A 57,499-nucleotide genomic window follows, 5' to 3' on the forward strand; every position below is an offset into this window, starting at 1 on the left:
GGAGTTTTCCGTTTCGACTGCGCCGGAAGTGGGGCGAATTATAGACCTCTGGAATTCGCCGTCAACCCCCAATTTCAACTTTATTCAGATTTCAGCGTAATACGTGCAAAAGCCTTCTTGCCGGCCTGGCAAACGTGAGTCGCGCCCAGTGCATATATAAAGGAGCGATCAACCACCTCACCATCGACACGCACGCCGCCAGCCGCCAACAGATCTCGCGCCGCCGCTGAGTTCTTCACCAAGCCAGCCTTATTAAGGACAGCAGCGATCGGCATATCCTCAACCGAAGACAGTTCGATCTCAGGCAAGTCATCTGGAAGCTCGCCATCCTTCATGCGGTTGCCGGCGCCTCGGTGAGCATTCGCCGCAGCTTCTTCACCATGGAAGCGCGCAACGATCTCTTCAGCCAGCTTGATTTTGATGTCGCGTGGATTCGCTCCAGCTTCGACGTCAGCCCGGAAGGCGTTGATCTCATCCATCGAGCGAAAGCTGAGCAACTCGAAGTAACGCCACATCAGCGCATCCGGGATGGAAACCAGCTTGCTGTACATAACGCCTGGTGCTTCCTGAATACCGACATAGTTGCCCAGCGACTTGGACATCTTCTTCACGCCATCCAGACCTTCCAGCAATGGCATGGTCAGAATGCACTGTGCCTCCTGCCCATACCCACGCTGCAACTCACGCCCCATCAGCAAATTGAATTTCTGATCGGTACCGCCCAGCTCGACATCGGCGCGCAGCGCGACCGAGTCATAACCCTGAACCAGCGGATAGAGGAACTCGTGAATAGCGATCGGCTGGTTGGTGGTATAGCGCTTGTCGAAGTCATCGCGCTCGAGCATGCGAGCAACGGTGTATTGCGAAGTCAGGCGAATGAAATCCGCCGGCCCCATCTTGTCCATCCAGGTGGAGTTGAAGGCAACTTCGGTTTTCGCCGGATCAAGGATTTTGAAAACCTGAGTCTTGTAGGTCTCGGCATTTTCCAGAACCTGCTCACGCGTCAGTGGCGGACGCGTGGCGCTCTTGCCACTCGGATCACCGATCATCCCGGTGAAGTCACCTATAAGGAAGATCACCTGGTGCCCCAGTTCCTGAAACTGACGCAGCTTATTAATAAGCACGGTATGCCCAAGATGCAGATCCGGAGCGGTAGGGTCGAAACCAGCCTTGATACGCAGCGGTTGGCCGCGCTTGAGCTTCTCGACCAGCTCGGACTCGACCAATAGTTCTTCCGCACCACGTTTAATCAGCGCTAGCTGCTCTTCAACCGACTTCATAACAGACCCGCAAGGCTCAGATTCAAAGGGAACCAACCATACAAGAACGCGCACCAATTACAAGTTTTGCCCGGCGCACGGACACCAATCCACAGACCCGAGGTCTGTAGACTTGCTTCAGCGATGATTTGGTTATATTTTATACAGTTATTTCATCTTCATCATGTCATTCATCTTTTCCAATTCATCTATTTCAAAGTCAAAAATTACCTATGACCACAGAACCGTCTAAAGCGCCCCCGCTTTACCCGAAGACCCACCTGCTCGCCGCAAGTGGAATCGCCGCCCTTCTCAGCCTGGCGCTGCTGGTATTTCCCTCCAGCGATGTTGAAGCCAAAAAGACGACTCTGAGTCTTGAACTGGAAAGTCCTGCGGAACAACTGACACAAGATCAAGACGCTGCTGATGCGGCTCAAGCCACAAACGAGCCCGCAGCTTCGCCGTTCGCACAAATCGAAAACAGCGACGGAAACACCGCACAAACCGCTGAAACCGCGCCAACACCTGTGGCGCCTGCTGAGAAACCAAAAGAGCCTGGGCACCGCGAGGTCGTGGTTTCCAAAGGCGATACGCTGTCTACCCTGTTTGAAAAAGTCGGCCTACCGGCAGCCTCCGTGCACGAAATACTGGCTAGCGACAAGCAAGCCAAGCAGTTCAGCCAACTCAAGCGCGGTCAGAAACTCGAATTCGAACTCAGCCCGGAAGGCCAGTTGACCAGCCTGCACAGCAAAGTCAGCGACGTTGAAACCATTACTTTGACCAAGAACGATAAGGGCTATTCGTTCAACCGAGTGACTGCCAAGCCAACCGTTCGCACTGCCTACGTCCACGGTGTCATCAACAGCTCACTGTCGCAGTCCGCAGCCCGCGCCGGCCTTTCTCACAGCATGACCATGGATATGGCCAGCGTCTTTGGCTACGACATCGACTTCGCGCAGGACATTCGTCAAGGCGACGAATTCGATGTGATCTACGAGCAGAAAGTCATCAACGGTAAGGCGGTCGGCACCGGCCCGATCCTGTCGGCGCGTTTCACCAACCGCGGGAAGACTTACACCGCTGTTCGCTACACCAACAAACAAGGCAACAGCAGCTATTACACTGCCGATGGCAACAGCATGCGCAAGGCCTTCATCCGTACGCCGGTTGACTTCGCCCGCATCAGCTCGAAGTTCTCCATGGGCCGTAAGCACCCTATCCTCAACAAGATCCGCGCGCACAAAGGTGTCGACTATGCAGCGCCGCGAGGCACGCCGATCAAGGCTGCCGGTGACGGCAAAGTGTTGCTGGCCGGTCGTCGTGGTGGTTACGGCAACACCGTGATCATTCAGCACGGCAACACTTACCGTACGCTCTATGGCCATATGCAGGGCTTTGCCAAAGGCGTGAAAACCGGTGGCAGCGTCAAGCAAGGTCAAGTCATTGGCTACATCGGTACAACTGGCCTTTCCACCGGCCCGCATTTGCACTATGAGTTCCAGGTCAACGGCGTTCACGTCGATCCGCTGGGCCAGAAGCTGCCGATGGCCGATCCGATCGCCAAGTCCGAACGCGCGCGCTTCCTCGCGCAGAGCCAGCCGTTGATGGCGCGCATGGATCAAGAGAAGGCTACCATGCTGGCTTCGAGCAAGCGCTAAGCCATGGCCCTGTATATCGGTGTGATGTCCGGAACCAGTCTCGACGGGCTGGACATCGCCCTGATCGAGCAGACCTCGGCGATCAAACTGATCGCCACCCACTACCTGCCAATGCCTGACTCCCTGCGCGCCGAGCTGCTTGGCTTGTGCGCCAGCGGCCCCGACGAGATCGTCCGTTCGGCGATTGCCCAGCAACACTGGGTCGAACTTGCTGCGTCAGGCATCCACGCCCTCCTCGCGCAACAACAGCTTGAGCCCGAAGCCATCCGCGCCATCGGCAGCCACGGTCAGACCATTCGCCATGAGCCGGCGCGCGGGTTTACCGTGCAGATCGGTAATCCAGCCCTGCTGACTGAGTTGACCGGTATTACCGTCGTCAGCGATTTCCGCAGTCGCGATGTCGCAGCGGGTGGCCAAGGTGCGCCTCTGGTGCCAGCCTTTCACGAAGCGTTGTTTGAAGAGCGTACTGGTAACCAGGCAGTCTTGAATGTCGGCGGATTCAGCAATCTCAGCCTGATTGAGCCGAACAAACCTGTAGCCGGTTTCGACTGCGGACCGGGGAATGTTCTGATGGACGCCTGGATTCACCGGCAACGGGGCGAGAACTATGACCGGGACGGCAAATGGGCTGCGATCGGCAAGGTTGAACCAGCCCTGCTCACGGCACTGCTCAGCGACCCGTTCTTCGTCACCAAAGGCCCGAAGAGTACCGGCCGGGAAGTCTTCAATCTGCCATGGCTGGAACAGCATCTTTCGAACCTGCCAACCTTCGCAGCCGAAGACGTTCAGGCCACGCTGCTCGAACTGACGGCGCTGACCATCGTCGAGTCGCTACAAAGCGCTCAATCGGACACTCAGGAATTGCTGGTTTGTGGCGGCGGCGCGCACAACGCGACGCTGATGAGACGTCTGGCGGATCTGCTGCCAAATACCCAAGTCGCCAGCACCGCAACTCACGGCGTTGACCCTGACTGGGTAGAAGCCATGGCCTTCGCCTGGCTGGCTCATTGCTGCCTCGAAGGCATCGCCGCCAATCGGCCAAGCGTCACCGGCGCTCGCGGGCTGCGCGTACTCGGCGCCATCTACCCGGCATAAACTTCAGATACAAAAACGCCGCAGAACCGAAAGGCTCTGCGGCGTTTTGTTGTGTGCGCTGAAGCGCGATCAGATCGAGAACGACGAACCACAACCACAAGTCGTTGTGGCATTCGGGTTCTTGATCACGAAGCGCGAACCTTCCAGACCTTCCTGATAATCCACCTCGGCACCGGCCAAGTACTGGAAGCTCATCGGATCGACCACCAGGCTCACGCCTTCGCGCTCGACGATGGTGTCGTCATCGGCCACGTCCTCATCGAAGGTGAAACCGTATTGAAACCCTGAACAACCGCCGCCCGTAACAAATACGCGCAGCTTCAAGCGATCATTCCCCTCTTCATCGACCAGGCTCTTCACCTTGTGCGCAGCACCTTGAGTGAATTGCAAAGCCGTGGGGGTGAAGGATTCGACGCTCATGCTGACTATCTCCCGGCGTTACGCCGCCATAATGCGTGATGACGCGCATTATCCGCTTGTCCTAGAAAATTGGTCAACTATTAGAGGAGCAGCGGCAAGCTTCAAGCGGTGAGCTTCAAGCCTGCCTCTGATCTCTTGTAGCTTGTGGCTTGAAGCTCGTAGCTGCTTTTAAGGCAGCATGCCGGCGTGTGACAGGCCGAAGCGCTCGTCCAGTCCGAACAGAATGTTCATGTTCTGCACCGCCTGGCCCGAGGCGCCCTTGACCAGATTGTCGATCACCGAGAGCACGACCACCAGATCGCCATCCTGTGGACGATGCACGGCGATGCGGCAGACGTTGGCGCCACGCACGCTACGGGTTTCCGGGTGGCTGCCGGCTGGCATGACATCGACGAAGGGTTCGTTGGCATAGCGCTTTTCGAACAGTGCCTGCAGATCAACCGAGCGATCCGCTACTGTCGCGTAGAGCGTGGAGTGAATACCGCGAATCATCGGCGTCAGGTGCGGGACGAAGGTCAGGCCGACGTCCTTGCCCGCCGCGCGACGCAGGCCCTGGCGAATTTCCGGCAGATGACGATGACCTTTTACCGCATAGGCCTTCATGCTTTCCGACGTCTCGGAGTACAAAGAACCTACAGCGGCACCACGCCCGGCACCACTGACACCAGATTTGCAGTCGGCGATCAAACGCGATGCGTCGGCCAGACCTGCTTCCAGCAATGGCAGGAAACCCAATTGCGTTGCGGTCGGATAGCAACCCGGCACCGCGATCAGGCGCGCTTTCTTGATCTGCTCGCGATTGACTTCCGGCAGACCATAGACCGCTTCGTCCAGCAATTGCGGTGCGCCGTGTGGCTGGCCGTACCACTTGGCCCATTCATCAGCATCTTGCAGACGGAAGTCGGCGGACAGGTCGATGACCTTGGTGCCCGCCGCCAGCAGCTCGCCTGCCAAGGCGTGAGCCACACCGTGTGGCGTGGCGAAGAAAACCACGTCGCAGGCGCCAAGGGTTATCACGTCCGGCACGCTGAACGCCAGCCCGTCATAGTGACCGCGCAGGTTCGGGTACATGTCAGCCACGGCCAGACCGGCCTCGGATCGGGAAGTGATGACGACCACTTCTGCCTGCGGATGCTGTGCCAACAGACGCAGCAGTTCGACACCGGTGTAACCCGTGCCGCCGACGATACCGACCTTGACCATAAACCTGCCCTCAACGAACCCACTGGAAAGCCGTCGATAATAGGGGCCGCGCGCGCCTGCGACAACCGCCAAGGTGACGCGCGGACGCTCAAGCCTCTACTATCTGGCTACCGTGAATGAGGGAATAACCAAAAATGCTCTATCTATGGCTCAAAGCGTTTCACATTGTCAGCGTCGTCTGCTGGTTTGCCGGGCTGTTCTACTTGCCGCGCCTGTTCGTTTACCACGCGCAAAGCACCGACACGATCAGCCAGGAACGCTTCAGCGTCATGGAGCGCAAGCTGTATCGCGGCATCATGGGCCCGGCGATGATCGCCACGCTGATCTTCGGTGGCTGGCTGATCTACCTCAACCCGAGCCTTTTCAGCCAGGGCGGCTGGATTCACGCAAAACTGACTCTGGTCGTTCTGCTGATCGGTTACCACCATATGTGCGGCGCGCAGGTAAAACGCTTCGCCCGTGGCGAAAACACCCGCAGCCATGTCTTTTATCGCTGGTTCAATGAAGTGCCGGTTCTGATATTGCTGGCTATCGTAATTCTGGTCGTGGTCAAGCCGTTCTAACTTCAACCAATACAGATCCTCGGGGTGTTCTCAATGTCGCTGCCCGCTCTGCTCGAACAACGTCTGCGTCTGCCCGTAGTAGCAGCGCCGATGTTCCTGATCTCCAATCCGGAACTGGTGCTCGCCTGCTGCCGCAACGGCGTGGTCGGCAGCTTTCCGGCGCTGAACCAACGCGAAAGCAGTGGGTTCAAGGCCTGGCTGGAACAGATCGAAGCGGGCCTGGCGACGCTGGATAATCCGGCCCCTTATGCGGTGAACCTGATTGTTCACCACAGCAACCCGCGTCTGCAGGCGGATCTGGACATTTGCGTCGAGCACAAGGTGCCGATCGTTATCACCAGCCTCGGCGCGGTGAAGGAACTGGTCGACGCGGTGCACAGCTACGGCGGTCTGGTGTTTCACGACGTGACCACGCGGCGCCATGCCGAGAAAGCCGCTGAAGCCGGTGTCGACGGGCTGATTGCCGTCGCGGCCGGCGCCGGCGGGCATGCCGGCACCTGGAGTCCGTTTGCGCTGATTGCCGAGATCCGTGAGTTTTTCGACAAGACGCTGTTGCTTGCAGGATGTTTGAACCACGGCCATGAGATTCTCGCCGCGCAGCTGCTCGGCGCGGATTTGGCCTACTTCGGTACGCGATTTATCGGCACCACCGAAAGTCACGCGCCTGACGCTTATAAAGAAATGCTGCTGACAGCCAAGGCTGCCGACATCATTCATACTCCAGCGGTGTCGGGAGTGCCGGCCAGTTTCATGCGCCAGAGCCTGGAGGCGGCCGGTTTCGACATGGCGGCCCTGCAAGGCAAGGGCGAGGTCAATTTCGGCGACAAGCTCAAGCCGATCAACGATGAAGCCAAAGCCTGGAAGACCGTGTGGTCGGCGGGTCAGGGTGTTGGCCAGATTGGTGATCTGCCAAGCGTGGATCAGTTGATCGCGCGGCTCGACGCTGAATATCGTCAAGCCCAAACGCGCGCTGCACAGCTGCCACAACGCTGGCCGCGCTGAAAAACATATCTGGCCAGTCCTGATCAGACTGGCTGCCCAATGAATCGCGACAAGGATGCCTCGGCCATGAGCGACACCCGTTACAAGATCGTCTTCGACGGCGCGCTGCAGCCCGGCGTCGACCTCACCACCGCCAAACTGAATCTGGCGGATCTGTTCAAAAGCGATGTGGCCGCCATCGAGCGCCTGTTCAATGGCCGCACCGTCGCTCTCAAACGTGAGTTGTCTCACAGCGATGCGCAGACGTATCTGCAGGCGTTGAACAAAACCGGGATCGATGCGCGGATCGAAGCGGAAACCGCCATCGAGCTGAATCTCGCGGACGTCCACGATAACCCTGCAGCGGTGGTGGAACCGGACTCGCCTTACGCCCCACCGCGCGCCAATGTCGGTGAAGCTCTGCCGCCATTCGCCACGCTCAAGCCATTGAGCGTCGAAGGCCGGATCGGTCGCCTGCGTTTTCTGGCCTGGACCATGGTCTTGAGCCTGGTGACCCTGCCCATCGTCGGCGTGTTTGCTTTGATTGCGTTGGGCCTGGTCAGCGGCGACTCGACTACCGGGCTGATCCTCGGCGGCATTCTGGCGGTCTTCCTGTTCATTGGCTTCATGATCGTCAGCATTCTGTTCAGCGTTCAGCGCCTGCACGATATCGGCTGGTCGGGCTGGCTGTGGTTGTTGAATCTGGTGCCGTTCGTGGGCAGTTTTTTCCCGCTGGTAATGATGGTCGTACCCGGCAATGCCGGCGCCAACCGCTATGGCCCGCCGCCGCCACCGAACAGCACGGCGGTCAAAGTGCTGTGCTCGTTGTGGATCGTATTCTTCGCACTGATTTTTGCCGGCGGCCTGCTTGGCGGCTTCTCGGCTGTGCAGGAAGAATATGAAAGCAGTCTGGAGAGCAGCTATGACAGCGGCGCGGTGACCACCGACGAAGTTGAAGTTGTCGAGCCGCCAGCGATTTCCGCCGACGAGGCAGCCGAACCGGCGCAGGCCCCTGTAGACTCTGCGCAAGAATGAACAGCGCTCCCTGCCGCGACAACTGCGTCGCCGGCGCGGAGCTGTTGCGATGGAGAAATGCATGACCCGTTACGCTCTGATCACCGGTGCTTCCAGCGGCATCGGCCTGGCCATGGCCGAAGCACTGGCCCGGCGCGGCCGCAGCCTGATTCTGGTGGCACGACAGCGTGATCAGCTGGAAAGTATCGCCATCGAGCTGACCCAGCGTTTCGATGTCGAAGTATTGTTTCGTGCCTGCGATCTCGGCGAACCGTTGCGCCTGTCGGGCTTTTTGCTGGAGCTGGAAGAAGGCGACCGGCAAATCGATCTGCTGGTAAATTGCGCAGGCATCGGCACCTGCGGGCCATTCCTGGCGCAAGACTGGATGACCGAGCAGGACCTCATCGAGGTCAATATCCTCGCCCTCACCCGCCTCTGCCATGCGGTGGGTAACAGCATGGCGCTGCTGGGTGGCGGGCAGATCCTCAATGTCGCGTCGGTGGCTGCGTACAGCCCCGGCCCATGGATGAGCACCTACTACGCCAGCAAAGCCTATGTGCTGCATTTTTCCGAAGCCCTGCGCGTGGAGCTCAAACAAAGCGGCGTGAAAGTCTCCGTGCTTTGCCCCGGCCCGACGCGCACACCGTTCTTCCGAACCGCACAGATGAGTAGCGAAAAGATCGAAAGCAGCCACTCGCTGATGAGTCCGGAAGAAGTGGCACTGCATGCCGTACGCGCACTGGATAAAAACCGCGCCATCATTATTCCGGGACGGCGCAACCGCTGGCTGGCGTTCCTGCCGCGACTGGGTTCGCGCTGGCTTAACCGGACGATTGTCGGCATGGTCAATAAAGCTTACTGCCCCCGCTAGGAACACGACTTCGAAGCGGTACACTCGATTCAGCCCAACTCAACGGAGAAACAGCAGTGGATACTCTGTTCACCAAAATCATCAACCGGGAAATCCCGGCGAAGATCATTTACGAGGACGACCAGGTTCTGGCCTTCCATGACATCGCCCCACAAGCTCCGGTGCACTTTCTGGTAATCCCGAAAAAACCGGTGCGCACGCTCAACGACCTGACCGAAGACGACAAGGCGCTGGCCGGGCACATCCTGTTCACCGCGCAGCGTCTGGCACTGGAACTGGGTTGCGAAGAAGGCTTCCGCGTGGTGATGAACTGCAATGAACTTGGCGGGCAGACTGTCTATCACATCCATATGCACGTGCTGGGGCAGCGCCAGATGAACTGGCCGCCGGGCTGATGGGCGACAACCGACTGTGGGAGCGAGCCTGCTCGCGAAGGCGCCGATACATCCAACACTTCAGTAGCCGATAATCCGCTTTCGCGAGCAGGCTCGCTCCCACAAAAAAGCCTGACCGCCCAGCAAGTGACCCAGCGCAAACCCTCGACGGCCGATTCGGTTAAACTGGCCGCCGAGATTCTTCCCGGAGGTCAGCATGACTACCCAACGTCACTACTCGCCCATAGACCGTCTGCTACTGCAAGCCGATGCCGCGATGCGCACCCTGTTGCCCTTCAGTGGCCAGCCGTACCGCCCGTCGCCAGCGATTCTGCAGCCGGATACGCAGATGAGCGATGAAGACACCCGCCACGTCGCCGGTTTGATGCGCATCAACCATACCGGCGAAGTCTGTGCCCAGGCGCTGTATCAGGGGCAGGCGCTGACCGCCAAGTTGCCGCAGGTACGCGCAGCCATGGAGCACGCGGCTGAAGAAGAGATCGATCATCTGGTCTGGTGTGAGCAGCGCATCCATCAGCTGGGTAGCCACACCAGCGTGCTGAATCCACTGTTTTACGGCATGTCGTTCGGTATCGGCGCGGTCGCCGGGCTGATCAGCGACAAGGTCAGCCTTGGTTTCGTAGCGGCAACCGAGCATCAGGTCTGCAAGCACTTGAACGAACATCTGCAGCAATTGCCGGCCGAGGACGAGAAGTCCCGGGCGATTCTCGAACAGATGCGCATCGATGAAGAACACCATGCGGAAAGTGCGTTGGATGCGGGCGGATTTCGTTTTCCGGCGCCAGTGAAGTTCGGCATGAGTTTTTTGGCGAAGGTTATGACCAAGAGTACTTATCGGATCTGAGATCTGTGTCGGTGCTGATGACCTCTTCGCGAGCAGGCTCGCTCCCACAGAGGTTTTGTGTGAGGTATGAAAAAGGCGACCAGGAGGTCGCCTTTTTTGTTTCCGGGAATCTTAGGTCGGCATGTTGCGCGCGTAGAAGATTTCCAGCATTTCGTGTTTCACACGGTCGGTCACCTGGGCACGTTGCTCGGGCGAGAGGTTGCTGGTGGCGTCGCCGAACAGGTAGTTATCCAGTTCGAAGTTCTTCAGCAGCATTTTGGTGTGGAACAGGTTTTCCTGGTACACGTTCACGTCGGTCATCTGGTACGCGTCGCGGGTGTCTTCGGAGAGGTAGTTCTGGATCGAGTTGATCTCGTGGTCGATGAAGTGTTTGTTGCCTTCAACGTCACGGGTGAAGCCGCGCACACGGTAATCCACGGTCACGATGTCCGAATCGAACTGGTGAATGAGGAAGTTGAGCGCTTTGAGCGGTGAAATGACACCACAGGTCGACACGTCGATATCCACACGGAAGGTCGCAATACCATCGTCCGGATGGATTTCCGGATAGGTGTGCACCGTGATGTGGCTCTTGTCGAGGTGGGCCAGAATAATTTCGGGCAAAGGGCCCGGCGATTCTTCGATCTGGCTGTCAGTCGGGGTTACCGGCTCTTCCGAAATCAGAATCGTGACGCTGGCGCCCTGGGGTTCATAGTCCTGACTGGCGATGTTCAGGATGTTGGCACCAATGATCTCGACAACTTCTGTGAGAATCTGCGTCAGGCGTTTCGCGTTGTACTCTTGATTGATGTACTCGACGTAAGCCTGCTGGTCTTGCGGGGTTTCCGCGTAGCAGATGTCATAGATGTTGAAGCTCAAGGTCTTTGTCAGGTTATTGAACCCGTGGAGCTTGAGTTTGCTTTTCACCGTTAAAAACTCTCTATGTATGCGGCGCGGCCGCGTGATCAAGCATGCCCGTCAAGTGCGAACAACGCACCTGCGTAGGACGGTTAACACCTCTTCGCGATGGCGATTTTGGTTATCTGTTCAGGCGGATGACCCGTCGGCTGACCGATCACTGCCCTGAAAAAAGTGGCGCATTATGCAGACGTCAGCGGGGGATCGCCAGAGTCTGCACTGCTTTTATGATAGTTGAATGTCGGTTCAGCCGAGTTCAACGATTTCATAATCGTGGGTGATTGCCACGCCAGCCGCGCCGAGCATGATCGACGCCGAGCAATATTTCTCGGCCGACAGTTCGATGGCGCGCTTGACCTGAGCTTCTTTCAAGCCCCGGCCCTTGACCACGAAGTGCATGTGGATCTTGGTAAACACCTTCGGATCTTCAGTCGCACGCTCGGCGTCGAGGAAGGCTTCACAGCTTTCAACGGCCTGACGCGACTTCTTCAGGATGCTGACCACATCGAAATTGCTGCAGCCGCCGACACCCAGCAAGAGCATTTCCATCGGGCGAACCCCGAGGTTACGGCCACCGGCGTCCGGCGGGCCGTCCATCACCACGACATGACCGCTGCCGGATTCGCCGAGGAACATGGCTTCGCCAGCCCATTGGATGCGTGCCTTCATCGCCCAGACTCCACTGTAAAAAAAGGGTCGCCAGCTTAGCACAGCGCTTTGTCCCGACAGGACCGACGTCCTAGGACGGATGCTTTCTGGCTGTAGGTAATTTCTCGAATTTACGACGAAGTGTCTGGTAAGCTGGCGCCAATTCGCTGGCGCCAATTCGTCAGCTCTGTAGCGACCGCCTTCAGCGCCTCATAACAACTCAAACATCACCGTGCAGTCTTTTCGGGATACAACCATGGTTGCTATTACCCCCACACCCAAAATCAAGAACATCGATAAGCTGTTGATGCATTGCCAGCGCCGGCGTCATGCGGCCAAAAGCAACATCATCTGCGCCGGTGATCGCTCGGACACGCTGTACTTCATCATCAAGGGTTCGGTCACCATCCTCATCGAAGATGACGATGGCCGCGAGATGATCATCGCCTACCTCAACGCCGGGGACTTCTTCGGCGAATTGGGTCTGTTCGAGCAGGCAGGTCAGGAGCAGGAACGCAGCGCCTGGGTGCGGGCCAAGGTCGAATGCGAAACCGCGGAAATCAGTTACGCCAAGTTCCGCGAGTTATCGCAGCAGGATCCAGACATTCTTTACGCCCTCAGCGGACAAATCGCACAACGCCTGCGCAACACCACGCGCAAAGTCGGCGACCTGGCGTTTTTCGACGTCACCGGCCGCGTCGCCCGCTGCCTGCTGGAGCTGTGCAAACAGCCGGACGCCATGACCCATCCGGACGGCATGCAGATCAAAGTCACCCGTCAGGAAATCGGTCGGATTGTCGGTTGTTCACGGGAGATGGTCGGCCGCGTGCTCAAGGATCTGGAAGAACGCAATCTGGTCGACGTGAAGGGCAAAACCATGGTGGTCTTCGGTACGCGCTAAGCCCGTACATCAGGCGCTGTAGATCTGCGCCAGCATCAAACGAAACAATTCATCGAGACGCGCCAGCGCCTGTGGTGCGTTGAATTTCTCATGCAGGGCGATGTGGCTTTGCGCCCTCACCCGCTGCTCCAGGCCGCAGGTTTCATTGAAGCGGTTGACCGCGGCGACCATCGCTTCACGCTCGTCATCCATCAGCATTGCACCGTGCACCAGCCCCACCGGACGCTGGCCGCCCTGGCTCTGGCGCCAGCGCTGGGCGGTGCCGACCATTTTGCGACCGTCGAGATTGACGTTGAAACGTCCATCACAGAATGCGCCGTCGATTTCCCCGACCGACGAGGTGCCACCCAATTCATCCAGCAACTGGCAGATCGGATCGCACAGGCGGCGATAGCCGGTTTCGATGCGGTTCAGATCGCCTTCGCTGCGAGGCGGGGCATACACCAAGGCAATGTTGATGGTCGCAGCGGATTGCGGGACGGGCTCACCGCCCGTTTCACGCAACAGCACCGGCCAGCCAGCGGCAGCGGAGACTTCGCAGGCATGGTCGAATTGCGGGAGACGGTTGAGGCGGCGCGGCATGACCAGCGCGCGGTCGGTGGGCTGCCAGAACAGCAGGCCGAATTCGGCGTCGCCAGCGCAGACCGAGGCCAGCAAGTCCTGTTCGGCTTGCAGGCCGGATTCGATGGTCAGGGGGGTTGGCAGCGACATGACAGGCTCCGGCAACATGGAAATCTTTAGCGGTTTCGATGGCCCCTTCGCGAGCAGGCTCGCTCCCACAGGGGGAAATGCATTCCAAATGTGGGAGCGAGCCTGCTCGCGAATGAGGTCGACTCGGTCAGTCGAGGGTCGAACCACTGATCGGCACACCACGCTCCGGGAAAAACAGGCGCTGCAATTCAATCCCCGGATTTTCCGCGCGCATGAACGCTTCGCCGACCAGGAACGAATACACGTCGCTGATTTCCATCAGTTCGACGTCGGCACGATTGAGAATGCCGCTCTCGGTGATCACCAGGCGATCGCGCGGGATACGCGGCAACAGGTCGAGAGTAGTTTCCAGGCTGACATCAAAGGTGTGCAGGTTGCGGTTGTTGACCCCGACCAGCGGCGTGTCGAGGGTTTTCAACGCGCGCTCCAGTTCGTCACCGTCGTGCACTTCCACCAGGACGTCGAGACCGACGCCTTTGGCCACGGCGGCCAGCTCGGCCATTTTCACGTCGTCCAGTGCGGAGACGATGAGCAGCACGCAATCGGCGCCCAGCGCGCGGGCTTCAACGATCTGGTACGGATCGATCATGAAATCCTTGCGGATCACCGGCAGCTTGCAGGCGGCGCGCGCCTGTTGCAGGTAGGCATCGGCGCCCTGGAAGTAATCGATGTCGGTCAGCACCGACAGACAGGTCGCCCCGCCCTTTTCGTAGCTCTTGGCGATGTCTGCCGGGACGAAGTCTTCGCGGATCACGCCTTTGCTTGGCGAAGCCTTCTTGATTTCGGCAATCACCGCCGGTTGTTTCTTCTTCGCTTGCGCCAGCAACGCCTGGGCAAAACCACGGGGTGCATCGGCCGCCTTGGCCAGACTTTCCAGCTCGCTCAGGCTGACCCGAGCGCTGCGCTCGGCGACTTCCTCAACCTTGCGCGCCAGAATGTTTTCCAGAACCGTCGGTACACTCATCCTTCATTCTCCACTTTGAATACCGCGGTAAAGGCACCCAGCTCCTCGAGCTTTTCCCGAGCGAGGCCGGTGTGCAGCGCGTCGTGCGCCAGCTCCACACCTTGTTTCAGACTGCTTGCCAGGTCGGCGGCGTACAGCGCCGCACCGGCATTGAGCACAATCATCTCGGCAGCTTTCTGGCCGTTTTCGGTTTTGCGTTTACCGAGAGCGTCACGGATCAGCGCCAGCGATGCTTCCGGGCCTTCGACGGACAGGCCGTGCAGGCTCTGACTCTTCATGCCGAGGTCTTCCGGTTCGACCCAATACTCAGTGATTTCGTTGTTCTTCAGCTCGGCAACAAAGGTCGGCGCGGCGAGGCTGAATTCGTCCAGGCCGTCCTTCGAGTGCACGACCAGCACGTGTTTGCTGCCCAGTCGCTGCAAGACTTCGGCCAATGGCCGGCACAGCGTCTGGGTGAACACGCCGACGACCTGATGTTTCACACCGGCCGGATTCGTAAGCGGGCCGAGCATGTTGAACAGCGTGCGCAGGCCGAGTTCGCGGCGCGGGCCGGCGGCGTACTTCATCGCTTTGTGGTGGGTCTGGGCGAACATGAAACCGATGCCGACGTTGTCGATGCAACGCGCGACCTGTACCGGCGTCAGGTTCAGATAAATGCCGGCAGCTTCCAGCAGATCGGCACTGCCGCTCTTGCCGGACACCGCGCGGTTGCCGTGCTTGGCCACGGTGCAACCGGCGGCTGCGACAACAAAGGAAGACGCGGTCGATACGTTGAAGATGTTCGCACCGTCACCGCCGGTGCCTACCACATCGACGACGCCGTCGAGGGTTTTCAGCTCGACCTGATCGGCCAACTCACGCATCACCGACACCGCGCCGACGATTTCGTCGATGCTCTCGCTCTTCATGCGCATGGCCATCATGAACGCGCCGATCTGCGCTTCGGTGCACTGGCCGGTCATGATCTCGCGCATCACATCGCGCATTTCATCGGTGCTGAGGTCGAGGTGTTCGACGATACGGCTGAGGGCTGTCTTGATATTCATGGGAAGTCCTTAGCGCGTGCCGCCGGTTTGTTTGAGGAAATTGGCAAACAGTTCATGACCCTGCTCGGTGAGGATCGACTCGGGGTGGAACTGTACGCCCTCGATGTTCAGGGTCTTGTGACGCAGGCCCATGATCTCGTCGACCGAACCGTCATCGTGCTGGGTCCATGCGGTCAGCTCGAGGCAATCGGGCAGGCTGTCATGCTTGACGATCAGCGAGTGATAGCGGGTAACAGTGAGCGGATGATTGAGGCCGGCGAACACGCCCTTGTCCTCGTGGAATACCGGGCTAGTCTTACCGTGCATGACCTGGCGGGCACGGACCACATCACCGCCGAAGGCCTGGCCGATGGACTGGTGGCCGAGGCAGACGCCGAGGATCGGCAGTTTGCCGGCGAAGTGCTTGATCGCATCAATGGAAACGCCCGCCTCGGTGGGCGTGCACGGCCCGGGGGAAACCACGATGCGCTCGGGATTCAGCGCTTCGATTTCGGCGATGGTCAGTTCGTCGTTGCGCACCACTTTGACCTCGGCACCCAGCTCGCCGAGGTATTGCACAACGTTGTAGGTAAAGGAGTCGTAGTTGTCGATCATCAGCAACATGGCGTTTCGAACCTCTTGAATTCTGACTTGATGACAGCCTTCAGATGACTTGCCCGCAGGGCGCTGTGCGATGTCGGACGCGCACAGGGCGCCAGCACAGCGGCATTTCAAACAGACAAGGAAGGCAAAGCGATACAGATCCGGCGGAGCCGGCAGAGAAGATTCAGGCGCGCCAACGCCAGCGGGCGTGTGCCTTGATGACTTGATCCAGGAGTTTGCTGGTGATCAACACGGGGAAGGTCTCGTTCATACGTTCCGGCACAGTAACTTAGCTGGGCGGAGCGTGCAATATGGCGGGGCCTGCGGGTTATAAAACGGCAGAGGGATTCGCGACCGATGGCAAAATGCCGAACGTTTTTGGTACTGTCGTTTCGTTCACCTACAACAATAAATAAACGGACTTGCTCATGATCAGACAGACGTTGTTTGTACCGCTGGCCAGCTGCTTGCTCGCACTCGCTTGCGCCCAGGCCAATGCAGCGCCCAATCCTTATTCGAGTTTCATCGTCTTCGGTGACAGCCTCAACGATGCCGGTACCTTCGCCGACACGGGCGGCCCGGCGGGCTCCACCGAGCGTTACACCAACCGTACCGGGCCGGTGTATCAGGATGGCAGCGGCGAAGTTTTTTCATTGAATTCCACCCAGTTGCTTGGCGGCCGCCTGGGCTTTTCGCCCGACCAGACAGCCTCTTCCAGCTCCGCGGTGCGCGCGGAAAACGGCCAGCCTGACGGCAACAACTGGGCGGTCGGTGGTTATCGCACCGACCAGATTCTCGACTCGATCACCACCCAATCGGCCACCGGCGAACGCACCCGCGCCGGATACCTGCCGTCGAACGGCTTCCGCGCCGACCCGAATGCGCTGTATTACATTTCCGGTGGCGGCAACGACTTCCTCCAGGGCCGCATTCTCAGCCTGCCCCAGGCCAACGCCGCAGCCGATCGACTGGCCGACAGCGTGCAGACCCTGCAGACCGCTGGCGCCAAATACGTGATGGTCTGGCTGCTGCCCGACGTGGGCCTGACCCCGGCCCTCAATGGCACGCCGCTGCAAGCGTTCAGCAGCACCCTTGCCAACCAGTTCAACAGTCAGTTGGTGACGCGCCTGCAAGGCATCAACGCCGAAGTGATTCCTTTGAACATTCCGGTGCTGCTCTCGGAAGTCTTCGCCGACCCGGGGCGCTTTGGTCTGGCTACCGACCAGAACCTCACCGCGACCTGCTTCAGTGGCAATAGCTGCACGGAAAACGCCCGCTACGGGATCAACAGCGCCACGCCGGATCCGACCAAACTGATCTACAACGATGGCGTACACCCGACCGAATCCGGGCAGAAACTGATCGCCGATTACGCCTATTCGTTGCTGGCAGCGCCATGGGAATTGAGCCTGCTGCCGGAAATGGCCCATGGCACGGTGCGCGCGCATCAGGATGAATTGCGCAACCAATGGCAGGCGGACTGGGAGAACTGGCAAGCGGTCGGCCAATGGCGTGCGATTGTCTCGGCCGGCGGACAGCATCTGGATGTCGACAGCCAAAGCAGCGGCGCCAGCGCCGATGGCAGCGGTTACAACCTCAACGTCGGCGGCAGCTATCGCCTGAACGAAGCCTGGCGCGTGGGCGTGGCGGCCGGTTTGTATCGACAGAATCTCGAGGCCGGGCACAACGATTCCGACTACAAGCTCAACAGCTACATGGCCACCGCGTTCGCCCAGTTCCAGCAGAATCGCTGGTGGGCCGACGCGGCGCTGACCGGTGGCAAACTCGACTACGACAACCTCAAGCGCAAGTTCGACCTCGGCGCCAGCGAGGGAGCGGAGAAAGGCGATACCGACGGCAGCCTGTGGGCGCTCAGCACGCGCCTGGGCTATGACATTGCGCAACCGGGCAGCCAATGGCATCTGTCGCCGTTTGTCAGCGCCGATTACGCCAGTGTCGACGTCGACGGTTACTCGGAAAAGAGCAACCGCGCCACCGCGCTGACCTTCGATGACCAGAGCCGCGATTCGAAACGCCTGGGCCTGGGGATTCAAGGCAAGTACAACTTCACCGCGCAAACCCAGGTGTATGGCGAATACGCCCACGAGCGTGAGTACGAAGATGACGTGCAGAAGGTCAACATTGCCCTCAACACCCTGCCGGCCAATGACTTCACCCTTGAAGGCTACACACCGGCAAGTCACCTGAACCGCTTGAGCCTGGGTGTCAGTCACAAGCTGACGGCGGATCTGGCGCTGCGTGGCGGTTATACCTTCCGCAAGGATGATGACTTCAAGCAGCAGGGCCTGAATGTCGGGGTTGTGCTGGATTTCTGAGTCGTAGATGCAAAAAAGCGGCGCCTGTCAGGGCGCCGCTTTTTTTATGCTTCAACACAAAACCCGATGTGGGAGCGAGCCTGCTCGCGAAAGCGCTGGGTCAGTCAGCATCAACGGTGACTGACTCACCTCTTCGCGAGCAGGCTCGCTCCCACACGGGAAATTGCGTGGCTCAGGCGTCCGGGGTCTGCTCGGCCAACGCCACGGCGCGGAACATCGCGCGGCGTTTGTTCAGGGTTTCTTCCCATTCCAGCGCCGGCACCGAGTCGGCGACGATGCCGCCGCCGGCCTGCACGTGCAGCTCGCCGTTCTTGATCACTGCCGTGCGAATGGCAATGGCGGTGTCCATGTTGCCGTTCCAGGCGAAGTAACCGACCGCGCCGCCGTACACACCGCGCTTGACCGGCTCCAGCTCGTCGATGATTTCCATCGCGCGAATCTTCGGTGCGCCCGACAACGTACCCGCCGGCAGAATCGCCCGCAGTGCGTCCATCGCGGTCAGGCCCGACTTCAACTGGCCGGTGACGTTGGAGACGATGTGCATCACATTGGAATAACGCTCGATGACCATTTTCTCGGTGAGCTTCACCGAGCCGATTTCCGAAACGCGCCCGGTATCGTTGCGGCCCAGATCGATCAGCATCAAGTGCTCGGCGATCTCCTTGTCATCCGAGAGCAGATCCTGCTCCAGCGCCACATCGGCTTCTTCGGTGGCACCGCGTGGGCGCGTGCCGGCGATCGGGCGCACGGTGATCAGATTGTCTTCGACGCGCACCAGCACTTCCGGCGAACTGCCGACGACGTGGAAATCGCCGAAGTTGAAGAAGTACATGTACGGCGTCGGGTTGAAGCACCGCAGGGCACGGTACAGATCGATCGGCGCAGCTTTGAAGTCGATCGACATACGCTGCGACGGCACCACCTGCATGCAGTCGCCGGCGAGGATGTATTCCTTGATGGTGTCGACGGCTTTTTCGTAATCGTCCTGAGTGAAACTGGAACGGAACACCGGATCGGCCGATTGCTGTTTGCTGAAATCCAGGCCACGACGCGGGGTGATCGGCTGACGCAGTTGCTCGAGCAGTTCCTGCAAACGCGCCTGACCTTGCTCGAAGGCATCGGTCTGCGCAGGGTCGGCGAGGACGATCGCGTGCATCTTGCCGGCCAGGTTGTCGAACACCACAACGGCGTCGGAAACCATCAGCAGAATGTCCGGCACGCCCAGCGGATCCGGGTTCGGGCATTTGCCCAGACGCTTCTCGACATAGCGCACACAGTCGTAACCGAAGTAACCGACCAGACCACCGTTGAAGCGCGGCAGGCCGGCGATGGTCGGCACGTTGTAGCGCGCCTTGAAGGTTTCAACGAAGGCCAGCGGATCTTCGACGTCATGGCTTTCGGTCTCGACGCCATCGACGGTGATGCTGACGTGATGATCATGAACCCGCAGCACGGTGCGGCACGGCAAGCCGATGATCGAATAACGGCCCCATTTCTCGCCGCCCTGCACCGATTCGAGCAGGTAGGAGTTGGGCTGATCGGCCAGTTTCAGGTAGATCGACAGCGGCGTGTCGAAGTCGGCCAGGGTTTCGCAGGCCAGCGGGATGCGGTTATAGCCGTCAGCGGCCAGACGCAGGAATTCTTCGCGATTCATAAGGTGCCTCGTGGTGTGAGGTGCAATCAGTCAGGTATGCAAACGCGCCGGCAGGGCCGGCCAGAATCAGTCAGGCGCGCCAACGCCAGCGGGCCAGGGCCTTGATGACTTTCATCCAGAGTTTGCGGGTGACCACCACGATGGCGTTTCCAGAAGGGGGTTGAACAGCGTCGGGCAACGTTATCCCACCGGCCAGATCCAGGCAACCGGGAATTAGTTTGCGCAAATCGTCGATCACCAGTGCCGGCGATTCCTCGGCAATCGGCCGGCCATGGTTGTAGCCATAACTCAGCGCCACACACTTGACCCCTGCTGCTTTCGCCGCCTGCACATCACTGCGCGAGTCGCCGACGAACAACGATTGCGAGGCCGGAATGTTGGCCATTTTCATTACGAAAAACAGCGCCGCCGGGTCAGGCTTCTTCTGCGGCAGGGTATCGCCGCCGATGATCCACTTGAAGTAGCGGCCGATCTTCATCTGATCGAGCAGAGGCGCGACGAAGCGCTCGGGCTTGTTGGTGATCAGCGCCATGGCCACGCCTTGCTTGTGCAGCCACTTGAGCGTGTCGCGCACACCGGGATAGACCACGGTCAGCTCATGGCTGGCGCCGTACGCCTCCATGAAAATCTCCAGTGCGCGCTCGGCTTCAGCGTCGTCCACTGCCGAGTCATCGATACCACCCGCCAAGGCCCGACGCACCAGCACCGGCGCGCCATTGCCGACCCATTCGCGCACCGCTTCGATACCCGCCGGCGGACGGCCGAGGGAGAGCAGCATGGTGTCCACCGCCGCCGCCAGGTCGGGAACCGAATCGATCAGCGTGCCATCCAGATCGAACATCACCAACCGTGGCAACTGCCCCGGGAACAACTGCTCAAAACCGCTCATGGGCGCGCCAGTGCCAGTTCGGAACGCATCTTGTCGATGACTTCCTGATAGTTCGGCGCGTTGAAAATGGCCGAGCCGGCGACAAAGGTGTCAGCGCCAGCAGCGGCAATTTCGCGGATGTTGTTGACGTTGACGCCGCCGTCGATTTCCAGACGGATGTCGCGACCGGAAGCGTCGATGATCGCCCGCGCTTCACGCAACTTGTCGAGGGTGCCGGGAATGAACTTCTGCCCGCCGAATCCCGGGTTGACGCTCATCAGCAGGACCATGTCGACCTTGTCGATCACGTACTTGAGCACGTCCAGCGGAGTCGCCGGGTTGAACACCAGACCGGATTTGCAACCACCTTCGCGGATCAATTGCAGCGAGCGATCGACGTGCAAAGTGGCTTCCGGGTGGAAGGTGATGTAGGTCGCGCCGGCTTCGATGAAGTCGCCGACGATGCGGTCCACCGGGCTGACCATCAGGTGCGCGTCGATCGGCGCGGTGACGCCGTACTTGCGCAGTGCCGCGCAGACCATCGGGCCGATCGTCAGGTTCGGTACGTAGTGGTTGTCCATGACATCGAAGTGGACGAAGTCGGCGCCGGCGGCGAGAACGTTGTCCACTTCCTCGCCGAGGCGGGCGAAGTCGGCGGAGAGGATCGACGGAGCAATTACGAAGGGCTGCATGACGCACCTGTGCTGAGCTAAATCACGATGGCGCGCATTGTATACCTCAAGTTTCCACGCGCGCACCGGGACCGCGATGATTGGGTTGTGCCATGAGCCCTCAGCGATCGCGCCTCAGTAAGCCGCGCGGTAGATCTTCTCGATATCGCCGGCGCTGAGTTTGCGCGGATTGTTGCGCATTAGCCGCTCGATGCCGGCGGCCTCCACGGCCATCGCCGGGATCGCTTCCTCCGGCACGCCGAAACTGCGCAGCCCGGCAGGGATTTCCACCGCCGCGCACAGGTCGGTCATGGCCTGCACGGCTTTGTCCGCGGCTTCGCTGGCGCTCAGATGCGCGGTCTTCACGCCCATGGCTTCGGCGATATCCTGCATGCGTTCGACGCAGGCCATTTTGTTCCAGGTCATCACATAGGGCAGCAGCAAGGCATTGCTGACACCGTGGGCAATGTTGAAGCGACCGCCCAGCGGATACGCCAGCGCATGCACCGCACCGACCCCGGCGTTACCGAACGCCATCCCAGCCATCAGGCTGGCGGTGGCCATGTCTTCGCGCGCTTGCAGATTGGCGCCGTTGGCGTAGGCCTTGGGCAGAGCGCTGGCGATCAGCTTGATCGCGCCGATGGCGAGGGAGTCGGTGATCGGCGAGGCGTTCACCGACAGATAGGATTCGATAGCGTGCACCAGTGCATCGACACCACTGGCGGCAGTGACACTGCGCGGACAGGTCAGGGTCATTTGCGGGCTGACCAGCGCCACGTCCGGCAACAGATAGTCGCTGACGATGCCTTTCTTCAACTGCGCGACCTTGTCCGAGAGGATCGCCACGTTGGTGACTTCAGAGCCAGTGCCGGCGGTGGTCGGAATGGCGATCAGCGGCGGACCCTTGCGCGGCACCTGATCGACACCGAACAAATCTTCCAGCGCGCCGTGGTAACCGGCGTAGGCGGCGACACTTTTGGCAATATCGATGGCGCTGCCACCCCCGAGGCCGATCAAACCGTCATGCCCGCCCTCACGGTAGGCACGCATGCAATCTTCGACGATGGCGATTTCCGGGTCGGGCAGCACACGGTCGAAAATCTCGTACTCGCGCCCGCCAAGTTGCACCAGCGCCAGCTCGATAGTACCGGACTTGACCAGCGCGGCGTCGGTGACGATCAGCGGGTTGTCGATGTCGAGGCGGGTGAGTTCGGCGGCCAGTTGCTCGATGGCTGCGGCGCCGGTGATCAGTTTGTGAGCGATTTTGAACTGGGACAGACTCATGGTGCGCAGCCTCTTATAGATGTGGGAGCTGGGCACAAGATTAGCTGGGGATTTGGGGTTGTCTGCTATTCAGGGTGTGAATGGTTGACCGGATAGGAAGATCAAGAGTCCCTCACCCTAACCCTCTCCCGGAGGGAGAGGGGACTGACCGGGTTGTACTCTCGAAATACATCGACCTGAATTACCGAGTCGAACTCCGGCCGTGAAAGCCACGAAAATCTGCTCCCTTCCCCCTCGCCCCCTTGGGGAGAGGGCTGGGGTGAGGGGTGGCTTTTGACCTTGATCTCAGACCTGCGCAGTACGCAGTTTCTCGCTGCGCCCGCGCAGCCATTCCAGTGTCAGCAGCAGAATCACCGAGAAGGCAATCAGCAACGTCGCCGCCGCTGCAATCGTCGGGCTGAGGTTCTCGCGAATCCCGCTGAACATCTGCCGAGGCAATGTCGCCTGCTCAGGCCCGGCAAGAAACAGCGTCACCACCACTTCATCGAAAGAAGTGGCAAAGGCAAACAGCGCCCCGGAAATCACTCCCGGCGCAATCAGCGGCAAGGTCACCCGGCGGAATGCTGTCAGTGGTGAAGCACCGAGACTCGCAGCAGCACGCACCAGATTGTGATTGAAGCCCTGCAACGTCGCCGACACGGTGATGATCACAAACGGCACACCCAATACCGCATGCACGACGATCAGCGAGAAGAAGCTGTTACCCAGCCCCAGTGGCGCGAAGAACAGATAACTCGCCACGCCGATGATCACCACCGGCACCACCATCGGCGAAATCACCAGCGCCATCACCAGCGATTTGCCGGGGAAGTCGCCACGGGTCAGGCCGATCGCCGCCAGCGTGCCGAAGATCATCGCCAGCACCGTCGCCGCCGGGGCGACGATGATGCTGTTCTTCAGCGCGCGCATCCATTCCGCCGAGGCGAAGAAGTCGTGGTACCACTGCAGCGAGAAACCTTGCAGCGGATAGACCAGGAAACTCCCCGAGTTGAAAGACAGCGGAATGATCACCAGCACCGGCAGGATCAGGAACAGCAGAATCAGGCCGCAGAGAATCCGCAGGCTGTAGAACCACACCCGTTCGATGGGCGACATGTAAGGACTCAGCATCGCAAATTCCCCTTAGCTCAGGCGCAGGCGACTGGCGCCGACCAGCCAGCTGTAGATCAGATAAAGCACCACGGTCGCCAGCAACAGCAGCCCGCCGAGTGCAGTGGCCATGCCCCAGTTGATGCTGGTGTTGGTGTAGAAGGCGACGAAGTAACTGACCATTTGGTCGTTCGGGCTGCCGAGCAGCGCCGGGGTGATGTAGTAGCCAATCGCAAGGATGAACACCAACAGGCAGCCGGCGCCGACACCAGCGTAGGTCTGCGGGAAGTACACCCGCCAGAAACTGGCGAACGGATGACAGCCCAAGGAAATCGCCGCGCGCATGTAGGTCGGCGAGATGCCTTTCATCACGCTGTAGATCGGCAGAATCATGAACGGCAGCAGAATGTGCACCATCGAGATGTATACGCCGGTGCGGTTGAACACCAGTTCCAGCGGTTTATCGATGATGCCCATGGCCAGCAGCGCACTGTTGATCAGACCGCCGGATTGCAGCAGCACGATCCACGCTGCGACCCGCACCAGAATCGAAGTCCAGAACGGCAGCAGCACCAGGATCATCAGCAGGTTGCTCTGCCGCGAAGGCAGGTTCGCCAGCAAATAAGCCAGTGGATAGGCGAGCAGCAGGCAGATCACGGTGATGACCAGGCCCATCCAGAACGTGCGAGCGAAGATGTCGAGGTAGATCGCCTGATCCGGGGTGGCTGGAGCCAGTTCGCCGAGGTCATCGATGCGGTGATCGACCGCCGCCAGCAGGTAATACGGAGTGATGCTGCTGGTGTTGCGTTTCACCGCTTGCCAGTAGGCCGGGTCGCCCCAGCGTTCGTCGAGCGCTTCCAGCGCTTCTTTATAAGAAGCCGGTTCGCTGGCGAACGGCAGCGCCCGGGCGGTTTTGGTCAGCAGGCTGCGGTAGCCGGCCAACTCCATGTTCAAGCGCTTGGACAGATCGCCCAGCGTCTGGTTTTTGCGGGCTTCGGCGAGGTCTTCGCTGGCCGCCTTGTACACCGGCTCGGCGGGCAGACCACGGCCGTCCCAACTGGCGATGGCAGTGACAGTGCGCGGCATGCCGCCAACCACTTCCGGGTTGCCGACACTTTTATAGAGAAGCGCCACGATCGGCACCAGAAACACCAGCAGCAGAAACAGCACCAGCGGCGCAATCAGCGCCTGGGCTTTCCAGCGGTTGACCCGCTCGGCGTGCTTGAGCTTCTGCTTCAAGGTGGGGCTGGCGCCCTCGTTCAGGGGAACGGCGATGGCCATGACGTACTCCGCAAATCTTTGATCGTTACAGAGGTGGCGAACCACCTCGAACTTTTGCCAGTGATCGTTCCCACGCTCTGCGTGGGAATGAATCCAGTGACGCTCTGCGTCACACAGGGACGCGGAGCGTCCCGGGCGGCATTCCCACGCAGAGCGTGGGAACGATCATCCGGAAAGCCATCGGTCCGCATGCTTGGCTTATTTGGCAGCCCAAGAGTTGAAACGCTGTTCCAGTTGCTCGCCGTTGTCAGCCCAGAAGCTGACGTCGATCTGCACCTGGTTGGCGATGTTTTCCGGGGTGGTCGGCATGTCTTTCAGGACATCCTTGGCCAGCAGCGGCACGGCTTGGGTGTTGGCCGGGCCGTAGGCGATGTTTTCCGAGTAGGTCTTCTGCTGCTGCGGCTGCACCGAGAAGGCGATGAATTTCTTCGCCGCTTCGGCGCGCTTGGCGTCCAGACCTTTCGGGATTGCCCAGGCGTCGAAGTCGTAGATGCCGCCGTTCCACACCACTTTCAGGTTGGATTCTTTCTGCACCGCAGCAATGCGACCGTTGTAGGCCGAACTCATCACCACGTCGCCGGAAGCGAGGTATTGCGGCGGTTGTGCACCGGCTTCCCACCACTGAATGCTTGGCTTGAGCTCATCGAGTTTCTTGAAGGCGCGATCCTGGCCGCCCTTGCTCGCCAGCTCTTTGTAGACGTCTTTCGGCGCGACACCATCGGCCATCAGCGCGAATTCGAGAGTGTACTTGGCGCCTTTGCGCAGGCCGCGCTTGCCCGGGAATTTCTTCGTGTCCCAGAAATCCGCCCAGCTGGTCGGTGCGGTTTTCAATTTGTCGGCGTTGTAAGCCAGTACGGTCGACCAGACGAAGAAACCTACGCCGCACGGCTGAATGGCGCCTTTGACGTAGTCTTCGGTCTTGCCGAACAGGGCCGGGTCGAGTTGCTCGAACATGTCTTCGTCGCAACCACGGGACAGCTCTGGCGATTCAACTTCGACCAGATCCCACGACACGCTCTTGGTGTCGACCATGGCTTTGACCTTGGCCATCTCGCCGTTGTATTCGCCGGCAACGATCTTGCCATTACCCGCCGCTTCCCACGGTGCATAGAAGGCTTTGACTTGCGCCGCCTTGTTCGCCCCGCCAAACGACACCACGGTCAAGTCCGGGCCGGCAGCCATCGCGCCGGTCGCACCCATCAGGCCCAGAGTCAGGGCGGTGAACTTCAGGGATCTCAACATTTATTGTTCTCTCCACGTGCAGGGTTGGTGTTGGTATTGCCGGGGCGCTTAGTGCGCCTCTAAAAGCGGATCGAGCGCACGAACGTGCTCGACCTGCCAGCCAAGCGGTACCACGTCGCCGACAGCAAGCGCGGGATCGAGCTCGGCAATCGGTTGTTTCACGAAGAAGTCGGTCTTGCCGCAGACTTCCAGGCGCACCCGGACGTGGTCGCCCAGATAGATGAATTCCGCCACCCTCCCTGAGAAGCGGTTGACGCATTGATCGCTCGAGCCGTTGAGGCTGACGCGCTCCGGACGGATCGACAGAGTCACCGGTTCGCCGGTCTGGCCAACGTTGACGGCCAGCGCCTCGACTTTTTCGCCACGCCCCAACTCGACCACGCAGCGCTCGCCACTCTGGCTGAGCAGGCGGCCGTTGAGGCGGTTGTTCTCGCCAATGAAGTTGGCGACAAAGGTGTTTTTCGGCTCTTCGTAAAGGGTGCGCGGCGGGGCGATCTGCTGGATTTCGCCCTGATGGAATACCGCCACGCGGTCGGACATGGTCAGCGCTTCACCCTGATCGTGGGTCACGTAGACCACGGTCACGCCGAGGCGCTGGTGCAGGTGTTTGATCTCCATCTGCATGTGTTCACGCAGTTGCTTGTCGAGGGCGCCCAGCGGCTCGTCCATCAACACCAGTTGCGGCTCGAACACCAGCGCGCGGGCCAGTGCCACACGCTGCTGCTGACCCCCGGACAACTGCGCCGGATAGCGCGAAGCGAAGGCATCGAGCTGAACCATGCTGAGGACTTTCTTCACCCGCTCGCTGACGTCGCTTTTGTTCAAGCCGCGCACGGTCAACGGGAAAGCAAGGTTCTCCGCGACAGTCATGTGCGGGAACAGCGCGTAGTTCTGGAACACCATGCCGATATCGCGCTTGTGCGGCGGCACGTTGTTGATCGAACGCCCGGACAGGAGGATTTCACCGGCGGTCGGCGTTTCGAACCCGGCGAGCATCATCAGGCTGGTGGTCTTGCCGGAACCGGACGGCCCGAGCAGGGTAAGAAATTCGCCCTTGCGAATGTCCAGGTTGAGGTCTTTGACGATCAGGTTCTCGCCGTCGTAGCTCTTCTGCACACCACGAAAGCTGACCAGCACATCACTGGTCCCTGCGCTTGTATCGACCTGGCTCATACCCACACCTTTGTTGTTGATGACTGCTTGTTCATCAAGCCTAGTGGCTGGCGGCGGCCACGAAAATCGGGGCGCAGGAGAGAATCGCTTAAGTGCAATGGAAGGTTGGGGGTAGGGATTGCCCTACAAGGATGGCGCGTTTGGGCAAACGCAGCGGCAAGGGGCAAGCTGCAAGCCGCTAGTAAAGGCAAAAGCGTCTGTCGCTAATGGATATGCCTACTCCGAACCTGTGGGAGCGAGCCTGCTCGCGAATGCGGTGGGTCATCAAACTGAATGGCTGACTGTTACGCCGCTTTCGCGAGCAGGCTCGCTCCCACATGAGGGCGGTGACGGTCAGAGGAGTTTGTGCTCCATCGCGTATTTCACCAGCTCCGCCAGGGAGGTGATGTTGAGCTTCTGCATCAGCCGCGCCTTGTGGGTGCTGATGGTCTTGCTGCTCAAGGCCAGTTGCTGGGCGATGTCGTTGACGTTGGCGCCCTGGGCCAGGCGTTCGAACACCGAGAATTCGCGTTCTGACAACAGCGAATGCAGCGGCCGGGTATCGGTCAGGCCGACTTCGAAGACCATGCGGTCGGCCAGTTCCGGGTCGATGTAACGCCCACCCGCCGCGACTTTGCGAATCGCCGTGAGCAGCAGCGCCGGATCGCTGTCCTTGGTCGCATACCCGGCCGCGCCGACCTTCAACGCGCGCGCGGCCATTTGCGCTTCGTCGTGCATCGACAGCACCAGAATCGCCGGCGGATTGTTCAGCGCCCGAATGCGCGGGATCGCTTCCAGGCCATTGACCCCGGGCATGGAGATATCCAGCAACACCACTTCGCACGGCACGCTGCGCAAGGTTTCGAGCAGTTGCTCACCATTGCTCGCCTCCCCCACGACTTGCAGATCCTTGGCCAGGCCGATCAATTGCTTGATGCCCTCGCGAACGATGGTGTGGTCTTCGGCTACCAGTACACGGATCACGTTCTTCTCCAGATTTCAGGTACACACCAATCCCTGTGGGAGCGAGCTTGCTCGCGAAGGCGCCAGTCCAGACACCGCAACATGTCAAACCTCACTCACCGGCACTCGCACCACCAGACTGGTGCCCTCCCCCGGCTCACTCAGCAGCTCCAGCCGCCCGCCCATGATCAGCACCCGCTCACGCATGCCGACCAGGCCAAACGACGTCGGCCTACCCTCGGCCGCGACAAATCCTACGCCATCATCGCTGACGGTCAGACACAATTCATCGCCCGCAAGCTCCAGCGTCAGCTCCACCGTGTGCGCCTGAGCATGGCGCATCACGTTGGTCAGCGCCTCCTGCAAAATCCGGAACAGCCCCACCGCTTTGGCATCGCTGAGTGCCGGCAGGTTGTCCGGCACCTGCACCAGACACGGTATCTGTGTGCGCGCCTCGAAACGCCGAGCCTGCCACTCGATGGCCGAGGCAATCCCGGCATCAAGGATCGGCGGGCGCAACGCCGTCGCCACATCGCGTACCAGCTGAAACAACTGCGCGATCAGGCGTTTCATGCTGTTGAGCCGCTCGTTGAGTCCCGGATCAAGCTGCGCGTAGGCCAATTCGCACATCGATGTCTCCAGTTTCAGCACGGTGAGCATCTGCCCCAACTCATCATGAACTTCCCGGGCAATGCGCGCCTTCTCTTCTTCACGCACGCTTTCCAGGTGCGCCGACAGTTCACGCAGTTGCTCGCGCGAGGCCGCCAGTTCCAGCTCGATGCGTTTGCTTTCGCTGATGTCCCAGACGATGCCGTCCCACACATAGGCGCCGTCCTCCAGCTGGCGGGTGATCGCCTTGATCTCGGCCCAGCGCTGCTCCCCCTGGCGCGTGACGATGCGGCCCTGCCACGACCAGTCGCTGTCAGTGTCCAGCGCCTGATCCTGGGTGCGGTGATAACTGGCCTTGTCGTCGGGGTGCACGAGGCTGCGCAAGCCCATGTCGCGATGAGCGATGGTTGCCGGCGCATAACCGACCAGACTTTCGCTGCCCTCGCTGATGTAGGCAAAGTCGATCTGCCCGGTGACCGGTGCCCGCTCCAGCCTGAACACCAGACCCGGAACGTTGGCGGCGATGCCTTGCAGGCGCGCCTCGCTTTCCTGCAAAGCGGCGAGCGCGCGGCGGCGATCGGTGACGTCGGTGAGGTAGACCACCAGATATTCACTGTCGCGAAAACGCAGGAAGCTCAGGGAAACGTCCGCCGGCAGCACACTGCCATCGGCGCGCAGGCAACTGGTTTCGAAGCTCAAGGGCCCTTCTTCACTGGCCCGTGCACGCTTCCACAGATTGAGCCAGCGATCCATGTGCAGGCCGGGCTCGAAATCGATCAGCGGCCGCTCGATCAGCCCGCCCGAGGGATAGCCGAGCATGTTTTCCGCCGCGCGGTTGGCGTAGCGCACATGGCTGTCCCAATTGACCCAGAGAATGCCAACGGTGCTTTGGTCGATGGAAAACTGCGTCAGTCGCAGCGCCTCTTCACTGGCCGCGCGCAACGCAATGTCTTCGCGGGCGCTGAGCAGGCGTTGTTCGAGGCTGTGCTGTTGGCGACGCTGCCACGCCACGATCGCCGCGCAACTGAGCAGCATCACCGCGAACAACAGACTGAGGTTCTGCCAGAACCCCGGCGATTCGGTCAGCCGTGGGTATTTCGGCTGCAGCCATTGGTTGTGCAATTGTTCCAGATCCTTGGCCGGGATCGCGCGCAAGGCGCTCTGGACGATGCCGGCCAGTTCCGGCCAATCGCGCCGCGAGGCCACACGCAGCAACTGCGGCAGGCCGATATCGCCAACCACCACCAGTTCGGCAAACTCCGGCTCCACCGACAGACGCCCCAACTGCGCTTCGTCGACCACCGCGTAGGAGGCTTGCTGACTCAACAGCAGTTGCAAGGCCTGACGTTCCAATGGCACGCCTTGCAAATTCAAGTGCGGATAGTTGCTGCGCAGATAGTCGGCAGTGCTGCTCGGCATGCGCACGGCGACGCGGGTCTGGCTGTCGAGCTTTTCCAGATCGACCGCGCCGCTGCTTTTCTGGTCGCTGACCACCAGTTGCGGCACGCGCATGTAGGGGTCGGAAAACTGCCAGAGGCGCAGCGCGCTCGGGGTCTGGCTGAGGCCCGGGGCGATGTCGATCTCGCCCTCGCGCAAAGCGTTTTCCAATGCTCCCAGATCCTGAAAGTTGCGCCAGCTCAGTTCCACGCCGAGGGTTTTGGCCAGCAGTTTCATCAACTCGACATTGGCCCCGGACAATCGCTGCAGGCGCCGATCGTAGGTCGCGTAGGGCGCCTGCAACACCAGGCCGACGCGCAATTCGTTGTGCTGCGCCAGCCATTGCTGCTGCTCTGGCGACAATTGCGCGGCATGATCCGGTGGCGCAGGCGCCGCCCAGCCCATCAAGGGAATCCACAAACAGCCGATAACCCACAGGCAGCAAAATCGCTTCATTGAAGTCTCATACACTGACAAATTCTGACCAACCCATTAGGCTGCCGGGATACTTTTCTGGCCTGGAATAACCGATGCCCTCTGTCTACCGCCTGGCACTGCCAGCATTGTGCCTGTCGCTGATCCTGCCTTGTGCGTTTTCCGTCGAAGCCGCCAACCCGGCGCCTGCCGCCACGGATAAACCCGCCGAAGAAAAACCGGCCGAGCGCCAGCCAATGCTTGAGCGTAGTCAGGAAGAGGCCGCCGCACTGCAACGTAAACTGCCGGCGCAAGAGCAGCAACAACTGCAGGCTGGCAGCGACACTTTCCTCGCCCTGTGGAAACCGGCCAACAGCGCCGAGCCAAAAGGCGCGGTGATCATTGTTCCCGGTGCCGGCGAAACCGCTGACTGGCCGCAGGCAATCGGCCCGTTGCGACGCAAACTGCCGGACGTCGAGTGGAGCAGCCTGAGTATCACCCTGCCGGATCTGCAAGGCGACGCCATTGCTCCGCGCGTAATCGAACCGACCGCCGCGCCGAAAGCCCCGGAAACCGCAAGCAAAGACGCCACCACCGCACAACCGATCGAACAAGCCGCTGGCGGTGAAGCGGAAGTTGCCGAACAGGTGGTCGCCGAAACCAGCGAAGAACAGGCCAAAGCCGATGCCGATCGCATCTTCGGGCGCATCGACGCAGCGATTGCCTACGCCGAACAGCAGAGCGCGCGCAGCATTGTCGTGCTCGGCCACGGCACCGGCGCTTATTGGGCGGCGCGTTTTCTCAGCGAGCGGCAGACGCCGCAGGTGGAAAAACTGGTGATGGTTGACGCGCAAGCACCAGCCAAAGCCCTGCCGCCACTCGCCGAACTGACGCCGACGCTGAAGCTGCCGACTGTGGATATTTTCTACATGGACAAAGCGCTGGATCGCAACGCGGCGCTGGAGCGCATGCAGGCGAGCAAGCGCCTGAAGACCTCGGCGTTCAGCCAAGTGGCGCTGAAGGTGTTGCCGGACAAAAAGGCCGAGCAGGAACAATTGTTTCGGCGGGTGCGGGGCTGGTTGAATCCTCAGGCTGTTGACTGACTGTCACACCGAGTCGCCCTAAATTCGCGAGCAGGCTCGCTCCCACATTGGATCTATGCAAAATTCAATGTGGGAGCGGGCCTGCTCGCGAAGAGAGCCGCACAAACAACAACCCTCTAACGCCTAGCGAAAATCCCGCCGCTCGCGAATCAGCGTATAAGCGCTATGCAATTCCCGCGTCCGCTCGGTCGCCTCACGTACCTGCGCCGGGGTCGCGCCGCTGCCGGCGATCTTGTCCGGGTGATGGCGACTGAGCAACCGTCGGTAAGCGCGCTTGATCTGCGCCGGCTCGCTGCTCGCCGACACCCCAAGCAACTTCATTGCCTCCTGGTAACTCACTGCCGCACTGACGATCGGCCGCTTGCCCGGCTCGTAATCGCTGGCCAATGCCTGCACCTGCTGCGCCGTCCAGCCGAGCCATTTGCCCCACTGCGCCAGCAACTCGCGTTCGCTGACCCCGGCGCGACCATCAGCCCAGACCATTCGCCAACAGGCACGCAACACTCCTTCGGCCGCGTGCGGTTGCGCACTCAAACGACGCAGATAGCCGCGCAGATTGTCGCTGCCGGACTTGCCGCGATTGAATGCAGCAATGGCCCGCCGTGTCGCCGGCTCGCTCATTTCCAGCGCGCGCATTTCGTTGCGCGCCTGCTGGATATGCCCGTCAGTGACGCGCCCGTCGCTCTTGGCCAGACGCCCGAGCAACACGAACAGCAGTTCGTCGTTGCGCAGCATCGGCCGGCCGCCGAGCTTTTCGCGCAAGTGTCCCCAGCTCTGCAAGTGCAGGCGCCGATCCAGCGCCTGCCCCAACAACGCCCCAAGCATGGCCCCCGGAATGCTGGCAATCGCGTACCCCACTCCGGCTCCAATCAGAGTCCCTGGCCACAGCATCTCAGCGACTCGCTTCTATCAAGGCTTCGGCTTCGGCCAGACGCTCGTAGGTACCAACATCTACCCAATGCCCCTTCAACCGCTCGCCCGTCACTTCACCTTTGGCCATGGCGTTGCGTAGCAGCGGCGCGAGCTTGAACGCGCCATCGCTGCAACCATCGAACAACTGCGGATGCAGCACGGCGATGCCGCTGTAAGTCAGCGTCTGCGCATCAGGCTCGCCGTCCTGCACTTTGCCGTCGATGAGAGTGAAGTCGCCTTTCGGGTGATGCGGCGGATTGTCGGCCAGCACCAGATGCGCCAGGCCATTGATCGGCTGGTGCAGCACGCTGAAGTCGTAATCGGTCCAGATGTCGCCGTTGACCACCAGAAACGCATCGTCATCCAGTAACGACAGCGCACGGAAAATCCCGCCACCGGTCTCCAGCGGCTCGCCTTCCGGCGAGTACTGAATACTCAGGCCGAAACGCGAACCGTCGCCCAGATGATCCTCGATCTGCTGACCGAGCCAGGCGTGGTTGATGACGATTTCGGTGAAACCTGCGGCCGCGAGGGCGCGCAGGTGATACTCGATCAGCGGCACGCCAGCGGCACGCACCAGCGGTTTCGGCGTGGTCAGGGTCAGCGGGCGCATGCGCTCGCCTTTGCCCGCTGCCAGAATCATTGCCTTCATGCCGTCGCTCCAGCACGCAAGCTGCTGAACAGCGCTTGCAGTTCCGCCAGTTCAGGACGGCGGGCGATCACTGCTTCTATATAAGAGAAGAAGCGCGGCACATCGGCCAGATAGCGTGGCTTGCCATCGCGATGGCAGATACGCGCGAAGATGCCGATGACTTTCAGGTGACGCTGCACGCCCATCAGGTCGCTGGCGCGCAGGAAGTCTTCGAAATCCGCCTGCACCGGAATGTCCAGTGCCGAGGCCTGCTGCCAGTAACTTTCCAGCCAGCCGCGTACACGTTCTTCCGGCCAGCTGAGGAAAGCATCCTTGAACAGGCATGTCACGTCGTAGGTCACCGGGCCGTAAACCGCGTCCTGAAAGTCCAGCACGCCGGGGTTGGGCTCGCTGAGCATCAGGTTGCGCGGCATGTAGTCGCGGTGCACCAGCACTTTCGGCTGCGCCAGCGCGCTGTCGATCAGCAACTCGCTGATGTGCTGCCATTGTTGCTGCTGGGCCGCATCGAACTCGACGCCCAGCTCGCGCTTGACGTACCACTCGGGGAACAATTCAAGCTCGCGACGCAACAAGGCGACGTCGTAACTGGGCAACGGCGCAACCATCGGCAACTGTTGAAAAGCCAACAGCGCTTGCAGGGCATCGTGGAATAACGCGTCGGCATTTTCGCCATCGATCACGTCGAGATAGGTCTTGTTGCCCAGGTCATTGAGCAAAAGAAAACCGCGTTCTAGGTCTTCGGCGTAAATTTTCGGCACATTAATTCCGGATTTCGCCAGCAAAAAAGCGATATCCACGAACGGTTTGCAGTTTTCCTGGGGCGGCGGCGCGTCCATCACGACGAAGCTGCGGCCATCGCCCTCCCAGCGGAAGTAGCGGCGAAAACTCGCGTCGCTGCTGGCCGCGGTCAACGTGGCCGGGGGCACGGTGCCCCAGCCCTGCTCGGCAAACAGCTTTGCCAACTGCTCATCGAGCCAAACTTTCAGGTGTTGCAAGCGTACATCTTGGTCAGGCATTGCAAGGGTCTCCGACGGCGCTAGCCGTCAAGCGGGTCATGCTTTATTATCCAGCATCTTTTTCAGACCATCGAGAGGCGTGCGGCCCACACCGCGGGCAGATGGCACGCAGGAAGCCCGGACTAATAAGATGGCATTGAAATCCCCCGCGTTTCGTAAAAAATTTCCGTTGTTGGTAACCGGCAGTCTGCTGGCTATGCAACCTCTGGCCAGTCAATTCGTTGTTGCCGCCGAGCAGTATGACTGCTCCGTCTCGGCTACGGGTGGCTGGGACTGTGCGCCCAAGTCGCCCGCCGCGGCATTGCCGCCGCGCCCGGTGCATGACGGCAGTGCCGTCAGCTCTGCTGGCGAGGCCCCGGCCGACAACGGTTCCGGCGCAGAGACCGGTGCAAAAACCGCATTGGTCACTGAGTCCAAGGGCCGCGGCCTGAAATCCCGTAGCGAAGACTACAGTCACCTCGACTGGGTTCCGCGCGAGAAGCTCACCGCCGCCCAATTGGCCGAGACCGGTCCTTACTGCTCTGGTTCCTATATCGAACCGATTCGTCCTGGCATGAATGACAAGACGAATAAAAGTGACGCGCCGACCTTCATCGGTGCCAAAGCGTCGCGTTACGAGCAGGACACGCAAGTCGCCAGCCTCGCCGGTGACGTGGTCATGCGGCAGGGCAGCATGCAGGTCGAAGCCGACGAGGCCAATCTGTATCAGGCCGAGAGCCGTGGCGAACTGGCCGGCAACGTGCGCATCCGCGACAACGGCGCGCTGATCGTCGGCGACCACGCCGATGTGCAGCTCGACACCGGTGAAGCCAAGGTCGACAACGCCGAATACGTGATGCACAAATCGCGCATCCGCGGTAACGCGCTGTATGCCAAGCGTGCCGAAAACGCGATCATCCGCTTGAAGGACGGCACGTACACCACGTGCGAACCGAACAGCAACGCCTGGCAGCTCAAGGGCAACAACATCACCTTGAACCCGGCGACCGGTTTCGGCACCGCGACCAACGTGACGTTGCGCGTCAAAGACATCCCGATTCTGTACACCCCGTACATCTACTTCCCGATCGACGACCGTCGCCAGTCAGGTTTCCTGCCGCCGACCATCGGTTCGGGCAGCGACACCGGCTTCATGCTGGTCACTCCTTACTACTTCAACCTGGCGCCGAACTACGACGCCACGTTGTACCCGCGCTACATGAGCAAGCGCGGCATGCTGGTGGAGGGCGAGTTCCGCTACCTGACCAAGTCGAGTGAAGGTCAGTTCGGTGCGGCGTATCTCAACGATGAGAACGACGATCGCAAGCTTCAGTCTGACTACAAAGACACTCGCTATATGTACAACTGGCAGCACAAGGGCGGTCTCGATTCCCGCGTGCTCACAGAAGTTGATTACACCAAGATCAGCGATCCGTATTACTTCCAGGATCTGCAGACTGATCAGATTGGTGTGAAGAGCGATGATTACGTCAACCAACAAGGCGCAGTGACGTATCGTGGCGACAGCTACATTGCGCGACTGAATGCTCAGCAATATCAGCTGGCTACCGTTTCCAACATCACACCGTACGGTCGTCTGCCGCAGATCACCTTCAATGGTCAGCTGCCGTACCATCCGGAAGGTCTGAATTTCGATTACGAGACCGAGCTGGTTCGTTTCGATCGCGATCTACGTGATGGTGACTTCATCAATGAAGATGGCATTGCCGAACGTCGTCTGGACACAAACATCACCGGTCTGGCTCGCGCTAACGGTGATCGCCTGAATCTGAAGCCGGGCGTCAGCCTGCCGATGAACTGGACGTATGGTTTCCTCAAACCATCGTTGAAGTATCAGTACACGCAGTATCAGCTTGATCTGGACAGTACCGGTAAATCGCAGATCGATGCGATGACCGCAGAACAGAAGAAGCTCAACGGCGAATTCGATAGCAATCAGAACCGCGGTGTTCCGATCGCCAGCATCGACAGCGGCCTGTACTTCGACCGCAACACGTCGTACTTCGGCAAAAACTACCGTCAGACCCTGGAACCGCGCCTGTTCTACCTCTATGTCCCTGAGGTTGATCAGGAAGACATTCCAGTATTCGACACCAGCGAAACGACGTTCAACTACTCGTCGCTCTTCCGTGACAACCGCTTTACCGGCTCCGACCGTGTCGGTGACGAGAACAAGCTGTCTCTGGGCGTGACCAGTCGCTGGATCGAAGACAACGGTTTCGAGCGTCAGCGCATCAGCGTCGGCCAGGCTCTGTACTTCAAGGATCGCAAGGTCCAACTGCCGGGTATCGCTTTCAACGATCGTGACGACGCGAAATCCGACGTTTCGCCATACGCGCTGGAATACGAATACCGCTGGAACCGCGACTGGCGCACTACTGCCGACTATAACTGGGACCCGGACAGCCGCAGCCCGCGCTCTGGCAGCGCGATGTTCCACTACCAGCCGGAAGACAACCCGAACAAGGTCGTCAACGTCGGTTACCGCTATCGTAACGACCAGGTTCGTTACGACCAGAACACCGGTCGCTGGACTGTGGGCGGTGGCGACTATGGCACCCCGGGCCAACCTGGCTACGTGAAGGACTACTACAAGATCCAGCAGCATGACTTCTCGGTCATCTGGCCGATCGTTCCGCAGTGGAACGCTATCAGCCGCTGGCAGTACGACTACAACCGCAATCGCACGCTGGAAGCTTTCGGTGGTTTCGAATACGACAACTGCTGCTGGAAACTGCGCCTGATCAACCGTTACTGGGTTTCCTATGACGAGTTCAGCCAGGAAGCTCCGCAAAACGAAAAAGGCGACCATGGCGTCTTCCTCCAAATTGTTCTGAAGGGACTCGGCGGCCTGACTGGCGCCAAGGTAGAGAGCTTCCTCGACAAAGGCATTCAAGGTTATCGTGAACGTGAAGACCAAGCTTTCTGATTGTCTGCGCCCGGTGCTGCTGGGCGCGCTGTTCCTGGGTACGGCGGCCAACGCCGCCGTACAGTCCATCGATAAAGTGGTGGCGATCGTCGATAACGACGTGGTCATGCAGAGCCAACTGGACCAGCGCGTTCACGAAGTTCAGCAGACCATCGCCAAGCGCGGTGGCGGTCTGCCGCCTCCGGGCGTGCTCGATCAGCAAGTGCTCGAGCGCCTGATCGTCGAAAACCTGCAACTGCAGATCGGCGAACGCTCGGGCATCCGCATCACTGACGAAGAGTTGAACCAGGCTGTCGGCACCATCGCCCAGCGCAACAACATGACTGTTGATCAGTTCCGTGCTGCGCTGGCTCGCGATGGCCTGAACTATGACGACGCCCGTGATCAGATCAAGCGCGAAATGATCATCAGCCGTGTGCGTCAGCGTCGCGTGGCAGAACGCATTCAGGTTTCCGAGCAGGAAGTGAAGAACTTCCTCGCCTCTGACCTCGGCAAGATGCAGCTGTCCGAAGAACTGCACCTGGCCAACATCCTGATTCCGACCCCGGAAAGCGCCAACTCTGAAGCGATTCAGAGCGCTTATCGTCAGGCCATGGATGTTTACCAACAGCTCAAGCAAGGCGCTGACTTCGGTCAGATGGCCGTGGCCAAATCCGGCAGCGACAACGCGCTGGAAGGCGGCGACATGGGCTGGCGTAAAGCCGCGCAACTGCCGCCGCCGTTCGATCGTGAATTGAGCAGCATGGCCGTTGGCGACATTACTCAGCCTGCGCGTACACCGGGCGGCTTCATCATTCTGAAGCTGCTGGGCAAACGTGGCGGCGAAGCGCAGATGCGCGACGAAGTGCATGTGCGTCACATTCTGGTCAAGCCGAGCCCGATCCGCGACGAAGCCAAGACCAAGGCACTGGTGCAATCGTTGTATGACCGCATCACCGCCGGCGAAGACTTTGCCGAACTGGCGAAAAACTACTCGGAAGATCCGGGTTCCGCCCTTAACGGCGGCGACCTGAACTGGATCGACCCGAACGTGCTGGTCCCGGAATTCCGCGAAGTGATGGCTTCGACCCCGCAAGGTCAGCTGTCCAAGCCATTCCAGACCCAATACGGCTGGCACGTGCTGGAAGTCCTTGGCCGTCGCGCCACTGACGGCACCGAACAGGCCCGTGAGCAGCAAGCAATGACCGTACTGCGGAACCGCAAATACGACGAAGAGCTGCAGACCTGGCTGCGTCAGATCCGTGACGAAGCATACGTAGAGATCAAACTTCCTGGTGCAGACCAGGCAGCGCAGTGAAACCCAAGCGTTTCGCGCTGACACCCGGCGAACCGGCCGGCATCGGTCCCGACCTGTGCCTGCTGCTCGCTTCGCAAGCCCAGCCACATCCCCTGATTGCCATCACCAGCCGCGACCTGCTCCTTGAGCGGGCCGCGCAGCTGGGGCTGGCCGTCAGTCTGCTGGATGTCGCGCCGGGGCAGTGGCCAGATGTTCCAGCGCCGGCCAACAGCCTGTACGTCTGGGACACGCCGCTCAGCGCACCGGTAATCGCCGGGCAACTGGACAAGGCCAACGCGGCATTCGTCCTCGAAACCTTGACCCGCGCCGGCAACGGCTGCCTGAATGGCGACTTCGCCGGGATGATCACTGCGCCGGTACACAAAGGTGTGATCAACGAGTCGGGCATCGCATTCTCTGGACACACTGAGTTTCTCGCCGACCTGACGCACACCGCGCAAGTAGTGATGATGCTGGCCACTCGCGGTTTGCGCGTGGCGCTGGTCACCACGCATCTGCCTCTGCGCGAGATTGCCGACGCGATCACCCCGGAACGGCTGGAGCGCGTAACGCGAATCCTGCACGCCGACCTGCAAGACAAATTCGGCATCGCCCGGCCACGCATCCTGGTCTGCGGACTCAACCCGCACGCCGGTGAAGGCGGCCACCTGGGCCATGAAGAAATCGACATCATCGAACCGACATTAGAGCGCCTGCGCGGCGAGGGCATGGACCTTCGTGGCCCGCTGCCTGCCGACACTCTGTTTACCCCCAAATATCTGGAGCACTGCGACGCAGTGCTGGCGATGTACCACGACCAGGGCTTGCCCGTGCTCAAGTACAAAGGCTTCGGCGCTGCCGTCAACGTGACGCTGGGCCTGCCGATCATCCGCACCTCGGTCGACCATGGCACCGCCCTGGATCTGGCCGGCAGCGGCAGGATCGACACCGGCAGCCTGCAAGTCGCCCTGGAAACCGCCTACCAGATGGCCGAGACCCGTTTATGAACGAGCAATACCAACACAAGGCGCGCAAACGCTTTGGTCAGAACTTCCTCCACGATGCCGGCGTTATCGACCGCATTCTGCGCTCCATCCACGCCAAGGCTGACGATCGCCTGCTGGAAATCGGCCCCGGTCAGGGTGCGCTGACCCAAGGTTTGCTGGGCTCCGGCGCGCAACTCGACGTAGTGGAGCTGGACAAGGATCTGATCCCGATCCTCAACCAGCAGTTTGCCGGCATGAGCAATTTCAACCTGCATCAGGGCGATGCGCTGAAGTTCGACTTCAATACGCTGAATGCCGCGCCGAACAGCCTGCGGGTGGTTGGCAATCTGCCGTACAACATCTCCACGCCGCTGATTTTTCACCTGCTGAACAACGCCGGCATCATTCGTGACATGCACTTCATGTTGCAGAAAGAAGTGGTCGAGCGTCTGGCAGCAGGCCCTGGTGGCGGTGATTGGGGTCGTCTGTCGATCATGGTTCAGTATCACTGCCGTGTAGAACATCTGTTCAACGTCGGCCCAGGCGCATTCAATCCGCCGCCGAAAGTCGATTCGGCGATCGTTCGTCTCGTGCCGCACGCGGTACTGCCGCACCCGGCCAAGGATCACAAGCTGCTGGAGCGCGTGGTACGCGAAGCCTTCAATCAGCGCCGCAAAACCTTGCGCAATACCCTCAAGCAATTGCTCAGCAATGCCGAAATCGAAGCCGCCGGCGTCGATGGCAGCCTGCGTCCCGAGCAGCTGGATCTGGCTGCATTCGTGCGCCTGGCCGACCAGCTCGCGATACAGGTCCCGGCAGCTCCCGCCGCCGACTGACCCGCGATGAACGCTATCGGGCAGCACACCACTCTGGTTTACTGCCCGATACTTGCCTAGACTGATTCCCCATCAGCTACGCCCCGCGTTCCGCTTCGTTAAGGCCCTCTTGCATGTCCGATTCCCGTTATCAGGTCGATGTCAGCGTCGTCACCCATTATCTGGCAGACCAATCGCAACCCGAACACGACCGTTTCGCCTTCGCCTACACCATCACCGTACAGAACAACGGCGAGATTGCGGCCAAGCTTCTGTCCCGGCACTGGGTGATTACCGACGGTGACGGCCATGTCGAACACGTGCGCGGTGAAGGCGTCGTCGGCCAGCAACCGTTGATCGATGCAGGCAAGAGCCACACGTATACCAGCGGCACGGTGATGACCACCAAGGTCGGCACCATGCAAGGCTCCTATCAGATGCTCGCCGACGACGGCAAACGTTTCGATGCGACCATCAAACCGTTTCGCCTCGCCGTACCCGGAGCCCTGCACTGATGACGACTTACGCCGTCGGTGACCTGCAAGGCTGCCTCGAACCGCTCAAGTGCCTGCTCAAGCAAGTTGCCTTCGACCCGGTGCTGGATCGGCTATGGCTGGTCGGCGATCTGGTCAACCGCGGCCCGCAGTCGCTGGAAACCCTGCGCTTTCTCTACGAGATGCGCGAGTCGCTGGTCTGTGTCCTCGGCAATCACGATTTGCATCTGCTGGCCGCCGCGAAAAAGATCGAGCGCTTGAAGAAAAGCGACACCTTGCGCGAAATCATCGAGGCCCCCGACGGCCCGCAATTGATGGAATGGCTGCGCCAGCAGAAGCTGATGCATTACGACGAAACACGCGATGTTGCGATGGTCCATGCTGGCATCCCGCCGCAATGGTCGCTGCGCCGTGCGTTGAAGTGCGCCGCCGAAGTCGAGACCGCCCTGCGTGACGACAACGTGTTCCCCGCCTACCTTGACGGCATGTACGGCAACGAGCCGGCAAAATGGGACAACGACCTCAAAGGCATTGATCGCCTGCGGGTGATCACCAATTACTTCACGCGCATGCGCTTTTGCACCGCCGAGGGCAAGCTCGACCTCAAAAGCAAGGAAGGCCTCGACAGCGCCCCACCCGGCTACAGGCCGTGGTTTCAGCACAAGGAGCGCAAGACCAAAGGCCTGCGCATCATCTTCGGTCACTGGGCCGCGCTTGAGGGCAATATCCACGAGCCGGGCATTTCCGCGCTGGACACCGGATGCGTATGGGGCGGCAGCCTGACGCTGATGAACGTCGACAGCGGCGAACGCCTGTCATGCAAATGCGACGAGCACGGCGGGCTTGCGCCATCAGTCGCCCCACTCACCCCCAACGATTCGCCCGTCAACGCCTCGCGTTAGACTGCGCCTTCAGTAGAGCAACAGGTACTTTGTCATGACCGAATTCAAACGAATCCCCCCGGAACAGGCGCAGGCCCTGCGTGAACAGGGCGCAGTCGTAGTCGACGTACGCGATCCGGCGACCTTTGCCGCGCTGCATATCAGCGGCTCCAAACATCTCGACAACCATTCCCTGCACGCTTTCATTCAAGGCGCCGACCTCGATGCACCGACCGTCGTGGTGTGCTACCACGGCAATTCCAGCCAAGGCGCAGCCGCCTATCTGGTCGGCCAGGGCTTCTCCGACGTCTACAGCATGGATGGCGGTTTCGAGCTATGGCGTACGACCTATCCTTCGGAAACCGCGCAAGGCACCGACGAATAATTTTTTTGCGCGGTGCAGGCCCCGGCTGCCGTGGGCCTGCGCGCGGCAGACGAACGGTCTGCCACAACTAATTACGTATCTCGCCTTTACCTCTCGAATTCCCAACTATCCTTAAGCGCAGGCCATCCAAAACAGGGGAGAGCCGGTACACCGGCGCGCGGGTCATCGGGAGTAGCTTTCGCGGTTTGTCGACCGTGGGAGAGTTCTGGGGGGTAAACAGCAGCTGCCACAGCGACTGCTGCCAGCATCGACTGAGTGATCCGGCGTCGGCTCCACGTATCGAGCGAGGTGACGTCATGAGTATCTTTAGCCACTTCCAACAACGCTTCGAATCCACACGCCAGGAAGAACTCTCTCTGCAGGAGTACCTGGAGCTGTGCAAAAACGATCGCAGCGCCTACGTTTCCGCCGCCGAGCGTCTGTTGATGGCGATCGGCGAACCGGAACTGCTCGACACTTCGACCAATTCGAGGCTGTCGCGCATCTTCTCCAACAAGGTGATCCGCCGCTATCCGGCCTTTGAAGACTTCCACGGGATGGAAGAATGCATCGACCAGATCGTCTCGTATTTCCGCCACGCTGCCCAAGGCCTGGAAGAGAAGAAACAGATTCTTTATCTGCTCGGCCCCGTCGGTGGCGGTAAATCGTCCCTGGCCGAGAAGCTGAAACAGCTGATGGAGAAGGTACCTTTCTACGCCATCAAAGGCTCGCCGGTCTTCGAATCACCTCTGGGTCTGTTCAACGCCACTGAAGATGGCGCGATCCTTGAGGAAGATTTCGGCATTCCACGACGCTACCTGAACACCATCATGTCGCCTTGGGCGACCAAACGCCTGGCCGAATTCGGCGGCGACATCAGTCAGTTCCGCGTGGTCAAGCTGTATCCGTCGATCCTAAATCAGATTGCCGTGGCCAAGACCGAACCCGGTGACGAGAACAACCAGGACATCTCGGCGCTGGTCGGCAAGGTCGATATCCGCAAACTCGAAGAATTCCCGCAGAACGACGCTGACGCCTACAGCTACTCCGGTGCGCTGTGCCGAGCCAACCAGGGCTTGATGGAATTCGTCGAAATGTTCAAGGCGCCGATCAAGGTGCTGCACCCATTACTGACCGCTACTCAGGAAGGTAACTACAACAGTACCGAAGGCCTCGGCGCGATTCCGTTCACCGGGATCTTGCTGGCTCACTCCAACGAGTCGGAGTGGCACACCTTCCGCAACAACAAGAACAACGAGGCGTTCATCGACCGGATCTACATCGTCAAAGTGCCGTACTGCCTGCGCGTCAGCGATGAAGTGAAGATCTACGACAAACTCCTGTTCAACAGTTCCTTGTCCAAGGCGCACTGCGCACCGGACACCTTGAAAATGCTTGCGCAATTCACCGTGCTGTCACGCCTCAAGGAGCCGGAAAACTCCAACATCTACTCGAAGATGCGCGTCTACGACGGTGAAAACCTCAAGGACACCGATCCGAAGGCCAAGTCGATTCAGGAGTATCGCGATTCGGCCGGTGTCGACGAAGGCATGAACGGCCTGTCGACCCGCTTCGCCTTCAAGATCCTCTCCAAGGTGTTCAACTTCGATCCACATGAAATCGCCGCCAACCCGGTGCACCTGCTCTATGTGCTGGAGCAGCAGATCGAACAGGAACAGTTCCAGGCCGAAACCCGCGAACGCTACCTGCGCTATCTGAAGGAATACCTGGCGCCGCGCTACATCGAATTCATCGGCAAGGAAATCCAGACCGCTTATCTGGAGTCCTACAGCGAATACGGCCAGAACATCTTCGACCGCTACGTGCTGTATGCGGATTTCTGGATTCAGGATCAGGAGTATCGCGACCCGGAAACCGGCGAGATTCTCAACCGCGTGGCGCTGAACGAAGAACTGGAGAAAATCGAGAAACCGGCCGGGATCAGCAATCCGAAGGATTTCCGCAACGAAATCGTCAACTTCGTCCTGCGCGCCCGGGCCAACAACAACGGCAAGAACCCGACCTGGCTCAGCTACGAAAAACTGCGGGTGGTCATCGAGAAGAAAATGTTCTCCAACACCGAAGACCTGCTGCCCGTCATCAGCTTCAACGCCAAGGCCAGCAAGGAGGATCAGCAGAAACACAACGACTTCGTTACGCGAATGGTTGAACGTGGCTACACCGATAAACAGGTACGCCTGCTGTCCGAATGGTACCTGCGGGTCCGCAAGTCGCAGTGAGGCAGCTGCAAGCTATAAGCCACAAGCTGCAAGAACAAAGCGCGTGAACCCGAAAACACGGGCATTCGCTTCTACTTGCAGCTTGCAGCTCAAAACTTGAAGCTCCCCGGAGGGGCCTTATGAGCTATGTGATCGACCGACGCCTCAATGGCAAGAACAAGAGCACGGTGAACCGCCAGCGTTTTCTGCGGCGCTACCGTGATCACATCAAGAAGGCTGTCGAAGAGGCAGTCAGTCGCCGCTCCATTACCGATATGGAGCATGGCGAGCAGATCAGCATTCCCGGCCGCGATATCGACGAGCCGGTGCTTCATCATGGACGCGGCGGCAAGCAGACCGTCGTGCATCCCGGTAACAAAGAGTTCACGGCCGGTGAACATATCGCTCGTCCACCGGGAGGCGGCGGTGGACGCGGTCCGGGCAAGGCGGGGAATTCCGGCGAAGGCATGGACGAGTTCGTCTTCCAGATCACGCAGGAAGAGTTTCTCGAATTCATGTTCGAAGACCTGGAACTGCCGAACCTGGTCAAACGCAACCTGACCGGCACCGACACATTCAAAACCGTACGCGCCGGGATCAGCAACGAGGGCAATCCGTCGCGGATCAACATCATCCGCACCCTGCGCTCAGCGCATGCGCGTCGTATTGCCCTGTCTGGCAGCAGCCGCGCGAAATTGCGCGAAGCCAAGGAAGAGCTGGCACGGCTCAAGCGCGAAGAACCGGACAACTTCGGCGATATCCAGGAACTCGAGGCTGAAATTGAAAAACTCAGCGCACGCATCCATCGCGTGCCGTTCCTAGATACCTTCGACTTGAAATACAACCTGTTGGTCAAGCAACCCAATCCCAGTTCCAAAGCAGTGATGTTTTGCCTGATGGACGTTTCCGGTTCGATGACGCAGGCGACCAAGGACATCGCCAAGCGCTTCTTCATCCTGCTGTACCTTTTCCTCAAGCGTAACTACGACAAGATCGACGTGGTGTTCATCCGTCACCACACCAGCGCCCGGGAAGTGGACGAAGAGGAGTTTTTCTATTCTCGTGAGACCGGCGGCACCATTGTTTCCAGCGCCCTGAAGCTGATGCAGGAGATCATGGCCGAGCGCTATCCGAGCAATGAGTGGAACATCTACGCCGCTCAGGCCTCCGACGGCGACAACTGGAACGACGATTCGCCGATCTGCCGCGACATCCTGATCAATCAGATCATGCCGTTTGTGCAGTACTACACTTACGTGGAGATCACCCCGCGCGAACATCAGGCCCTGTGGTACGAGTACGAACGCATCGCCGAAGCCTTCTCTGACACGTTTGCCCAGCAGCAACTTGTCTCGGCCGGAGATATCTATCCGGTCTTCCGTGAACTCTTCCAGCGCAGGTTAGTGACATGACCGCCAAAGAGCAGAAACGCCAACCCATTTCCACCGGCTCCGAATGGACATTCGAGCTGATCCAGACCTACGACCGCGAAATCGCCCGGATCGCGGCCCGTTATGCACTGGACACCTATCCCAACCAGATCGAAGTGATCACCGCCGAGCAGATGATGGACGCCTATGCCTCGGTGGGCATGCCGCTGGGCTATCACCACTGGTCCTACGGCAAACACTTCCTCAGCACAGAGAAATCCTACAGTCGCGGGCAGATGGGCCTGGCCTACGAGATCGTAATCAACTCCGACCCGTGCATCGCCTATCTGATGGAAGAAAACACCATCTGCATGCAGGCGCTGGTGGTGGCCCATGCCTGCTATGGCCACAACAGCTTCTTCAAGGGCAACTACCTGTTCCGCACCTGGACTGATGCCAGTTCGATCATTGATTACCTGGTGTTCGCCAAGCAGTACATCATGCAGTGCGAGGAACGCCACGGCATCGACGCCGTGGAAGATCTGCTCGATTCCTGCCATGCCTTGATGAATTACGGCGTCGACCGCTACAAGCGTCCGTATCCGATCTCCGCCGAAGAAGAGCGCCGGCGGCAAAAGGACCGTGAAGAGCACATGCAGAAGCAGATCAATGATCTGTGGCGCACCATTCCCAAAGGCGCGGACAAATACAGCGACAAGGACAACGCCCGCTTCCCGGCCGAACCGCAGGAAAACATCCTCTATTTCATCGAGAAACACGCGCCACTGCTGGAACCCTGGCAACGCGAAATCGTGCGCATCGTGCGCAAGATCGCCCAGTATTTCTATCCGCAGCGCCAGACCCAAGTCATGAACGAAGGCTGGGCAACGTTCTGGCATTACACGCTGATGAATGATCTGTATGACGAAGGCCTGGTCACCGACGGCTTCATGATGGAATTCCTCACCTCGCACACCAGCGTGGTGTTCCAACCGGGTTTCGACAGTCCGTACTACAGCGGCATCAACCCCTATGCGTTGGGTTTCGCCATGTACCGCGACATTCGGCGCATGTGCGAAGAGCCTACCGAAGAGGATCGCCGCTGGTTCCCGGACATCGCCGGTTCCGACTGGCTGTCGACCATCAAGTTCGCCATGAGCAGTTTCAAGGACGAGAGCTTCATCCTGCAGTACCTGTCCCCCAAGGTGATCCGCGATCTGAAGCTGTTCAGCATTCTCGATGACGACCAGAAAGACGACCTGCTGGTGCCGGCCATCCATGACGAGGGCGGCTACCGGATCATCCGTGAAACCCTTGCCGCGCAGTACAACCTCGGCAATCGTGAGCCGAACGTGCAGATCTACAGCATTGATCGGCGCGGCGATCGCTCGCTGACCCTGCGCCATCAGCAACACGATCGCAAACCATTGGGCGACTCCACCGAGGAAGTGCTCAAGCACCTGCACCGGCTCTGGGGCTTCGACATTCATCTGGAAACCCTGCAAGGCGACCAGATCATGAAAACCCATCACGTGCCGCCGCGCAGTGAACACAGCGAGGGCGATTACGGCCGGCTCGATCTGGCCGTGATTCATCTTTGATCCGGTTCTGGCCTCCGAAAGTCTGACGCAAGGGTTATCCTGTCGGACTGACGGAGGTTTTTTATGCAGGTTTACAAGGTTGGCGGCGCGGTACGTGATCGCCTTTTAGGGTTGCCGGTCACTGATGTCGACCGGGTCGTGGTCGGCGCGACCACTGAAGAAATGCTCGCCCAGGGGTTTCGCCCGGTTGGCGCGGATTTCCCGGTGTTTCTGCACCCGAAAACCGGTGAGGAATATGCTCTCGCCCGCACGGAGCGCAAAAGCGGTCGCGGTTACGGCGGTTTCACTTTCTACGCGAGTCCCGAAGTCACGCTCGAAGAAGACCTGATTCGACGCGACCTGACGATCAATGCCATGGCCGAGGACGATCAGCTCAACCTGACCGATCCGTATCATGGTCAACGCGACCTCGAAGCACGAATCCTTCGCCATGTTTCCCCGGCGTTCGCCGAAGATCCGTTGCGAGTGCTGCGCGTTGCCCGTTTTGCTGCGCGTTACGCAGGACTGGGCTTCACGGTCGCCGACGAGACCATGGGTTTGATGCGCCAGCTCAGTGAGTCCGGCGAATTGCAGGCGCTGACCGCTGAGCGCAGTTGGAAAGAGATTTCCCGCGCACTGATGGAAGACCGTCCACAGGTGTTCATCCAGGTCTTGCGCGACTGTGGCGCACTCAAAGAGCTAATGCCGGAAGTCGACGCCTTGTTCGGCGTGCCGCAGCCAGAGACCCATCACCCGGAAATCGACACGGGCCTGCACACCCTGAGCGTGCTGGAGCAATCATCCCTGCACAAACAACCACTGACAGTGCGCTGGGCCTGCCTGCTGCACGACTTGGGCAAAGGCCTGACGCCGGAAGAAGAATGGCCCAGGCATATCGCCCATGAGCACACCGGGCTGAAGCTGATCAAAGCGGTCAACGAGCGCTTCAAAGCCCCCAAAGACTGTCAGGAACTGGCGCTGCTGGTCGGGCAATACCACACCCATGGGCACCGGGCGCTGGAGCTGAAAGCCTCGACGCTGCTGGAGTTGCTGCAGAGTTTCGATATTTATCGCCGGCCGCAGCGATTCGAAGAGTTTATCGCCGCGTGCGAGATGGATGCCCGTGGCCGCAAGGGCCTGGAGCAGCGCAGTTATCCACAGGCGGATTATTTGCGCGGAGCGGCGAAAGCTGCACGAGAAGTGGCCGTGCAGCCGTTGCTGGAGCAGGGATTCAAGGGGCCTGAACTGGGCGAAGCGCTGAAGCGGGAACGACTGAAGGCGTTGAAAGCCTACAAAGAGGCGGCGACAGCCTGATGAAAAAACTTCGCGCCCAGGCTCGCTCCCACAGGAGACCTCGATCCCATGTGGGAGCGAGCCTGCTCGCGAAAACGTAAGTCAGATCAACGCAAATCTGGAGGGGTTAATTGCTCCCCCCGCCACTCGAACTCCACCGGCGCCAACACCTGATCAATTTGCGCCTCAGCCCACAACGTCGCAAAGCTCTTGCCCACCCCCGGATGCACCCGATCCGGCGCAATCAACGACAACGGCCACAGCACAAATGCGTTTTTCAGGATTTCCGCACGCGGCAGCATCAATCCATCAAAATTACCCACCAGATCGCCATACAGCAGCACGTCGATATCCAGCGGCAAGCCCTTGCGATCCGGGGCATAGCGACCGTTATCCGCCTCGATGAATTTCAAGCGGCGATCAAGCTCCATCAACGGCAGATCGGTGTAGGCCGAGACCACGAAATTGAAGAACGGCCCGCTCTTGATGCCCACCGGCTGGCTCTCGAACACCGCCGAACAACGGATATCCACCAGGAACGTGGCCAGCGCATCGAGACCGGCGCGCAAATGGGTTTCGCGCTCGATATTGCTACCGAGCCCGAGATAGACCTGAGTCAGCGACATCCGCGCTCGATCTCCACACCCACACCGCCCTTGGCCGCCGGCACCGCGCCCGGTTTGGTCAGTTTCAGTCGCACCCAGGTGATCTTGAATTCGGCCATGAGCACTTCAACCAGACGCTCGGCAAAGGTTTCGACCAGTTGGAACTGCGCCTGCTCGGCAAAGGCCTGAATGCGCGTGGAAACACTGGCGTAATCGAGCGCCAGAGTCAGGTCGTCACCGGCGGCAGCCGGGCGATTGTCCCAGGCGAAGCTCAGATCAAGACGCAGGCACTGACGGATGCCACGCTCCCAGTCGTAGGCACCGATCACGGTGTCGACTTCCAGGCCCTCGATAAACACTCTGTCCAAGCACTTCTCTCCGCTGCACGACAAGGGCGCGATGCGCCGTTAGAATCAGGGCGTCCTCGCCCGGAATAGTTAGCATGTTTTGGTTACTGGCGATTCTCGCCTACCTGCTCGGCTCGCTGTCCTTCGCCATTTTGCTCAGCCGCCTGACCGGAAATCCGGATCCGCGAATGAGTGGCTCGGGTAATGCCGGCGCCACCAACATGCTGCGCCTGGCCGGTCGCAAACTGGCGATCCTGACCCTGCTCGGTGATCTGTGCAAAGGCCTGCTGCCGGTGCTGATCGGCTCGAGCGCGGGCCTCTCACTGCAGGATCAGGCCTGGATTGGCGTGTGCGCCGTGATCGGTCACCTGTTCCCTTTGTACTTTCGCTTTCGCGGCGGCAAAGGCGTTGCCACTGCCGCCGGCATGCTGCTCGGCCTGTATCCACCCGCCGCGCTGCTGGCGGTGTGCGCCTGGCTGCTGACGTTCTACCTGACCCGCACCAGCTCGCTGGCGGCGCTGATTGCCACGCCACTGACCCTGCCATTGCTGGCCTGGCAGGAGCCGGAAGCCTTGCTGCCAATGAGCGCGCTGACCTTGCTGATTGTCTGGCGCCATCGCGGCAATCTACGCGACCTGTTTGCCGGGCGCGAACGGCATTTCTGACTGCCGTTCATGAGCGTCGCTCATTACAGCGCCGACAACTGCTCCATTGGCCAGCGTGCCTGCACGGTGATTGCCAGACTTTCCTGCTGACCAGCCTTCAGGCGCTGGCAACCGGCAAACGCGATCATCGCGCCATTGTCGGTGCAGAACTCCGGGCGCGCATAGAACACATCGCCCTTCATATCGCCGAGCATCTTTTCCAGCGAAACCCGCAACGCCTTGTTGGCGCTGACGCCGCCGGCAATCACCAGCCGCTTCATGCCTGCCTGTTTCAGGGCGCGCTTGCACTTGATGGTCAAAGTCTCCACCACGGCCTGCTGGAATGCCAGCGCGATGTCGCAACGGGCTTGCTCGCCGTCGTCCCCGGCGCTGACGCATTGCTGCCACGTGTTGAGGGCGAAGGTTTTCAAGCCGCTGAAGCTGAAGTCCAGACCTGGGCGATCACACATCGGACGCGGAAAAGTGAAACGTCCTGCGACCCCCTTCTCGGCCAGCTTGGCGATTTCCGGCCCGCCGGGGTAATTGAGGCCCATCATCTTTGCGGTTTTGTCGAAGGCTTCACCGGCCGCATCGTCGAGCGTCTCGCCGAGCAGGCTGTACTGGCCAATGCCATCGACCTGAACCAGCTGTGTATGACCACCGGAAACCAACAAAGCGACGAACGGGAATTGCGGCGGTTTCGGCTCCAGCATCGGTGCCAGCAAGTGGCCTTCCATATGGTGCACGCCAAGCGCCGGAATACCCCAGGCAAACGCCAGCGCCTGCGCGCAGGACGCACCGACCAGCAGCGCGCCGACCAAGCCAGGACCTGCGGTGTAGGCGATTGCGTCGATCTCGGTCGGCACACAGTCGGCCTCGGCCAACACCTGACGGATCAAGGGCAGCATGCGTTTGACGTGGTCACGCGAGGCCAGCTCCGGCACCACACCGCCATAGACGCGGTGCAGGTCGATCTGACTGAACAGCGCATCGGCCAGCAGACCGCGTTCACTGTCATACAATGCGACGCCGGTTTCGTCGCAGGAGGTTTCTAATCCCAGTACTAGCATGGGTTTGCGCCTTGTTTAGGCTGAATTCGAAGGCGCGCATAATAGTCGCCACTTGATGCCCCGACCAGCGGTTTTCGATCAGAGGCTTTGCATTCCGAGCGATGAGGGGTTAACATCCGCAACCCTTAAAAACCGACGTCTTCAAGTGCTCTTTTGCCGCGAGGATGTTGACCCCGGTAATGAATGAAGGTAGCTCTGGATGCCAGCCGTCAAAGTAAAAGAGAACGAACCCTTCGACGTAGCTCTGCGTCGTTTCAAGCGCTCCTGCGAAAAAGCCGGTGTACTGGCTGAAGTTCGTAGCCGCGAATTTTACGAGAAGCCAACTTCTGAGCGTAAGCGCAAAGCAGCAGCCGCTGTTAAGCGTCACGCCAAGAAAGTTCAGCGCGAACAGCGCCGCGCCGTTCGTCTGTACTAATCCACAGACGTTCGTAGCAAGCTTCTTGCCTAAGCCCGGCCCTCAGCCGGGCTAATGGCATTTGCGTAAAACGCTTGATGCTTCACCGTCGACGCCGCCGATGCGACCGAGACAAATCTGCTTCACCGCGTCAGGCCTGGCTCTTTTGCCAGCGGTGCACGTCTTTTCTGACGAGCCTTTCAAGGCTACTGACGAGCACACCCACTGATTCCTCTTACGACGATCAGCCCAAGGCACCTGCATGCGTGCCCGCTTTATTGAGCTATCCGAGGTCGACAATCGGCCGTCAGCGGATTCAGCGCAACACTTTCACATAGTCGAAGACTGATAGGTACTAACGTCAGTGGATTTTCGGCAGATACACTTCCCGACAGCGATCACGCAGACGACACCGGTCGAGCCGCACTTTTTGTGCGTTTTCAGCAATGGCCCGCGTCCGACGGCCTGTCGCAACGGATTTATTGCAGCGCAGACGACGAGAACGCCATGGCCGGGCTGATTCCCCAGAGCTTCATTGACGACCTGCTGAACCGCACCGACATTGTCGACGTGGTCAGCTCGCGCGTGCAATTGAAGAAGGCCGGCAAGAACTACACCGCCTGCTGCCCGTTCCATAAAGAGAAAACCCCGTCGTTCAGCGTCAGTCCCGACAAACAGTTCTATTACTGTTTCGGCTGCGGCGCTGGCGGCAACGCCCTCGGCTTTCTCATGGATCACGACAACCTGGACTTCCCCCAGGCCGTCGAAGATCTGGCCAAAGCCGCCGGCATGGAAATCCCCCGCGAAGAAAGCGGCCGCGAGCGTAAGCCGCGTCAGCCGACCGATTCGCCGCTGTATCCACTGCTCACCGCCGCCGCTGATTTTTACCGGCAGGCACTCAAGAGCCATCCGTCGCGCAAGGCTGCGGTGGATTACCTCAAGGGCCGCGGCCTGACCGGCGAGATCGCTCGGGATTTCGGCCTCGGCTTTGCGCCGCCAGGCTGGGACAACCTGCTCAAGCATCTGAGCAGCGACACCCTGCAACAGAAGGCCATGATCGAAGCCGGCCTGCTGATCGAGAACGCCGAAACCGGCAAGCGCTATGATCGCTTCCGCGATCGCGTGATGTTCCCGATCCGCGACACCCGTGGGCGGATCATCGCCTTCGGCGGTCGCGTACTGGGCGACGACAAGCCCAAGTACCTGAACTCACCGGAAACCCCGGTATTCCATAAAGGCCAGGAACTCTACGGCCTCTATGAAGCGCGCAAGAACAATCGCAACCTCGACGAAATCATCGTCGTCGAGGGTTACATGGACGTCATCGCCCTCGCCCAGCAAGGCTTGCGCAATGCCGTCGCCACGCTGGGTACCGCGACCAGCGAAGAACACCTCAAGCGCTTGTTCCGCGTCGTCCCGAACGTATTGTTCTGCTTCGACGGCGACCAGGCCGGCCGCAACGCAGCCTGGCGTGCACTGGAAGCGACCCTGCCGTGCTTGCAGGACGGTCGTCGCGCGCGGTTCCTGTTTTTGCCCGAAGGCGAAGACCCGGACACCCTGGTTCGCGCCGAAGGCACCGATGCTTTCAAGGCGCGCATCAATCAGCACGCGCAGCCGCTGGCCGATTATTTTTTCCAGCAACTGACCGAAGAAGCCGACCCGCGCTCACTTGAGGGCAAGGCGCACATGGCCACCCTCGCCGCGCCATTGATCGACAAGGTGCCGGGAGCGAACCTGCGCATCCTCATGCGTCAGCGCCTGACCGAGATTACCGGCCTGAGCAGCGAGACCGTCAGCCAATTGGTTCAGAATGCGCCGCAGGAAGCACCGCCCGCCTACGATCCGGGCTTCGATTATGACGCCATGCCGGACTACAGCGACTACCATCAGCCGCAGGCACAGGACATGTACGCGCCGCAGCAGGAATGGACGCCGAAGAAACCCGGCGCCGGCGGCAAGAAGTGGGAAAAGAAACCGTGGGACAAGAACGGCAAGCGTGGTGGCGATCGCGAACAGCAGCGCCCGCGCACGCCGATTGGCGTTGAATCGCCAACCCTGACGGCATTGAGAACATTGCTCCATCATCCGCAACTGGCCAAGCGCGTCGAGGACGCCGGGCATATTGCCGATGAAAATCAGACCAACGCCCAGTTGCTTGTGGCGCTGCTCGAAGCCGTACAGAAGAATCCCAAGCTAAACTCATTTCAGTTGATCGCGCGATGGCACGGCACTGAACAGGGCCGCTTGCTCAAGGCGCTGGCAGAAAAGGAATGGCTGATTGACGGAGATAACCTTGAACAACAGTTTTTCGACACCATTACTAGCTTGTCCGCCCGCCAACGCGAGCGAAATCTCGAACAGTTACTCAGGAAAGCGCGGCAAAGCGAACTGAGCGTCGAAGAGAAAAATCAACTGCGCGACCTTTTAAGTCGCAATGTTTCCGCATCAAACCCGACCTCAACTGGCGCGTGAGGTCATAGCTCAGGTATAATCCTCGGCTTGTTTTTTGCCCGCCAAGACCTTCAGTGGATAGGGTGTTATGTCCGGAAAAGCGCAACAGCAGTCTCGTATTATTGAGTTGATCAAACTGGGTCGTGAGCAGAAGTATCTGACTTACGCCGAGGTCAACGACCACCTGCCCGAGGATATTTCAGATCCGGAGCAGGTGGAAGACATCATCCGCATGATTAACGACATGGGGATCCCCGTACACGAGAGTGCTCCGGATGCGGACGCCCTTATGTTGGCCGACGCCGATACCGACGAGGCCGCTGCGGAAGAAGCAGCCGCTGCGTTGGCGGCAGTGGAGACCGATATCGGTCGCACCACTGACCCGGTGCGCATGTACATGCGTGAAATGGGTACGGTCGAGCTTCTGACCCGTGAAGGCGAAATCGAAATCGCCAAGCGGATCGAAGAAGGCATTCGTGAAGTGATGAGCGCGATTGCGCACTTCCCCGGCACGGTTGACCACATTCTCTCCGAGTACACCCGCGTCACCACCGAAGGTGGTCGCCTGTCCGACGTCCTGAGCGGTTATATCGACCCGGACGACGGCATCGCGCCGCCTGCGGCAGAAGTGCCGCCGCCGGTTGACCCGAAAGCCGTCAAGGCCGACGACGACACCGACGACGATGATGCCGAGTCTTCCGACGACGAAGAAGAAGCCGAAAGCGGTCCGGATCCGGTCATCGCGGCACAGCGCTTCGGCGCCGTGGCGGACCAGATGGAGATCACCCGCAAGGCCCTGAAAAAGCACGGTCGTCACAACAAGGCAGCGGTTGCCGAGTTGCTGGCCCTGGCCGAGTTGTTCATGCCGATCAAACTGGTGCCGAAGCAATTCGAAGCCCTGGTCGAGCGTGTACGCAGTGCTTTGGATCGTCTGCGTCAGCAAGAGCGCGCGATCATGCAGCTCTGCGTACGTGATGCACGTATGCCACGCGCCGATTTCCTGCGTCAGTTCCCGGGCAACGAAGTCGACGAAAGCTGGTCCGACGCCCTGGCCAAAGGCAAGAGCAAGTACGCCGAAGCCATCGGTCGCGTGCAGCCGGACATCATCCGTTGCCAGCAGAAGCTGATTGCGCTGGAAACCGAGACCGGCCTGACCATCGCAGAAATCAAGGACATCAACCGTCGCATGTCGATCGGTGAGGCCAAGGCCCGCCGCGCGAAGAAAGAGATGGTTGAAGCCAACCTGCGTCTGGTGATCTCGATCGCCAAGAAGTACACCAACCGCGGCCTGCAATTCCTCGATCTGATCCAGGAAGGCAACATCGGCCTGATGAAAGCGGTGGACAAGTTCGAATACCGTCGCGGTTACAAGTTCTCGACTTATGCCACCTGGTGGATCCGTCAGGCGATCACTCGCTCGATCGCCGACCAGGCGCGCACCATCCGTATTCCGGTGCACATGATCGAGACGATCAACAAGCTCAACCGTATTTCCCGGCAGATGTTGCAGGAAATGGGTCGCGAACCGACTCCGGAAGAGCTGGGCGAACGCATGGAAATGCCTGAGGACAAGATCCGCAAGGTACTGAAGATCGCCAAAGAGCCGATCTCCATGGAAACCCCGATCGGTGATGACGAAGACTCCCATCTGGGCGACTTCATCGAAGACTCGACCATGCAGTCGCCAATCGATGTCGCCACGGTGGAAAGTCTGAAGGAAGCGACTCGCGAAGTGCTGTCCGGCCTCACTGCCCGTGAAGCCAAGGTACTGCGCATGCGTTTCGGTATCGACATGAACACCGACCATACGCTCGAAGAAGTTGGCAAACAGTTTGACGTAACGCGTGAGCGGATCCGTCAGATCGAAGCCAAGGCGCTGCGCAAGCTGCGCCATCCGACGCGAAGCGAGCATCTGCGCTCCTTCCTCGACGAGTGATACCAGAACCCCCGGCCCAGGCCGGGGGTTTTGTTTTATGGCAGATTAAATTCCCCGCTCCGCCCTCCCCGCCGCGTACCCCGTCTACACTCGAAACAATCATCCCCAAGCCGTGACGAGAGCGTTATGCCCAGACTGGCGCCCGTGCTTTTTCTGCTGTCATTGATGATCTGCACCGCCACGGCTGACGCGCTGACTCTCACCGATGAAGAACGCAGCTGGCTGGCGGCTCACCCTGACTTGCGCCTGGGTGTCGACGCGTCGTGGCCGCCTTTCGAATTTCGTGACGATCAGAACCGCTATCAGGGTCTGGCCGCTGACTATATCGACGTGATTCGCCAACGTCTGGCGATCAAGCTGACGCCGATCGAACCGGCAAGCTGGACGGTGGTGCTGGAGCAGGTGAAAAAAGGCAAGATCGATTTGCTGCCGGGAATCATGTCCACGCCGGAGCGCCAGAATTACCTGGCATTTACCCGGCCGTACCTCGACTTCCCGATCGTCATCCTTGCCCATGTCGGCGGCGCCCAGCCGCGCAAACTCGACGACCTGTACGGTCTGAAAATCGCCGTGGTGGAAAACTACGCCCCCCACGAACTGCTGCGTACTCACCACCCCGATCTGAATCTGGTCGCCATGCCCAATGTCAGCTCGGCGCTGCAAGCTTTGGCGACCGATGAAGTGGACGCGGTGGTCGGCGATCTCGCTTCCAGCGTGTGGAGCCTGCGCCAACTCAAGCTCGACGGCCTCTACGTCAGCGGTGAAACCCCATATCGCTATCAATTGGCGATGGCCGTGCCCCGCGACAACAAGGTGCTGGTCGGGATACTTGATAAAGTCCTCGCCGACATGACGCCGGCGGAAATCAGCAGCATCCAGGAACATTGGGTCGGCAATGTGCTCGACCACCGCACGTTCTGGTCGGACCTGCTGATGTACGGTCTGCCCGGTCTGTTGCTGCTGATGACGATCCTCGCCGTGGTGATTCGCATCAACCGCCGCCTGAGTTCGGAAATCAGCCGGCGCATCGACCTCGAACAGGAATTGCGCAGTAGCGAATATCACTACCGTGGCCTGGTAGAGAGCTTGTCGGCCATCGCCTGGGAAGCG

The 57,499-nt window shown here is 59.9% G+C and carries 52 protein-coding genes (1 of these 52 cut by a window edge); 27 read left to right on the forward strand and 25 right to left on the reverse strand.

Features of this window, described 5'->3' with window-relative positions; genetic code table 11:
- Positions 1-80: 80 nt before the first annotated feature.
- Positions 81-1,280, reverse strand: a complete 1,200-nt coding sequence (gene tyrS / locus D8U82_RS09460) for a tyrosine--tRNA ligase (RefSeq protein ID WP_024014528.1) — start codon at positions 1,278-1,280, stop codon at positions 81-83.
- Positions 1,281-1,492: 212 nt separating this feature from the next.
- Between tyrS and D8U82_RS09470 the strand changes: the two genes are divergently transcribed.
- Positions 1,493-2,917 (forward strand): peptidoglycan DD-metalloendopeptidase family protein, encoded by a 1,425-nt coding sequence (locus D8U82_RS09470; RefSeq protein WP_130902109.1) that lies wholly within the window; start codon positions 1,493-1,495, stop codon positions 2,915-2,917.
- Between the two features lie 3 nt (positions 2,918-2,920).
- Positions 2,921-4,012 (forward strand): anhydro-N-acetylmuramic acid kinase, encoded by a 1,092-nt coding sequence (locus D8U82_RS09475; protein ID WP_130902110.1) that lies wholly within the window; start codon positions 2,921-2,923, stop codon positions 4,010-4,012.
- 69 nt (positions 4,013-4,081) lie between these two features.
- Here D8U82_RS09475 and erpA read toward each other — a convergent pair whose 3' ends face one another.
- Positions 4,082-4,432 (reverse strand): iron-sulfur cluster insertion protein ErpA, encoded by a 351-nt coding sequence (erpA, locus tag D8U82_RS09480; RefSeq protein WP_007918905.1) that lies wholly within the window; start codon positions 4,430-4,432, stop codon positions 4,082-4,084.
- A gap of 168 nt (positions 4,433-4,600) precedes the next feature.
- Positions 4,601-5,635: an N-acetyl-gamma-glutamyl-phosphate reductase gene (gene argC / locus D8U82_RS09485; protein ID WP_130902111.1), complete on the reverse strand. Its 1,035-nt coding sequence runs from the start codon at positions 5,633-5,635 to the stop codon at positions 4,601-4,603.
- Between the two features lie 134 nt (positions 5,636-5,769).
- On the opposite strand from argC, the gene hemJ reads away from it, so the two are divergent.
- The 6 genes from hemJ to coq7 all read left to right on the forward strand — a co-directional run bounded on the left by hemJ (position 5,770) and on the right by coq7 (position 10,303).
- The gene (hemJ, locus tag D8U82_RS09490; protein ID WP_016772928.1) at positions 5,770-6,198 is read left to right on the forward strand and encodes a protoporphyrinogen oxidase HemJ; all 429 of its coding nucleotides are present in this window, start codon (positions 5,770-5,772) and stop codon (positions 6,196-6,198) included.
- 33 nt (positions 6,199-6,231) lie between these two features.
- Positions 6,232-7,200 (forward strand): nitronate monooxygenase family protein, encoded by a 969-nt coding sequence (locus D8U82_RS09495; protein ID WP_125925552.1) that lies wholly within the window; start codon positions 6,232-6,234, stop codon positions 7,198-7,200.
- A 66-nt stretch (positions 7,201-7,266) separates the two neighbouring features.
- Entirely contained in the window at positions 7,267-8,214 is a 948-nt protein-coding gene (locus D8U82_RS09500; protein WP_125925550.1) for a DUF805 domain-containing protein, read from the forward strand.
- Positions 8,215-8,275: 61 nt separating this feature from the next.
- Positions 8,276-9,064, forward strand: a complete 789-nt coding sequence (locus D8U82_RS09505; protein WP_122612457.1) for an SDR family oxidoreductase — start codon at positions 8,276-8,278, stop codon at positions 9,062-9,064.
- Positions 9,065-9,120: 56 nt separating this feature from the next.
- On the forward strand, positions 9,121-9,459 hold the full coding sequence (locus D8U82_RS09510; RefSeq protein WP_017128660.1) for a histidine triad nucleotide-binding protein: 339 nt from the start codon (positions 9,121-9,123) through the stop codon (positions 9,457-9,459).
- Positions 9,460-9,655: 196 nt separating this feature from the next.
- Positions 9,656-10,303: a 2-polyprenyl-3-methyl-6-methoxy-1,4-benzoquinone monooxygenase gene (gene coq7 / locus D8U82_RS09515; protein WP_130902112.1), complete on the forward strand. Its 648-nt coding sequence runs from the start codon at positions 9,656-9,658 to the stop codon at positions 10,301-10,303.
- Positions 10,304-10,414: 111 nt separating this feature from the next.
- On the opposite strand, the gene speD is transcribed toward coq7, so the two are convergent.
- Together speD and D8U82_RS09525 are read right to left on the reverse strand one after the other, a co-directional pair.
- On the reverse strand, positions 10,415-11,209 hold the full coding sequence (gene speD, locus D8U82_RS09520; protein ID WP_024014530.1) for an adenosylmethionine decarboxylase: 795 nt from the start codon (positions 11,207-11,209) through the stop codon (positions 10,415-10,417).
- A 237-nt stretch (positions 11,210-11,446) separates the two neighbouring features.
- Complete coding sequence (locus tag D8U82_RS09525; protein WP_016772921.1) at positions 11,447-11,869, reverse strand: OsmC family protein; 423 nt, start codon at positions 11,867-11,869, stop codon at positions 11,447-11,449.
- Positions 11,870-12,104: 235 nt separating this feature from the next.
- Between D8U82_RS09525 and crp the strand changes: the two genes are divergently transcribed.
- Positions 12,105-12,749: a cAMP-activated global transcriptional regulator CRP gene (gene crp, locus D8U82_RS09530; protein ID WP_016772920.1), complete on the forward strand. Its 645-nt coding sequence runs from the start codon at positions 12,105-12,107 to the stop codon at positions 12,747-12,749.
- Positions 12,750-12,758: 9 nt separating this feature from the next.
- Here the strand turns inward: crp and D8U82_RS09535 are convergent, their stop codons facing one another.
- From D8U82_RS09535 to D8U82_RS09550, 4 genes are all read right to left on the reverse strand, one after another.
- The gene (locus D8U82_RS09535; RefSeq protein WP_130902113.1) at positions 12,759-13,460 is read right to left on the reverse strand and encodes a lipoate--protein ligase family protein; all 702 of its coding nucleotides are present in this window, start codon (positions 13,458-13,460) and stop codon (positions 12,759-12,761) included.
- 127 nt (positions 13,461-13,587) lie between these two features.
- Positions 13,588-14,424, reverse strand: coding sequence for an indole-3-glycerol phosphate synthase TrpC (trpC, locus tag D8U82_RS09540; RefSeq protein ID WP_041476681.1), 837 nt, complete (start codon positions 14,422-14,424; stop codon positions 13,588-13,590).
- Complete coding sequence (gene trpD, locus D8U82_RS09545; protein ID WP_016772917.1) at positions 14,421-15,470, reverse strand: anthranilate phosphoribosyltransferase; 1,050 nt, start codon at positions 15,468-15,470, stop codon at positions 14,421-14,423. The genes trpC and trpD overlap by 4 nt, the downstream gene beginning before the upstream one ends.
- Positions 15,471-15,479: 9 nt before the next feature.
- On the reverse strand, positions 15,480-16,073 hold the full coding sequence (locus D8U82_RS09550; protein WP_041476683.1) for an aminodeoxychorismate/anthranilate synthase component II: 594 nt from the start codon (positions 16,071-16,073) through the stop codon (positions 15,480-15,482).
- Between the two features lie 407 nt (positions 16,074-16,480).
- Between D8U82_RS09550 and estP the strand changes: the two genes are divergently transcribed.
- Positions 16,481-18,388, forward strand: coding sequence for an esterase EstP (gene estP / locus D8U82_RS09555; protein WP_130902114.1), 1,908 nt, complete (start codon positions 16,481-16,483; stop codon positions 18,386-18,388).
- Between the two features lie 172 nt (positions 18,389-18,560).
- Here estP and trpE read toward each other — a convergent pair whose 3' ends face one another.
- The 10 genes from trpE to D8U82_RS09605 form a co-directional block, all read right to left on the reverse strand.
- Positions 18,561-20,042: an anthranilate synthase component I gene (gene trpE / locus D8U82_RS09560; RefSeq protein ID WP_125925541.1), complete on the reverse strand. Its 1,482-nt coding sequence runs from the start codon at positions 20,040-20,042 to the stop codon at positions 18,561-18,563.
- Between the two features lie 70 nt (positions 20,043-20,112).
- The gene (locus tag D8U82_RS09565) at positions 20,113-20,931 is read right to left on the reverse strand and encodes a phosphoglycolate phosphatase (RefSeq protein ID WP_122612452.1); all 819 of its coding nucleotides are present in this window, start codon (positions 20,929-20,931) and stop codon (positions 20,113-20,115) included.
- A complete protein-coding gene (gene rpe, locus D8U82_RS09570) occupies positions 20,928-21,602 on the reverse strand; it encodes a ribulose-phosphate 3-epimerase (protein WP_007918813.1) in 675 nt (224 codons plus the stop codon). Before rpe ends, D8U82_RS09565 begins: the two co-directional genes overlap by 4 nt.
- 114 nt (positions 21,603-21,716) lie before the next feature.
- Entirely contained in the window at positions 21,717-22,865 is a 1,149-nt protein-coding gene (locus D8U82_RS09575) for an iron-containing alcohol dehydrogenase (protein ID WP_130902115.1), read from the reverse strand.
- 285 nt (positions 22,866-23,150) lie between these two features.
- On the reverse strand, positions 23,151-23,975 hold the full coding sequence (locus D8U82_RS09580) for an ABC transporter permease (RefSeq protein WP_016772909.1): 825 nt from the start codon (positions 23,973-23,975) through the stop codon (positions 23,151-23,153).
- Between the two features lie 12 nt (positions 23,976-23,987).
- Complete coding sequence (locus tag D8U82_RS09585; RefSeq protein ID WP_016772908.1) at positions 23,988-25,235, reverse strand: ABC transporter permease; 1,248 nt, start codon at positions 25,233-25,235, stop codon at positions 23,988-23,990.
- Between the two features lie 198 nt (positions 25,236-25,433).
- The gene (locus D8U82_RS09590) at positions 25,434-26,477 is read right to left on the reverse strand and encodes an ABC transporter substrate-binding protein (protein ID WP_016772907.1); all 1,044 of its coding nucleotides are present in this window, start codon (positions 26,475-26,477) and stop codon (positions 25,434-25,436) included.
- Between the two features lie 48 nt (positions 26,478-26,525).
- Positions 26,526-27,650 (reverse strand): ABC transporter ATP-binding protein, encoded by a 1,125-nt coding sequence (locus tag D8U82_RS09595; protein WP_016772906.1) that lies wholly within the window; start codon positions 27,648-27,650, stop codon positions 26,526-26,528.
- Positions 27,651-27,983: 333 nt separating this feature from the next.
- The gene (locus D8U82_RS09600; protein WP_003228820.1) at positions 27,984-28,613 is read right to left on the reverse strand and encodes a response regulator transcription factor; all 630 of its coding nucleotides are present in this window, start codon (positions 28,611-28,613) and stop codon (positions 27,984-27,986) included.
- An 84-nt stretch (positions 28,614-28,697) separates the two neighbouring features.
- On the reverse strand, positions 28,698-31,094 hold the full coding sequence (locus D8U82_RS09605) for a sensor histidine kinase (RefSeq protein WP_130902116.1): 2,397 nt from the start codon (positions 31,092-31,094) through the stop codon (positions 28,698-28,700).
- A 74-nt stretch (positions 31,095-31,168) separates the two neighbouring features.
- Between D8U82_RS09605 and D8U82_RS09610 the strand changes: the two genes are divergently transcribed.
- Positions 31,169-32,155: an alpha/beta hydrolase family protein gene (locus D8U82_RS09610; RefSeq protein WP_130902117.1), complete on the forward strand. Its 987-nt coding sequence runs from the start codon at positions 31,169-31,171 to the stop codon at positions 32,153-32,155.
- Positions 32,156-32,278: 123 nt separating this feature from the next.
- Here the strand turns inward: D8U82_RS09610 and D8U82_RS09615 are convergent, their stop codons facing one another.
- The 3 genes from D8U82_RS09615 to D8U82_RS09625 are packed head-to-tail and all read right to left on the reverse strand — an operon-like array spanning position 32,279 to position 34,735.
- Entirely contained in the window at positions 32,279-33,046 is a 768-nt protein-coding gene (locus D8U82_RS09615; RefSeq protein WP_110603577.1) for a TerB family tellurite resistance protein, read from the reverse strand.
- Position 33,047: 1 nt separating this feature from the next.
- Positions 33,048-33,719, reverse strand: a complete 672-nt coding sequence (gene murU / locus D8U82_RS09620) for an N-acetylmuramate alpha-1-phosphate uridylyltransferase MurU (protein ID WP_130902118.1) — start codon at positions 33,717-33,719, stop codon at positions 33,048-33,050.
- A complete protein-coding gene (locus D8U82_RS09625) occupies positions 33,716-34,735 on the reverse strand; it encodes a phosphotransferase (protein ID WP_016772900.1) in 1,020 nt (339 codons plus the stop codon). The genes murU and D8U82_RS09625 overlap by 4 nt, the downstream gene beginning before the upstream one ends.
- 130 nt (positions 34,736-34,865) lie before the next feature.
- Between D8U82_RS09625 and D8U82_RS09630 the strand changes: the two genes are divergently transcribed.
- The 11 genes from D8U82_RS09630 to D8U82_RS09680 all read left to right on the forward strand — a co-directional run bounded on the left by D8U82_RS09630 (position 34,866) and on the right by D8U82_RS09680 (position 48,963).
- Positions 34,866-37,664 (forward strand): LPS-assembly protein LptD, encoded by a 2,799-nt coding sequence (locus D8U82_RS09630; protein WP_130902119.1) that lies wholly within the window; start codon positions 34,866-34,868, stop codon positions 37,662-37,664.
- Positions 37,639-38,961, forward strand: a complete 1,323-nt coding sequence (surA, locus tag D8U82_RS09635) for a peptidylprolyl isomerase SurA (RefSeq protein ID WP_177318478.1) — start codon at positions 37,639-37,641, stop codon at positions 38,959-38,961. The genes D8U82_RS09630 and surA overlap by 26 nt, the downstream gene beginning before the upstream one ends.
- Positions 38,958-39,947: a 4-hydroxythreonine-4-phosphate dehydrogenase PdxA gene (pdxA, locus tag D8U82_RS09640; protein WP_016772897.1), complete on the forward strand. Its 990-nt coding sequence runs from the start codon at positions 38,958-38,960 to the stop codon at positions 39,945-39,947. The genes surA and pdxA overlap by 4 nt, the downstream gene beginning before the upstream one ends.
- Positions 39,944-40,762, forward strand: coding sequence for a 16S rRNA (adenine(1518)-N(6)/adenine(1519)-N(6))-dimethyltransferase RsmA (gene rsmA, locus D8U82_RS09645; protein ID WP_039757718.1), 819 nt, complete (start codon positions 39,944-39,946; stop codon positions 40,760-40,762). The genes pdxA and rsmA overlap by 4 nt, the downstream gene beginning before the upstream one ends.
- Positions 40,763-40,875: 113 nt before the next feature.
- Positions 40,876-41,256 (forward strand): Co2+/Mg2+ efflux protein ApaG, encoded by a 381-nt coding sequence (gene apaG / locus D8U82_RS09650; protein ID WP_016772895.1) that lies wholly within the window; start codon positions 40,876-40,878, stop codon positions 41,254-41,256.
- The gene (locus tag D8U82_RS09655; protein WP_130902120.1) at positions 41,256-42,137 is read left to right on the forward strand and encodes a symmetrical bis(5'-nucleosyl)-tetraphosphatase; all 882 of its coding nucleotides are present in this window, start codon (positions 41,256-41,258) and stop codon (positions 42,135-42,137) included. Before apaG ends, D8U82_RS09655 begins: the two co-directional genes overlap by 1 nt.
- Before the next feature lie 34 nt (positions 42,138-42,171).
- Positions 42,172-42,501, forward strand: coding sequence for a thiosulfate sulfurtransferase GlpE (glpE, locus tag D8U82_RS09660; protein WP_056786663.1), 330 nt, complete (start codon positions 42,172-42,174; stop codon positions 42,499-42,501).
- 296 nt (positions 42,502-42,797) lie between these two features.
- Complete coding sequence (locus tag D8U82_RS09665) at positions 42,798-44,720, forward strand: PrkA family serine protein kinase (protein ID WP_016772892.1); 1,923 nt, start codon at positions 42,798-42,800, stop codon at positions 44,718-44,720.
- 119 nt (positions 44,721-44,839) lie between these two features.
- On the forward strand, positions 44,840-46,111 hold the full coding sequence (locus D8U82_RS09670; RefSeq protein ID WP_039757709.1) for a YeaH/YhbH family protein: 1,272 nt from the start codon (positions 44,840-44,842) through the stop codon (positions 46,109-46,111).
- Positions 46,108-47,670, forward strand: a complete 1,563-nt coding sequence (locus D8U82_RS09675) for a SpoVR family protein (protein ID WP_024014545.1) — start codon at positions 46,108-46,110, stop codon at positions 47,668-47,670. Before D8U82_RS09670 ends, D8U82_RS09675 begins: the two co-directional genes overlap by 4 nt.
- Positions 47,671-47,733: 63 nt before the next feature.
- Positions 47,734-48,963 (forward strand): multifunctional CCA addition/repair protein, encoded by a 1,230-nt coding sequence (locus D8U82_RS09680; protein WP_016772888.1) that lies wholly within the window; start codon positions 47,734-47,736, stop codon positions 48,961-48,963.
- An 86-nt stretch (positions 48,964-49,049) separates the two neighbouring features.
- Here the strand turns inward: D8U82_RS09680 and folK are convergent, their stop codons facing one another.
- Positions 49,050-49,568, reverse strand: a complete 519-nt coding sequence (gene folK / locus D8U82_RS09685) for a 2-amino-4-hydroxy-6-hydroxymethyldihydropteridine diphosphokinase (RefSeq protein WP_130902121.1) — start codon at positions 49,566-49,568, stop codon at positions 49,050-49,052.
- The gene (folB, locus tag D8U82_RS09690) at positions 49,559-49,915 is read right to left on the reverse strand and encodes a dihydroneopterin aldolase (protein WP_016772885.1); all 357 of its coding nucleotides are present in this window, start codon (positions 49,913-49,915) and stop codon (positions 49,559-49,561) included. The genes folK and folB overlap by 10 nt, the downstream gene beginning before the upstream one ends.
- Before the next feature lie 74 nt (positions 49,916-49,989).
- Between folB and plsY the strand changes: the two genes are divergently transcribed.
- Positions 49,990-50,559: a glycerol-3-phosphate 1-O-acyltransferase PlsY gene (gene plsY, locus D8U82_RS09695; protein WP_125925519.1), complete on the forward strand. Its 570-nt coding sequence runs from the start codon at positions 49,990-49,992 to the stop codon at positions 50,557-50,559.
- A 23-nt stretch (positions 50,560-50,582) separates the two neighbouring features.
- Here the strand turns inward: plsY and tsaD are convergent, their stop codons facing one another.
- Positions 50,583-51,608, reverse strand: coding sequence for a tRNA (adenosine(37)-N6)-threonylcarbamoyltransferase complex transferase subunit TsaD (gene tsaD / locus D8U82_RS09700; protein WP_016772883.1), 1,026 nt, complete (start codon positions 51,606-51,608; stop codon positions 50,583-50,585).
- Between the two features lie 199 nt (positions 51,609-51,807).
- On the opposite strand from tsaD, the gene rpsU reads away from it, so the two are divergent.
- The 4 genes from rpsU to D8U82_RS09720 all read left to right on the forward strand — a co-directional run.
- Complete coding sequence (rpsU, locus tag D8U82_RS09705; protein ID WP_002551877.1) at positions 51,808-52,023, forward strand: 30S ribosomal protein S21; 216 nt, start codon at positions 51,808-51,810, stop codon at positions 52,021-52,023.
- 486 nt (positions 52,024-52,509) lie between these two features.
- Positions 52,510-54,474 (forward strand): DNA primase, encoded by a 1,965-nt coding sequence (dnaG, locus tag D8U82_RS09710; protein ID WP_130902124.1) that lies wholly within the window; start codon positions 52,510-52,512, stop codon positions 54,472-54,474.
- A gap of 67 nt (positions 54,475-54,541) precedes the next feature.
- Positions 54,542-56,389, forward strand: coding sequence for an RNA polymerase sigma factor RpoD (rpoD, locus tag D8U82_RS09715; RefSeq protein WP_024014550.1), 1,848 nt, complete (start codon positions 54,542-54,544; stop codon positions 56,387-56,389).
- A 126-nt stretch (positions 56,390-56,515) separates the two neighbouring features.
- Positions 56,516-57,499 carry the 5' end (the start) of a bifunctional diguanylate cyclase/phosphodiesterase gene (locus tag D8U82_RS09720; protein ID WP_130902122.1) on the forward strand. 2,763 nt of this gene lie beyond the right edge of the window, so 984 of the gene's 3,747 nt are visible here — the first part of the coding sequence; the start codon lies at positions 56,516-56,518; its stop codon lies beyond the right edge, outside the window.

Origin of the sequence: Pseudomonas sp. Sample_23, from assembly GCF_004307595.1 — a bacterium.
GTDB lineage: Bacteria > Pseudomonadota > Gammaproteobacteria > Pseudomonadales > Pseudomonadaceae > Aquipseudomonas > Aquipseudomonas atacamensis.

What these genes read in the sequence shown, in the direction of transcription:
- tyrS (WP_024014528.1), bottom strand. Translation starts at nt 1,280, where the DNA reads ATGAAGTCGGTTGAAGAGCAGCTAGCGCTGATTAAACGTGGTGCGGAA.
- D8U82_RS09470 (WP_130902109.1), top strand. Translation starts at nt 1,493, where the DNA reads ATGACCACAGAACCGTCTAAAGCGCCCCCGCTTTACCCGAAGACCCAC.
- D8U82_RS09475 (WP_130902110.1), top strand. Translation starts at nt 2,921, where the DNA reads ATGGCCCTGTATATCGGTGTGATGTCCGGAACCAGTCTCGACGGGCTG.
- erpA (WP_007918905.1), bottom strand. Translation starts at nt 4,432, where the DNA reads ATGAGCGTCGAATCCTTCACCCCCACGGCTTTGCAATTCACTCAAGGT.
- argC (WP_130902111.1), bottom strand. Translation starts at nt 5,635, where the DNA reads ATGGTCAAGGTCGGTATCGTCGGCGGCACGGGTTACACCGGTGTCGAA.
- hemJ (WP_016772928.1), top strand. Translation starts at nt 5,770, where the DNA reads ATGCTCTATCTATGGCTCAAAGCGTTTCACATTGTCAGCGTCGTCTGC.
- D8U82_RS09495 (WP_125925552.1), top strand. Translation starts at nt 6,232, where the DNA reads ATGTCGCTGCCCGCTCTGCTCGAACAACGTCTGCGTCTGCCCGTAGTA.
- D8U82_RS09500 (WP_125925550.1), top strand. Translation starts at nt 7,267, where the DNA reads ATGAGCGACACCCGTTACAAGATCGTCTTCGACGGCGCGCTGCAGCCC.
- D8U82_RS09505 (WP_122612457.1), top strand. Translation starts at nt 8,276, where the DNA reads ATGACCCGTTACGCTCTGATCACCGGTGCTTCCAGCGGCATCGGCCTG.
- coq7 (WP_130902112.1), top strand. Translation starts at nt 9,656, where the DNA reads ATGACTACCCAACGTCACTACTCGCCCATAGACCGTCTGCTACTGCAA.
- D8U82_RS09525 (WP_016772921.1), bottom strand. Translation starts at nt 11,869, where the DNA reads ATGAAGGCACGCATCCAATGGGCTGGCGAAGCCATGTTCCTCGGCGAA.
- crp (WP_016772920.1), top strand. Translation starts at nt 12,105, where the DNA reads ATGGTTGCTATTACCCCCACACCCAAAATCAAGAACATCGATAAGCTG.
- D8U82_RS09535 (WP_130902113.1), bottom strand. Translation starts at nt 13,460, where the DNA reads ATGTCGCTGCCAACCCCCCTGACCATCGAATCCGGCCTGCAAGCCGAA.
- trpC (WP_041476681.1), bottom strand. Translation starts at nt 14,424, where the DNA reads ATGAGTGTACCGACGGTTCTGGAAAACATTCTGGCGCGCAAGGTTGAG.
- trpD (WP_016772917.1), bottom strand. Translation starts at nt 15,470, where the DNA reads ATGAATATCAAGACAGCCCTCAGCCGTATCGTCGAACACCTCGACCTC.
- D8U82_RS09550 (WP_041476683.1), bottom strand. Translation starts at nt 16,073, where the DNA reads ATGTTGCTGATGATCGACAACTACGACTCCTTTACCTACAACGTTGTG.
- estP (WP_130902114.1), top strand. Translation starts at nt 16,481, where the DNA reads ATGATCAGACAGACGTTGTTTGTACCGCTGGCCAGCTGCTTGCTCGCA.
- trpE (WP_125925541.1), bottom strand. Translation starts at nt 20,042, where the DNA reads ATGAATCGCGAAGAATTCCTGCGTCTGGCCGCTGACGGCTATAACCGC.
- D8U82_RS09565 (WP_122612452.1), bottom strand. Translation starts at nt 20,931, where the DNA reads ATGAGCGGTTTTGAGCAGTTGTTCCCGGGGCAGTTGCCACGGTTGGTG.
- rpe (WP_007918813.1), bottom strand. Translation starts at nt 21,602, where the DNA reads ATGCAGCCCTTCGTAATTGCTCCGTCGATCCTCTCCGCCGACTTCGCC.
- D8U82_RS09575 (WP_130902115.1), bottom strand. Translation starts at nt 22,865, where the DNA reads ATGAGTCTGTCCCAGTTCAAAATCGCTCACAAACTGATCACCGGCGCC.
- D8U82_RS09580 (WP_016772909.1), bottom strand. Translation starts at nt 23,975, where the DNA reads ATGCTGAGTCCTTACATGTCGCCCATCGAACGGGTGTGGTTCTACAGC.
- D8U82_RS09585 (WP_016772908.1), bottom strand. Translation starts at nt 25,235, where the DNA reads ATGGCCATCGCCGTTCCCCTGAACGAGGGCGCCAGCCCCACCTTGAAG.
- D8U82_RS09590 (WP_016772907.1), bottom strand. Translation starts at nt 26,477, where the DNA reads ATGTTGAGATCCCTGAAGTTCACCGCCCTGACTCTGGGCCTGATGGGT.
- D8U82_RS09595 (WP_016772906.1), bottom strand. Translation starts at nt 27,650, where the DNA reads ATGAGCCAGGTCGATACAAGCGCAGGGACCAGTGATGTGCTGGTCAGC.
- D8U82_RS09605 (WP_130902116.1), bottom strand. Translation starts at nt 31,094, where the DNA reads ATGAAGCGATTTTGCTGCCTGTGGGTTATCGGCTGTTTGTGGATTCCC.
- D8U82_RS09610 (WP_130902117.1), top strand. Translation starts at nt 31,169, where the DNA reads ATGCCCTCTGTCTACCGCCTGGCACTGCCAGCATTGTGCCTGTCGCTG.
- D8U82_RS09615 (WP_110603577.1), bottom strand. Translation starts at nt 33,046, where the DNA reads ATGCTGTGGCCAGGGACTCTGATTGGAGCCGGAGTGGGGTACGCGATT.
- murU (WP_130902118.1), bottom strand. Translation starts at nt 33,719, where the DNA reads ATGAAGGCAATGATTCTGGCAGCGGGCAAAGGCGAGCGCATGCGCCCG.
- D8U82_RS09625 (WP_016772900.1), bottom strand. Translation starts at nt 34,735, where the DNA reads ATGCCTGACCAAGATGTACGCTTGCAACACCTGAAAGTTTGGCTCGAT.
- D8U82_RS09630 (WP_130902119.1), top strand. Translation starts at nt 34,866, where the DNA reads ATGGCATTGAAATCCCCCGCGTTTCGTAAAAAATTTCCGTTGTTGGTA.
- rsmA (WP_039757718.1), top strand. Translation starts at nt 39,944, where the DNA reads ATGAACGAGCAATACCAACACAAGGCGCGCAAACGCTTTGGTCAGAAC.
- apaG (WP_016772895.1), top strand. Translation starts at nt 40,876, where the DNA reads ATGTCCGATTCCCGTTATCAGGTCGATGTCAGCGTCGTCACCCATTAT.
- D8U82_RS09655 (WP_130902120.1), top strand. Translation starts at nt 41,256, where the DNA reads ATGACGACTTACGCCGTCGGTGACCTGCAAGGCTGCCTCGAACCGCTC.
- glpE (WP_056786663.1), top strand. Translation starts at nt 42,172, where the DNA reads ATGACCGAATTCAAACGAATCCCCCCGGAACAGGCGCAGGCCCTGCGT.
- D8U82_RS09665 (WP_016772892.1), top strand. Translation starts at nt 42,798, where the DNA reads ATGAGTATCTTTAGCCACTTCCAACAACGCTTCGAATCCACACGCCAG.
- D8U82_RS09670 (WP_039757709.1), top strand. Translation starts at nt 44,840, where the DNA reads ATGAGCTATGTGATCGACCGACGCCTCAATGGCAAGAACAAGAGCACG.
- D8U82_RS09675 (WP_024014545.1), top strand. Translation starts at nt 46,108, where the DNA reads ATGACCGCCAAAGAGCAGAAACGCCAACCCATTTCCACCGGCTCCGAA.
- D8U82_RS09680 (WP_016772888.1), top strand. Translation starts at nt 47,734, where the DNA reads ATGCAGGTTTACAAGGTTGGCGGCGCGGTACGTGATCGCCTTTTAGGG.
- folK (WP_130902121.1), bottom strand. Translation starts at nt 49,568, where the DNA reads ATGTCGCTGACTCAGGTCTATCTCGGGCTCGGTAGCAATATCGAGCGC.
- plsY (WP_125925519.1), top strand. Translation starts at nt 49,990, where the DNA reads ATGTTTTGGTTACTGGCGATTCTCGCCTACCTGCTCGGCTCGCTGTCC.
- tsaD (WP_016772883.1), bottom strand. Translation starts at nt 51,608, where the DNA reads ATGCTAGTACTGGGATTAGAAACCTCCTGCGACGAAACCGGCGTCGCA.
- rpsU (WP_002551877.1), top strand. Translation starts at nt 51,808, where the DNA reads ATGCCAGCCGTCAAAGTAAAAGAGAACGAACCCTTCGACGTAGCTCTG.
- dnaG (WP_130902124.1), top strand. Translation starts at nt 52,510, where the DNA reads ATGGCCGGGCTGATTCCCCAGAGCTTCATTGACGACCTGCTGAACCGC.
- rpoD (WP_024014550.1), top strand. Translation starts at nt 54,542, where the DNA reads ATGTCCGGAAAAGCGCAACAGCAGTCTCGTATTATTGAGTTGATCAAA.